The sequence below is a fragment of the Pontibacter mangrovi genome (assembly GCF_006385705.1).
Lineage (GTDB): Bacteria > Bacteroidota > Bacteroidia > Cytophagales > Hymenobacteraceae > Pontibacter > Pontibacter mangrovi.
This window is the reverse complement of sequence record NZ_VFRQ01000001.1, coordinates 749,729-806,561: the sequence shown is the minus strand read 5'-3', so window position 1 is coordinate 806,561 and position 56,833 is coordinate 749,729. Positions and strand designations below refer to the sequence as shown.

Sequence of the window (56,833 nt, the reverse complement as noted above, 5' to 3'; positions counted from 1 at the left end):
GCTACGCAGCGAAAAACAACCTGGTGTACCTGGATTACTACAGCGCCATGGCAGACGACAGAAAAGGGATGCAGGAAAAGTATACCTATGATGGCGTGCACCCGAACAAGGACGGGTATCTGGTGATGGGGCCGATGGCCGATGCTGCCATTGCCAAGGCGCTGGCGCAGGAGTAGGCGAAAGTATAAACAAGCAAAAAAGGCAGGCTAGAAATGGTTTCTAACCTGCCTTTGCAGTACTTTAAGCTTTGTCTTTTTCATCATCTTCAGACTTTTCTCTTTCTTCAGGAGGAGTGTCGGAAATGTTACCAAACTCATCCACGTAGGCGATCATGGCATCCAGGCTACCTCCGGAGGAGTTTTCCTGGCGTTCCTGCTTACGCTGCATCTTATCCTCTTTTTTCTTCTGTTTTTTCTTTTCGCGTTGTTTCTTAAGAAAGGTGTTTTGGGATCTGGCCATATATATCTTTTAAAGTTGAACAATACGCCTACGGTGCTATTACCGCCGGCACAGTATCTAATACGCAAATACCATACCGTAAGACGCTAAAAAAACAGCTACTGCAGTGTGCCAGGCAGTTTAGTTCGCCGCTCAAATGCTTAAGCCACAATAGCTGCTATAAGTATAAATCCTGATAAAAAATGGTTTCTGACGGTGCCGCAGGAAGGGAGTTACCAAGAAGCGGCAGCAGGCGAAGCTCAGAGATGAAACCAGGACGTACTGATACTGCAAAGATAGTAAAATACGGGGAGATTTGCAGGCCTGGCAGCAAGTTTCTCCGTAGCGGCAGGGCTTGGGCACCTTTCCTATGCCAGGGCCACACATATATAAAAAAGCTGTATATTTAAGCCGGCACCCCACATGGGGGCCAACATACAAAATAAACCGTATGAAGACTACTATTGCACTCATTGCGCACAATCAGCGCAAAACCGAACTCCTGAACTGGGCCAAGGTACACCGTGATGAACTCGTGAAGCACCACCTGATCGGCACGAGTAACACCTCCAAGCTGCTCAACGACATGCTGGAACTGGACGTAGAGCCCTTCGGTCACGGCCCCAGCGGCGGCGACATTCTGCTGGCTGCCAGAATTCTGCAGCACGAGGTACACAAGGTCATCTTCTTTATCGATGCCGAAACGCCGCACGGCCACGAGCACGACATCCAGACGCTGATCCGCACGGCTGTGATCAACAACATCCCGATCGCGCTGAACAGGGCCTCAGCCGACCTCATCATCATGCAAACCCCTGACGAAGTATAAATTATACTTGTTCTCCGGCCTTTCCAAAGCTGACTGCGCCTGAGCAAGTATGGCCTTTAAAAGATGCGGCCTCCCACCGGTATTAAGTAACCAGCGGGAGGCCGCATCTTTTAAATATACGCATATTTATACCCTGATGTAGATGCGGTTGCGGTCCATGATATAGCCCATCAGCCAGTGCACCAGCATGTAAGCCAGGGCAAACATCAACGAGGCAAATGCGCCCTTACCCCAACTCAGGAACCAGTTTTCGTAGATCCAGCGGCTCAGGCGCGTGTCCTCATCTACCTGGATAAAGCTAAGGGTTTTAATGATGAGGATGGACATGGAGTAGATAAAGAGCGGATTCTTACCGAATACCTCGAAAAAGTAAGTCCATTTTCTATACTTGGCTACCTCGATGATAAGCATCAGCGTGCCCAGCACAATCATCACCAGGCCAATGGTATGCAGGGTGTAAGAGCTGGTCCAGAGAGCCTTGTTTATCGGGAAAACAGTGTCCCACACCAGCGCCACTACGATCAGGGCGGCCCCGGTCAAATTCAGCTTAAACACCGTGCCCAGGTTGTTGCCGCTCTTTTGTATAAACCAACCGGCCAGGTAGCCGGCAATTACGTTTACGGCCGCCGGAAGCGTACTCAGTAGCCCCTCAGGGTCAAATGGGATGCCGTAGCCTTTGTACAGCACCTCCGGCGAGAAGAACAGCAGGTCAAACTTCAGGGCAGCGTTGCCTTCCAGCGTGTACGGGTCGGGCTTGTCGCCGAAGGCATACAGCACAGCCCAGTAGCCCAGCAGCACCACAGCACTAAAAATGATGGACCCTTTCACCTTCAGGTAGTGCACCACCAGGGAGCCGATCAGGTAAGCCAGCGCGATGCGCTGCAGCACGCCCATGATGCGGATAGTGGAAAAGTCAAACGCCTCAAGGCCGCCGCCCTCGGCGTGGGCCACAAACGGAAAAGCCCGCAGCACCAGCCCTATCAGGAAAATAATGGCCGTGCGCTTGAAAACTTTGGTCAGGAACACACGCTCCGGCTGCAGCTCGAACTTGCGCATGCTAAAGCTCATGGCATTGCCCACCGCAAATAGAAAGGCCGGGAACACCAGGTCGGTGACCGTAAAGCCGTGCCAGGGCGCGTGCCGGAGGGGCGGGTAAATCGTGCTCCAGCTACCGGGAGTGTTTACAATCACCATTAAGGCTACCGTAAGCCCCCGTAGCACATCCAGCGAGAGGTAGCGCTCGGTGGTTTTGCGGGTTAAGGGGGATGTTGCTGCGACTGCGTTTGCCATACGTGTAAGGTTTGTGGTTAGGTATAGTTTTGCACCATAAGATATAGATAAAGCGCGATATGTTAAAGTCTACACGCTAATCATTGCTAAAAAAGAAAAAGCGGCAGCCGGTTTTCGTCGGCTGCCGCTTTTGATGATGGTTTATACCTGCTCTGGCAGGCTGTGATTTGCGTTTTAAAAACCTAGTTTCTGGCGCACACGCTCCAGTACCGGGCCGGCAATGGCTTTGGCTTTCGCGGCGCCTTCCAAAAGCTTTTTGTCGAGTTCGGGCAGGTTGTTCATGTAGTAGTTAAACACTTCGCGCTCTTTGGCATACTTACCGATGATGAGCTCGTACAGCGCCTGCTTGGCGTGGCCGTAGCCGTAGCCGCCCGCCAGGTAGTTTTGCCGCATGGTTTCCACTTCCTCCGGTGATGCCAGCAGGCTGTACAGCTTAAAGGTGGTATCCTCATCCGGGTTTTTGGGTTCTTCCAGTGCCGTGCTGTCCGTCACGATGCTCATGATGGTTTTGCGCAGCGGCTTGTCGGCCTCAAATATATCGATGATGTTGCCGTAGGACTTGCTCATCTTCTCGCCGTTCACGCCCGGCACCGTCATCACCGTTTCATCTGTTTTGGCCTCCGGCAGCACAAAGGTTTCACCGTACTGATGGTTAAAGGAGCTGGCAATGTCGCGCGCGATCTCCAGGTGCTGGATCTGGTCTTTGCCCACCGGCACAAAGTTGGCGTCGTACATCAGTATGTCTGCGGCCATCAGCACCGGATAGGTAAACAGGCCGGCATTTACATCCGACAGCCCGCGGCGGGCAGATTTGTCTTTGAACGAGTGGGCGTTCGCCAGCATCGGGAACGGCGTAAAGCAGTTCAGGTACCAGGTCAACTCCGTCACCATCGGAACATCCGACTGGCGGTAGAAAATATGTTTATCGGTATCAAAGCCGAAAGCCAGCCACGAGGCGGCCACGGAGTAGGTGTTGTGCCGCAGCGTTTCCGCATCGCGGATGGTGGTCAGGGAGTGCAGGTCAGCAATAAAGTATAGCGCCTCCTGGTCAGACGTCTCAGAAAACTTGATAGCCGGAATGATGGCCCCGAGCAGGTTGCCCAAATGCGGTCTGCCTGTAGCCTGAATGCCGGTAAGGTAGCGTGCCATATAGTTGTGATAATGTTTACAACTGCAAAATAACGCTTTTTACGGAAAACACGCCTCCCCGGGCCAAAGCAAATCCAGCGGTAAGCTTAAAGTTTGCGCAGCGAGTAGTTGCCCGAGCCACCGATATCCTCCTGCCGGTTGTTCAGCAGCCTGAGTTCTCCCTCGCTCACCTGCTGGAGGTACATCAGGTCCAGGTCGCCGTTAGTAGGTATGAGTTGCAGCACCACCGCGTTAGGGTCTTGTTTGTTGCCTTTGGCCAAGAACCACTTGCCGCTGCCGGTAACGGTGCTCTTCTCTGCAGGCTTGCCTACATGGAAGAGTTTGATGGTGAAGGCGCGGCTCGGGTCTTTGGGAGAGCCCGTTAGCACCAGCTCGGTTCGGGTGCCCTTGCAGTCGGGGCAGTGCAACACGCCCCTGAACGTGCCGCTCGGCGGGGCCATGGCAACGGCTTTTGTACCCGGTTTGGCCGCGGTGGCTTTGCCTTTGGCCGGCGCTTTGGCAGAAGCGGTTTTGCTGCCGCGCCGGTTTTCTTTGATCCACTCCTTGTAGCTTTTGCCGGACTGCGCCAGTGTCTGCTGCGCGCCGAAGGTGAGGGAGAAAAGTATAAATAGTGCGAGTAATGCTTTCATAAAATGATAGGTTTATGCCTCAAGTGCAAGTAGAACATGCCATGGTGGGCCTGAAGCCAGTAATACTGTAACTGTGCGCAACGGGTAAATATTGCACACTACCATACCTTATGTAGCACAGGTTACGAATTTGGGTAGGAGAGGGGGTGAAATAAATGGTAGCAAAAATGCGCTATTTAGCGGAGGGGCAGGCTTGAAAACAGAAATGGTCAGGTAGCTTGCGTGAAGCGAGCCCTGACCATCCTGCAATTAACCATCAACAATATGTTAGGCAGCAGCGTACTGCTGTTTCTTTTTTTGCCTCAGAGAATGAAAGTTCGATAAGACGATAGCTCCCAGGATCAGTCCGACGCCAACCCACTGCACCGCCCAAACTTCCTCCTGCAGCACCAGGCTCGACATGAGCACGGCCACCGGCAATTCAGCCGCGCTAAGTATGGCGCTCAGCCCCAAACCTGTTTTCGGGATGCCGTAGGCGTAGAAAAGCGGGGGAATAACCGTGCCGAAAAGCGCCAGCAGCAGGCCCCACTTCAGCAGGCCTCCTGTAAGCGCCCCATTTACCAGGAACACCGGCGGAAACACGCTCAGCACCAACACGCAGGCACCTGTCAGGATAAGGGCGCTTTTCATAGTGGGGTGCAGGTGGTTGCCCACCGAACCATTGATCATCAAAAAGAACGTATAGCACAGGGCAGCTAGCAGGCCAAACCCAATGCCTGTTAAATTAAAGTCAGGGAGTTGTTGCGAGAAAAGACGTCCCGCCATTGCGGTACCTAGCAATACCAGCACCACCATACCCACCTGCGCGAGCGTAGGCAACTTTCGTTTCATCACGGCGTCCAGCAGCAGGCTCATCCAGGTAAACTGCATCAGCAAAAGTATGGCAATGGAGGCCGGAACCAACTGCACACACTTATAGTAGAAAATGCTGACAAGGCCGGTGCTGGTGCCCATGGCCACCAGTTTCAGGGCTTCCCTGAACGACGTGCCGTTGCTCTTGCTGCCCAGCAGCTGTCGCAACAACACGATGGTCCAAAGAATAATCAACCCAAAAAAGACCTGGGTGCCCGTTACCTCACCCAAGCCAAAACCTTCTTTATAGGCTAGCTTAACAAACGTAGAAAGTACCCCGAAACTGCACGCGCCCAAAAAAACTAAGGCCACACCTCTGAACATAACTGTCCCTCCAGTCTAAAAAATCAATCAACCAAAAAATAGCAAAGGAGGGGCCGATGCAGCCCCAAAAGAGAATGGGGAGCTGTTACAGGTCGTGTAGCTCGTAGCCTGTGATAAAAATCTGGGTATGTGCTAAATGTGCAGGCATTTTCTGTTTTGCAAGACTACAAAGATAGGGGAGGGGCAAGTATAAATGCAAGTAAAAATATTGTTGCAACTTTAAGTAACTGATTTAGAAGTAAAAACTTTATACTTCGCTTTCGTGCGCGGCTTCTTCTATCTGCCATTTGGCCTGCTGCTGCCCCAGGTAGCGGTCTATAAGGGCGTGGGCCACATAGAGCAGCGGCGTGAGCAGGATAGCGATGCAGAACTTATAGATGTAGTTGATGGCAGCCACCGACAGCACCTGGTTCATGCTCCAGTTGCCAAACAGGAAAAAGGCGATGAACAGCACCACAAACGAGTCGATGAGCTGCGAGACGAGGGTAGAGCCGGTGGCGCGCAGCCAGATTTTGCGGCTGCCGGTAAAGTGGCGCAGCCAGTGGAAAACCGTGGCATCCAGGAACTGGGAAAGCAGGAAAGCAGCCACGGAGCCGATGATAATGCCCAAACCCTGCCGGTATACGCTGTTGTAGGCAAAGTTAATGTCGAAGGGCCTGCCCTGCGCATCGGTGCTGTTCACGTCGAGCCAGAACTGCGCGGGGGGCAGCCCGGTAACGGCAGAGATAACCAGAAAGGCGTAAAGTATAAGTATAACCGTTATGATGCTTACTTTCTTAACGCCGGCCTTGCCAAAGTACTCGTTTATGATGTCGGTGGTGATGAACACGACCGGCCAGATGATGACGCCGGCAGTCAGGTTAAAATCAAGGCGCTGCCCGGCTATGGGAATTTGGGCCCCAGGCAAGCCCAGCAGTGCCTCCCCCGAAAAGATCTTTACGCCGATGAGCTCGGCCAGCAACGCGTTGGCAATAAAGATTCCGCTCAGCACCAAAAACAGGTTCATGCGCTTTCTCTCAAGTTTTTGCTGCGGAAGCTGCTCGGCCATATACTTGTGGGGTGATGTAAAAAGGTCCTGGGAGAACAAATCCCAGGACCGGGGTTATTACTTTTTAACGGACCTGAACCAGGTAAGCAGCTTCTCTTTTTCCTGGGCTGTCAGCTTGCCCTCTGGGTGCAGCAACGTATAAGAGGTAAGTGGCATTTCGCCTTCCTCAACCATTTCTATACATTCTTCGAGTTTGTGGTTGGCTTTCTTGGCCGTATAGTCGCCCCAAACCGAGAAGTTAAGGTGCTCCCGACCCTCATCAATGTGGCTCTTCAGAAACCAGGAAGCAGGCGCTACATTCGAGTACCACGGGTAAAGCGTTTCGTTGGAGTGGCAGTCGTAGCATGATTCCTTTAAGATAAGGGCTACATCTGCTGGCGGGTTGACAAGTGCTGCGAACTCTTTGGAGGGCTCTACAGGCGGATTGGTCTTATCGATGCGGATAAACTGCATCAGCACCAGGAGTACCAGTATGCCCACCAGGATGCCTTTGGCGGTAAAAGCTTTCTTCTTGCTCATGTAGGTTTAGGTTTATAGATGTAGCCGCCACAGCAGTAGGCCCTGTGGCAAAAACTAGGTTAAATATAGTAAAACTATAGTTTTATTGCCCAAACAAATCACTAATCCTCCCGCACACTAAAAATGCTGCCTTCCGTGGCCAGGTCGGTGCGCTCAAACACTTCCTGTGCCTCGTGCAGCAAAGGGCTTAGGTCTTTGTAGCGAACCGAGAAATGGCCGATAAGCAGGTGGCGAACGGCGGCACTGGCGGCAAGTTCAGCGGCCTGGCGCGCTGTGCTGTGAAAGGTATAGGCAGCGCGCTCCCGCAGGTCGTCCGTAAAGGTGGCCTCGTGGTAAAGCAGGTCCACGTGCTGCAAGTAGGGCAGTAGCTCTGGCTTGTAGCGGCTGTCGGCGCAGTAGGCATAGCTGCGGCTGCGCTTGGGCTCCAGCGTTACGTCTGCGTTGCGAACCAGCAGGGTGCCGTTTTCATCCAGGATGTCCTCGCCCCATTTCAGGCGCACGAGCTGCGGCGGGCGCAGAAAGGCGGGCAACTTATTTTTGATGAGCGGGCGTGGCTTTTGCTTTTCCCGGAACAGGAAGCCGCAGCATGGCACCCGGTGCGTCATGGGGATGGTATGCACGGTAATGCCTTTGTCTTCGAAGATCTTTTTGTAGCCGGAGGTGTCGAGCTCGTGGAAGACAAGCTTAAAGTTAAGGTTGGTGCCGGAGTACTTAAACTGTAGACTGAGTATTTCGGAGAGGCCGGGAGGGCCGAAGAGGTGCAGCGGCGCCTGGCGGCCCTGCAAGTGCATGGTAGAGAGCAAGCCTGCCAGCCCAAAGTAGTGGTCGCCGTGCAGGTGGCTGATGTAGATGTTACAAATGCGCTGATGCTTTATCTTGTAAAGCATCAGCTGCATTTGTGTTCCTTCACCGCAATCAATCAGGTGGTGCTGATTGCCAATGGTTAAAACCTGGGCGGTATGGTGTCTGTTTGCCGAGGGTGTGGCCGACGAACTACCCAGAATTCTGAGTTCAAAATCCACTGGCCGCCTCGGTGCTTAGTCTTCTTTGTTCGTCAGGTCCTGCTCAATCTCGTGCAGGAAAACGCGGTCGATGGCTTCTTCTACTGTAGGCAGAATGTTCAGCACCGACTCCAGCTTTGAGATAGAGATGAGCTTCATCACGTGGTCCTGCAACCCGGTCAGGATCAGAAGGCCGCTGGATGAGTTGCAAAGGCGGTTAGCGATCAAGATGGAGCTAAGCCCGGAGGAGTCTGTATATTTAACCTCGTTCAGGTCAAGAATCAGGTTGTTGATCCCTTCGGCATTCAATTTCACGAACTCAGACTTCAGGTCCGGTGCGATTGAAGTATCCAACTTCTTTTCATCTATCGTGATAATCGTGTAGTTTTCTTTCTTATCTATCGTGTACTTCATAGTCTACCAGTAAAGGATTTAAATGCGAATGTACCAAAATCTACTTTAACAAACTTAATTTTTGGCAGTAAAAATATTGTCAGTAATGTGTTGCTCTATGCGTTTGAGCACAGAGTCGTAAGGCTCTTTTTCAAATTTATGGCCTGTAAATACCTCGTACAGCTCTATATACCGTTCCGATATATTGTTCACCACTGCGTCCGTCATCTGGGGCACCTGCTGGCCTTCTTTTCCCTGAAACCCATGCTCGATAAGCCACTGGCGCACAAATTCTTTAGATAACTGGCGCTGCGGCTCACCTTTCTGCTGGCGCTCCTGATAGCCTTCGCTGTAGAAGTAACGCGATGAATCCGGCGTGTGTATTTCATCGATCAGGAAAACCTCACCGTTATACTTGCCGAACTCATACTTGGTGTCTACCAGGATGAGGCCGCGCTCCCGCGCCAGCTCCGTGCCCCGCTCATAAAGGGCTCTGGTATAATGCTCTAAATTAATATAATCTTGCTCAGATACAAGGCCTTTCGCTAAAATATCCTCCCTCGAAATGTCTTCATCGTGTCCCTCGTCGGCTTTGGTCGTGGGCGTGATGATGGGTGATGGCAGTTTATCGTTTTCACGCAGGCCATCAGGCAGGCTAACGCCGCATAAGGTGCGTTTGCCTGCCTTGTACTCGCGCCAGGCGTGCCCGGCCAGGTAACCGCGAATCACCATCTCTACTTTAAAAGGCTCGCAGCGATACCCGATGGTTACGTTCGGGTCCGGCGTGCTCAGCACCCAGTTGGGCACCACATCCGCGGTTGCCTTTAAGTTCAGGCCGGCAATCTGGTTCAGCACCTGGCCCTTGTAAGGTATGGCGCGCGGCAGTACCACATCAAACGCCGAGATGCGGTCGGTCGCCACAACTGCTATGCGGTCATCGAAGTAATAGACATCGCGAACTTTGCCCCTGTAAAAGCCGGTTTGCCCGGCAAAAGAGAAGTTGGTTTCTTTAATGGCCTCCATCAGGTTTAGTGTCGTTATAGGTAAGCAAAGTTAACTATATTTTAGAGGGCAGGAAAAAAAACTAAGCGTTGCCAAAAACATGGATGAATGCCGAAATATATATGCTGTAAAAGATATTGAAGTATACTAAGGGTAGGGCTTTTGGTTTTATACTATAAAACCTATAGTTTGTATCTTTACCAGATAATGTCGCTTTGCCGCTTTGCATGGCTATTGGAACAGCTAACGTGGAGCAGGGCGCTCGGCAGGAGTAAAACTGAAAAATAGAAATTGTATGGACAAGTTTTTAGAAGCCGCCTTGGAAGAGGCTCGGAAAGGCTACGCAGAGGGAGGAATACCGATAGGGTCGGTGCTGGTGCACAAGGGCCAGATTATAGGGCGCGGGCACAACAAGCGGGTGCAGCAGGGCAGCGTGGTGCTGCACGGCGAAATGGACGCCCTGGAGAATGCGGGCCGCCAGCCTGCCTCCGTTTACAGGGAGTGCGTGCTCTACACCACGCTTTCGCCCTGCCCCATGTGCTCGGGCACTATCCTGCTCTACGGCATCCCCAAAGTAGTGATAGGCGAGAACAAGACCTTTATGGGCGAAGAGCAGCTGCTGCGAGACCGCGGGGTGGAGGTGGAAGTGGCCGACAGCCAGGAGTGCATAGAACTCATGCAGCGCTTTATAAGCGAAAAGCCGGCGCTTTGGAATGAGGATATCGGCGTGTAGCGCCTGCCTACTCCGGTGTGTAGCCTAAGCGGCGGGCGCGCTTCACCCAGTTCTGGCGCGCCCACTGCTGCAGGTCCGCCACCTGGTCCAGTTCATCTATAATCTCCATGCCCAGCAGGGTCTCAATAATGTCTTCCATGCTGATCAGGCCTGCGGTGCCGCCATACTCGTCTACTACCAGCGCAATCTGCTCCTGCTGCTCCAGTAGCTTGTTAAACAGGGTGGGGATGGGCATGTGCTCGGTCACCACCTGTATTTTGCGGGCAATGGATTTCAGGGGTTTATCGCCTTCGTTGTTGATGATCTTGTAAAGCACTTCCTCCTTCAGCACAAAGCCTTTCACGTCGTCCAGGTTCTGCGAGTAGACGGGGATGCGGGAAAAGCGCAGGTCCGGGAAATCACGGAAGAAGTCTGCCATGGTCATGTCCTCCTGGGCACTCACGATCACGGTGCGTGGCGTCATGATGTGGCGCACCAGGATGTTGTTGAAGCGAAGTATGTTCTGGATGATCTGCGACTCTCCTTTTTTAAAGATACCCTGCTTGATGCCCATCTCGGCCATCGCGGTAAAATCCGCGCGACTCAGCACACTGCGCTCCTTATCGGTTTTCAGGCGCTTGGTAATGAACTGCGAAAGTATAATAATGGGGTACAGCGGCGAGTAGATCAGGATCTTGAGCGTGCGAACGGTAAAAGGCGTAAGGGCTTTCCAATAGTTGGCGCCCAGCGTTTTAGGTATGATCTCCGTGAGAATCAGGATGATGACCGTCAGCACCACCGACACCACCGTCAGGTACTCCTCGCCCCACAGCCGCTGCGCCTGCGCACCCACTCCGGCCGCCCCGATGGTGTGGGCAAAGGTATTCAGGGTAAGTATGGCGGCCAGCGGGCGGTCAATGTTGTCTTTGTAGTGTTGCAGCTCTTTTCCAAGCTCTGGTTTCTCCTTGCTCACGATGCTGACGTGGGAGGGTGTGATACTGAGCAGGGAGGCTTCGAGCAGCGAGCACAGGAAAGAAAAGAACAGGGCAATGAATAAGTATAAAAGGAGTAAACCCATGTAGTGTTTATAGTTTAGAATGATGCTGAAGTATGGCAGTGCACCTGGCGAGCGCAGCGGTTAATGCACCACACGCAGCACCGGCTCCGGCAACGGCTGGTGTGTTTCCAGGTCGGTGGTAAAGTAGCCCACCATACTTGGGCCGTAGCCCAAATTTACTTCAATAAACTTATCTTTCTCGGGTAACATCTGCACTATTTCCTGCCGTAGTTCCTCCAGGCGCTGCACCATCTCCTGCAGTTGCCCTTCCGATACCTCCGGTGTTTGGGTTGGGGTAGTGGCCGTATTCTCGGCTGCTTGCTTTACAGGCCCCTTTTGCTTTGTCAGCAGCGCTACTTCCGTTTTCCGGATGTCCTTCTCCAGGTTCAGGTATGCTTTGACTTTCTCTTCCAGCGGAACGAGCGACTCGTCCAGGTATTGTATCAGGTTTTCCATCGTATAGTTGCTTTTAGGCTTTGCAGCTGGTTTCACCCTCCCTGAAACGCATACCGGGGGCAGTAGGTTAGCGGCGCTACAGCCAATCGAACAATCTGCGCAGCGCAGGCAACCGCTTGCCGTAAGGCGGGTAGCGCAGCGGCAGGTCCAGCCAGGTGCCCCGTTTTACCACGCTTTTCTGCTGCGAAAACAGCTTAAAGCTGCTCTCGCCGTGGTAGCTGCCCATGCCGCTCTGGCCCACGCCGCCAAAGGGTAGGTTTGGGTTGATCAAATGGGAAATGGTATCGTTGATGCAGCCGCCCCCGAAGAAGCCATGCCTCAGCACCATTTCCTGTTTCTGGCTATCGGACGAGAAGAAGTATAAGGCCAGCGGCTTTTCGTGCTGCTGCACCATGTGTATGGCCTCCTGGGTGCTGCTCACGGAAATAACCGGAAGTATGGGGCCAAAGATCTCTTCCTGCATGATGGGGTGCTGCCATGTTACCTGGTCCAGCAGGGTAGGGGCAATGTAGCGTTGGCTTGGATCTGTGGTGCCGCCCGTACGAATCAGCCCGTCTTTCAGAAAATCGCTGAGGCGGTTAAAGTGCCTGTCGTTTACAATGCGCGCGTAGTCGGGGCTCTGGCTGGGGTCGGCGCCGTAGAAATTTTCAATATAGTGGCCGATAAGCTGGATCAGCTCCTCTTTTACCTGCTCGTGCACCAGCAGGTAGTCAGGGGCCACGCAGGTTTGGCCGGCATTCATAAACTTCCCCCAGGCAATGCGCCGCGCCGCCAGGCCCACGTCGGCATCTTCAGCCACAATAGCCGGGCTTTTGCCGCCTAGCTCCAGCGTAACCGGTGTCAGGTGCTCGGCAGCGGCTTTCATCACCATTTTTCCTACCTGGGTGCTGCCCGTAAAGAAAATATAGTCGAAGCGCTGGCGCAGCAGGCGTTGCGAGGTGTCCGCCCCTCCCTCCACAACTGCAATGTATTCCTCGCTGAAGTGCTCCCGGATCAGGCTCGAAACCACTGCCGAGGTGTTGGGGGTAAGCTCAGAGGGTTTGATCACGGCGCAGTTGCCGGCGGCAATGGCCCCGATAAGCGGGTTGATGAGCAGCTGAAAAGGGTAGTTCCAGGGGCCGATGATGAGCACGACGCCATAGGGGTCGGAGTAGATGTAGCTGCGGGCCGGGAAGTTAAGCAGGGTCTCCTTTACCCGCTGCGGCTTTGCCCACCTGTACAGCTTTTTCAGAGCCAGCTTCAGTTCCAACTCCACAAAGCCGATCTCGGTGGTATAGGCCTCCATCTCCGGTTTATGGAAGTCGGTGTACATGGCATCCAGCAGGTCCTGCTCATACTTGCGGATGGCATACTGCAGCTCCCGCAGCTGCTCTTTCCGGAAACGGATGTCTAAGGTATGGCCGGAGCCGAAGAACCGCCTTTGTTTTTGCAGGATCTCCTGCACCCGCCGCTCTCCTGTCTCGGGCTGTGAAGCGGCTGTATCGGTAGGGTTAACGGTGGGCATAGCGATGCGTTAAGAAGTGTGAGGGTTACCTGGAACAGCCTCCGGAGCAGGGCGCCCTGCAAAGTGGTCCATAGAGGTGTATACGTTAAAGCCGCGTCCTACGATCTTATCGAAGAGCCGGGTTGGTAAAAGGCCGCGAAGTAGGGGTAGCAGGTGCACAATGGAGGGGCTACGAAGTATGATGCCGTTTTTTTCAACGGCATCCAGTATGCTTTTAACAATTTTTTCGGGCTTTAGAATGGGAGTGAGAAATGGCGCCGTAACGCCGGCAAACATACCGGTATCGATGTAGCTCGGGGTAACGGTGGTAACGTGCAGGTCCTTGTGCAAGTCCTCCAGCTCCAGCCGCAGGCTCTCCGACCAGCCCAGCACTGCCCATTTGCTGGCAGCGTACACGCTCATGCGCGGGTTGGGCAGCAGGCCGGCAGCCGAGGAGATATTGACGATGTGCCCGCTCCCCCGCGCGATCATGCCGGGTAAAAAAGCCTTGGCTACAGCCATGACGCCCAGGGTGTTCACGTTCAGGGTTCGCCGGATTTCTTCGTAGCTGTGCTCCTCAAAGCGCTTGCCTACTACTACGCCGGCATTGTTGAACAGAATGTGCGGCACGCCCGACTGACCGATCACCTCCTGCGCCGCCGCCTCCACCTCCGCCGTGTCAGACACGTCTACGGCCATGCCTGTCGCCCGATAGCCGGCTTGCTGCAGCGCTTGTGTAACCTCCTGCAGGGCTTTAGAGTTATTGTCCCAGATGATGAGGTGGCTGGCCCCGCGCTGCAGGCAGCCTTCTGCCATCAGCTTTCCGATGCCGGAGGCGCCCCCTGTTACCAAAACAATAGCTTGGCGGATGTGTGTCATGTGCTGTGGAGGTTGTTGTAACGGTAAAAAGGCTCCATAAAATGTATCTGATTTAAAGTATAAATCAAAGTAGAGGCAACATTTTTTTAGTGAACGCATAGCTGTACCTTTGAGTAAACCTGCTTTTAACTATCACCTGTCTATGAAAATTATTGAATGTCCCCGCGATGCAATGCAAGGCATACAGGCGTTTATCCCAACCGATGTAAAGGCGAAGTATATCAACCAACTGCTGCAGGTCGGCTTCGACACGATCGACTTCGGCAGCTTTGTATCGCCAAAAGCCATCCCCCAGATGCGCGACACGGCAGAGGTGCTGGAGCGGCTGGAGTTGGAGCACTCAGCCTCTAAACTGCTCGCCATTATCGCTAACTCGCGCGGGGCCGAGGATGCGGCCAAGTATGCGCAGATAGATTACCTGGGCTTCCCGCTGTCGGTGTCGGAGACGTTTCAGCAGCGCAACACCAACAAAAGTATAGCCCAGGCTTTGCAGCAGCTGGCCGAGATCCAGAACACGTGCCAGAAGTATGATAAAACGCTTGTCACCTACATTTCCATGGGCTTTGGCAATCCGTATAACGACCCCTGGGATGTGGAAACAGTGATCCGGTTTGTAGAGGAGCTGGACAAACTGCAGGTAAAGATCGTCTCGCTGTCGGATACGGTGGGGGTGGCCACGCCGGAGAACATCACCTACCTGTTCAGCCACCTGATCCCGGCTTTCGAGCAGATAGAATTTGGGGCGCACCTGCACACCACGCCCACTACCTGGCAGGAAAAAGTAGAGGCCGCATACCAGGCGGGCTGCCGCCGCTACGACGGTGCCCTGCGCGGCTATGGCGGTTGCCCCATGGCCAAAGATGAGCTGGTTGGCAATATGCCTACTGAAAATTTGGTGAGCTTCTTCGAAAATAAAGGCTTAAATTTGGGCCTCAACAAAGACGCCCTGCAAGCCGCGATGGCCGAGTCGGGAGCTGTTTTTCTATAGTTTATGGCAAGCAGAACAATAGTAAATATATTCGTGCCGTGCTTCGTGGACCAGCTCTTTCCGGATACGGCCATGAACATGGTGAAGGTGCTGGAGAAGGTAGGCTGCGAAGTGCGCTACAACCCCAACCAGACCTGCTGCGGACAGCCCGCCTTTAACGCCGGTTTTTTTAACGAGGCGCGTGAGGTGGCCGATAAGTTTCTGGATGATTTCTCCAACGAAACCTCCCACTACATTGTGGCCCCTTCTGCCTCCTGTGTGGGTATGGTGCGCAACGCCTACCAGGATATTTTTGTGAAGTCGTCGAAGCTGGTAAAGTACAGGGCCATGCAAAAGAAGGTGTATGAGCTGACGGAGTTTTTGACCGATGTGCTGGGCATTACACGAATTGAAGGCGCCTCGCTGCCGGGCAAGTTTACCTACCACGACTCCTGCAGCGCCCTGCGCGAGTGCGGCATCAAGGCCGGGCCCAGGGAATTGCTGAGCCATGTGCAGGGCCTGGAGCTGGTGGAAATGGAGGATAGTGAAACCTGCTGCGGCTTTGGGGGCACCTTTGCCGTGAAGTTCGAGGCGATCTCCTCGGCCATGGCCGAACAGAAGGTGGACAATGCCCTCGCCACCGGCGCCAACTACATCGTCTCCACCGACAGCAGCTGCCTGATGCACCTGGATGCCTACATTAAAAAGCAGAACAAGCCGATCAAAACCATGCACATTGCCGACGTGCTGGCCAGCGGCTGGTAAGTATACAGCATACTTAGAAAGTATAAAGGCCTGCGCAAACTATACTTGCGCAGGCCTTTTTTGTGGGTGTTATACTTGCTTAGCGGCTGATGAAGTAGCTTAGCCCAAAGTTCAAAGAGCTGCTGTTTAGATTCAGTCCGAACTCAGAGTTTTTATAATCTGTATTCTGTTCAAGTTTAAGTTCAGTCTTGTTTTGAGTATAGCCCAAGAAACCAAAGGAGGCAGACAACCCAAACTTGGAAGTGGGAAAGAAAGAGATTCCCGGCGACACTCCTGTCCTAAAGGTGCTGTTGATACTCTCACGATTTTGTGTATCGCCTTCATACTCGGATATAGTTTTCGACTTGCCGAATCCAATAGAGCCGCTCCCTGTAAAAAATATTTTCTCAGTTAAGCTGAAGTATTTTGTGATAAATGGATTTACGTGATACCCGTTCGTAGTGGATTCAACATTAAATGGGAAAGAGTAAGGCCCGCCAGGGTGATTTCCATAATAAATTTCTGTTGATTCGGAAGTTTCCCGCGAATACCTCAGCCCCCATTCCTACAGCTAAGTTATCCTTTATAAAGTAACCTATTGATGGACCAATGTTAAAACTGTTGCTTTTTTGATTAATGTTGTCATCCCTGCTAGTACTGTTGAAACCAAGTGAACCGGATAACTTAACTGTTCCCTGAGACGTCTGCGCAAAGGCACCTGTGCCAAGCAGTGTGAATACTGCGGCAGCTAAAAGTTTCTTCATGTTTGTTTTCATTAAAGTTAGTAATCATAAAAGTATATAAATATTTATATCTAACAAAGTAAATTAGCCTTCCCCATACTTCTGTCCAATCATAAACCATAATATAAGCAGCCCCAATTGCCACAAAGCCGTATAAGCCTCAAAATATTCAGGAGTGGCGGGCATAAGTCATAAACAGAAGGTAACGAGCAATAACCGGCCGCTGCGGCAGTCGCTGAAGGAGTATGCGCGAGGCATTACAGGCGGCCTGCTGTTCAGTTTTCCGCTGCTGTATACGATGGAAGTATGGTGGGCCGGGTTTACGGCCTCACCGCAGCAGCTGCTGCTCTTAGTGGCCGTTACCTACCTGCTGTTGCTGGGCTATAACCGTTTTGCCGGCATGCGGCCCGATGTGTCGTGGCGCAGCGTGATGGTGGACTCGGTGGAGGAGATGGGGATTGGCCTGCTACTCTCGTTTGCCGTGTTGCTCATGCTCAACCAAATCGAGTTCGGGCAGATGTCTACGGATGAGTTGATGGGAAAGGTGATCATTGAGGCCATGGCTGTGTCCATTGGCGTGTCGGTGGGCACGGCCCAGTTGGGCGCAAACGAGGGCGACACAGATGCAGACCAGCTCACAGAGCAGCGGCAGAAGGAGCAGGCGGAGCGGGAGCATAAGGACTCCCTTTACAGGTCGAGGTTGGGCAGCGCGGTGCTGGCACTCTGCGGGGCCATTTTGGTAGGAGGCAACGTTGCGCCAACCGAGGAGGTGATTCAAATTGCCTTAGACTCCACGGCGGGCAATATCCTGACGATGGCGCTGGTGTCCCTGACGCTCAGTGCCGTCATTCTATACTTTAGCGATATCAAAGGCAAAGCCACGGAGAATACCACCGGGCAGCTCTACAACTTCATCTTCGACACTTGCATCAGTTACCTGGTGGGGTTGATGGCGGCGGCTTTCATGCTGTGGTTTTTCGGCAAGTTTACAGGCGTAAGTTTCTGGGTGGGCTTTAGCCAAAGTATAACGTTGGGCGTACTTACCTCGCTGGGGGCCTCCGCAGGTCGGCTGCTTATCAAATAAAGCTGTTTTTATGGGTGATCAAAAACAAGAAGAGGACATTAACGATATCAAAGACCGTAAAAACTGGTTTGAGTGGCTGGTGTTTAGCGTGGGCTTGCTGTTGGTGCTCAGTATCATCGGGTACCTGGTGTACCAGACCTATCACCGTAAAACCTCCTCCCCGGACTTGGTAGCTGAGAGCTACCCGGATCCCAGCCGGTACGCGCCTTACCGTTACCGCGTGGTGCTGCACAACAAAGGCGGTGAGACCGCAGAGCAGGTTAAGCTGGAGGTGGAGGTGCAGGTAGGAGGGGAAGCCATTGAGACGGCTGACCTGGACTTTCCGTTTGCTCCGCAGGAGTCGATGCGGGAGGGGTGGGTGAATTTTGACAAAGACCCCACATTGGCAGACACGGTGAAAGTAAAGGTGGTGAGCTATAAGCGGCCTTAAGTATATTTTGCCTCAGTAAACGCTTAACAATGGGAGGGAGGTCTACAGACAAATATCCGCCTTGTATGGGCAAGGGTGCAGGAGGAGATATGGATCATTGGAAGTATCGAACCATATCCTCCTAAAAAAGAAAAAGGCGCTACCGCAGCAGCGCCTTTTCCCGAAGTATAAAATCCGAAGTATAAACTACGCCTCCGGCATAATGCGCACCACCAGCCCGTCCAGGTCGGGGTTTACGCGTAGCTGGCACGAAAGCCGGCTGGCGTCAGTAGCGTGTGGCAGCGTTTCGAGCATGTAGGCTTCATCGTCGTTCATCTCGGGCAGCTCGCCGCTGGCGCCGCTTTGCAGTACCTCTACATGGCAGGTGGCGCAAATGGCCATCCCGCCGCAAACCGCCTGTATCGGAAACTCGTTTGCTTTCAGCACTTCCATGACCGATAGGTTCATGTCCAGCGGGGCCTCCAGCTCCACGCGCTCGCCGTTTTCCTGCTCTACATATATATTAATTGCGTCTTTCATTTCTGTTACTGTAGTTCCTGTATACCGTTAACGGTGGTATACTTCAATACAAATTTTTTATCCGGGTAAATGATGTTGTAGGCGCTCTGGGCCATCAGGGCAGACTCGTGGAAGCCGCAAAGGATAAGCTTGAGCTTGCCAGGATAGGTGTTGATGTCGCCGATGGCGTATACGCCCGGTATGTTAGTGGAGTAGTCCTCTGTGTTTACCACGATGGCGTTCTTGTCCAGCTCCAGGCCCCAGTTCTCGATCGGGCCTAGCTTTGGCACCAGACCGAAGAGCGGGATAAAATAGTCGGTGTCGATGCGGTAAGGCTCCTTGTTGTCTACCATCACGGTAACTGCCTCCAGCGCTTCTTCGCCTTGCACCTCTGATACGTTCGATTTCAGGATGAGCTTGATCTGGCCTTCTTCTGCCATACTGACCACCTTGGCCGCCGACTCGGGCGCGCCCCGGAATGAAGTGCCGCGGTGCACCAGTGTGAGCTCTTTGCACAAGCCAGCCAGGTATATCGTCCAGTCGAGGGCAGAGTCGCCGCCGCCGGCCAGCACCACGCGCTTGTCCCGGAAAACCTCGGGGTCGCGCACCATGTACTCCACGCCTTTCTTCTCATACTTCTCCAGGCGCTCGATAGCAGGCTTGCGCGGCTCAAATGAGCCAAGCCCGCCAGCTATCACCACCACCTTACAGGCTATCTCGGTGCCCTCCACCGTACGGACGATAAAAGAGCCGTCCTCCTGTTTCTCCAGGTCCTCCACGCGCTCACCCAGCGTAAAGGTTGGGTGAAATGGTGCAATCTGCTGCTCCAGGTTCTTTACCAGGTCGCCGGCCAGCACTTCCGGGAAACCGGGTATATCATAGATCGGTTTTTTAGGGTATATCTCAGACAGCTGCCCGCCAACGGCAGGAAGCGCGTCTACCACGTGGCAACGCATCTTGAGAAGGCCTGCCTCAAACACGGCAAACAGCCCCACCGGGCCCGCGCCCACAATGCATATATCCGTTGTTATGTTATCCATGGTTTTTAGTTGGATTAATGTTAAACTACTGGGGTAAAGGTAGCCACCATGCGGCAGCTTCCATAAGTTTTTATAAGGTTTTTAAGTGAAAAAAGTGCCATTCTAGCACCGGGCTTTATATTTGTTTTGCCTGCACAAGCTCCTGCAGCCGCAGGGCGTTGAAAGCGGCGTAGCCCAGCTGATCGTTGTCGAAGTAAAGGTATACTTGCAAGCCCTTCCGCTGCCACCCTAGGCACTGCTGCGCCCACCACTGCAGTGCCTCCTCCGAATAGGAGCCGGCATACTTTCCGTTAGGACCGTGCAGGCGCACATACACAAAATCTGCGGTAACGTGCAGCGGCGACATGTGCCCGTCCAGTTCATAAATACAAAAAGCGGCATTATGTTTTCGGAGCATGTCTAAAACTTCCGGCATGTACCAGCTGGCGTGCCTGAATTCAAAAGTATACTTGAAGTAGGGTGGCAGGTGAGCCAGAAAATCGCGCAGCCGTGCACCGTTAACTTTCCACCCCGGTGGCAGTTGAAAAAGTATAGGTCCCAACGTATGCTCCAGCGCGTTGGCCGCTTCGAAGAATCGAAGGAGGGGCTCCTGCGGGTCCAGCAGCTTTTCATGTGTGTGATGTAGCGGCTGGCCTTTACCGAAAAGATATAATCCGGAGGCACGGACTTGCGCCAGTTGGCAAAAGTGGAACGGAGAGGGTAATTTATCAATTTGAGCTTAAAACCCCGATCCCTTTCAAGACACCCTCATGTAAACGAACACTACCACGTTCAGCCACCCCCTGACTTTTGGATAATCTCGTTGCTGGCCTCACCAGCTGAGCAGCCGATTTACCATCAGACCACAGTGTGTTCTTTCCAGAAATGATTTTTCAGGTAGCTTCGGTACTTCTTGTAAATCCTGTACGTGCTGATTTGTTTTAGCTGGTGAGATACATCCAACGCTGAAACCATGGGGCCAATGTCAAAGCATAACATGCAGGTGGTTACCATCGCGCTGCATAGCGTCAACGCGATAGCCTTTCTGCTGGCTTGCCTCCTGGATATTCTGCCACGGGTCGTCAGGGATAGAACCGTTCAACAGCTTCTTTCGGTACCTGACCACACATGCGAAAAGTAGCTTCATCATGAACTTAGAATGGTTTTGGGAGAGGGAGGCCTTTTTCCTGCCACCGTACAATAAACGTGCTTGTAGACAGCCTGTTGTAACTCTAAATAGCGTATCTTTGTGCACACATGCTGAGGTCCTACAAATACGCAATGCTGCCTACGCCTGAGCAGCAGGAACAGCTCCAAAGGTTCTTTGGCAGCTGCCGCTTCGTGTATAACCTGGGACTGGAAACAAAGATAGCGGCTTGGCTGCAAGCCAGGAAAAACCTGAGCTGCATCGACCTTGTAAATCAGTTGAAGGAGTTGAAAGACACCGATGCCTCGTGGCTGACTGAATGCCCTTCGCAGACCTTGCAGATGTCACTCAGGAACCTTGACAAGGCCTACTCCTCTTTCTTTAAGGGCGGTGGCTTTCCCAGGTTCAAGAACAGGTACAGCAAACAATCCATTCAGTTTCCGCAAGGCGTGAGGGTAGACTTCGAGCACAACACCGTCTTCCTCCCTAAACTCAAAAACGTATCTGCGGTACTGCACCGAAAGTTTGAGGGCCAGATTAAAACCGTTACGGTCAGCAAGACCAACACGGGCAGGTACTTCGTGAGCATCCTTGTCGAGAACCAAGCGAGCATGCCGGCGAAGAAACCAGTGAACGAAGAGACAACGGTTGGAGTGGATATGGGCGTAAGGTCCTTTGCCACGCTATCTGCTGGCTCCTCTTTCGAGAATATCAGAACGCTGAGAACCAACCTGAAAAGGTTAAGAACCGAACAACGCACCCTGAGCCGTAGGTTCAGGAAAGGCGTCAAAGCGCAATCCAGTAACTACCACAAACAGAAGCTGGTCGTTGCCAGGCTGCACGAGCGCATAGCCAACCAGCGTGAGGACTACCTGCACAAAGTATCCACACAGTTAATCAAGCAGTATGATACGGTGGTTTTGGAAGACCTCAACATTGCCGGTATGATGAAGAACCGCAAGCTGGCGCTGGCTATCGGTGAGGTCGGGTGGCACAAGTTCGAGACAATGCTGAACTACAAGGCTGAGTGGTATGGTAAGAATATTAAGTACATCGGTAGATTCGAACCAAGTAGCAAGTTATGCTCTGCCTGCGGTGCTATCCAGCAGGAGTTGAAGCTGCATCATCGTGAGTGGACGTGCGTTAAATGCGCAACCACTCACGACAGGGATGTGAATGCAGCGATAAATATAAAGGCATTCGGGTTGAGGAACCAACCTGCAAGCGTTAACGTGAGTCAATAGACTGAGCGTTGCTTACCAAGCCGCGACCCCTTCAAGGTAGCGGTAGTTCACAGAACGAGTTGTTGATTTCCACCGTACGGAACAAGCGCGTGTAGTACCCGGTAAACTCCCGCTGCGAGGTTCCTGCCGGGTAAAAGGTGCCCACCCAGTGTTTGTAATGCCAGCCGGATGTGTCAATGTGAATCTGATACTCCATTAACTTTTTAGTTGAAGTATACCCCAGGCACAAGATGATGGTTCACAGCAGGCAGAACGTAAAATCGCTGCAATCTTTATCTGCTTTTAATAGAAGCATAGCAGCAAAAAGATCCTATAGCATACGTAAATAGAGCGCTACGCGATCAATATAGGGAATATATATAGATTGAATACTAAAAAAATAAGGGTAGAATGCCCAAATTAAAGAGTAAGTAGCAGAACAAGCTGCCGTATAGGACGTTTAAAAGAGTAGGTAGAACTTATAATTGCGCATCCACATGGACTCAAACTATTCAAATCAGAGCAAGGCTTTTGGGGGGCAAAGTGCCAGTAAACCAGCGCCTACATCCTTAAGGGAAAAAGAAGACTGGCCGCTATACTATGGCCGTGACCACGGCAGTATGCGAGGTAACGACTACTATGGCACCCAGAGCTTCGCCAACGACTATGCCCGTGGGCAGTTTAGCGCTTCTACCTTTGGAGGTGGCGGCAAGGAAAAAAGGCAGAATGCCAGCCGGGAAGTAGAGTACGAGGAGTTCCCCGACTACAGCAACCGCCCTACATACGGCAGCTTTGCCGGCAGCCGCGCTTACACCAACTTTATGGATTATAACTACGGCTATGCCCGCGAAGGCAAAGGCGCGGCAACCTACAACACCCGCGACAAAGACAGAGCGAGCAATGTGCTTGGTAGCAGGCCCGCGCTCCAGGAAGAGCGGCCCCGGTTCAGGTCGCCAAACCAAAGGATGTACAGCGAAAACGATGGCCGCCGGCGCTAAGGTTAGTGCCGCAAAAAAGAACTCAAGAAGGCCCGCCATTCGGCGGGCCTTCTGTTTATACATCTTCTATCAGGATAACCGCCGCTTCGGAACTTCGTTAAAAAGCGAAGCAATGTATGAATTTAACGTAAAAAGCTATGAGAGACGAACAAGAAGATAAATATTATCATGGTGGCCTGGGAGCCGCCAACTTTAGAAGAGATTTTGACCGCGACACCCGCGACGGCGACTTTGGGCGAGACTATCAGAACCGCTACCGTAACGGAAACAACGCGCAGGACTTCCGCGACAGGCGCGACTTTGATACCCACCGGTTCGAAAATTACCCAAGCCGTGACCATGACATGGAAGACAACTATTACAGCCACTCGCGCCGCCGCAGCCACGACTTAGATGATATCAGGCAAGGGTATGGCTATAGCAGCTTTGGCAGCTCCGCAGGCCCTGAGCACCACAGGAGAGAGGGCATGGAGCGGGAACGACGCGCGCAGCAAGGATATGGCACCGGCAGAATGGGCGGCTACAGCGGCTCGGCCTTTGGAGGCGCGAACTACAGTGCCCACGGCAGTTTTGGAGGGGCTCCGGAGTATGGGGCCATGAGCGGGGGCGGCGGAAATGCCCGGCACGATGTCTCCTCTTCGGGATACGGCGGTGGCCACAGCAACGCATCTATGCACCCCGACAGAAGCACCCACACCGACCGGGGCGAGCCAAACTACCTGGGCAACGACCGAAACCCACGCGAGCGGCAAAGCTACTGGGGCCGGGGGAGCGGCCGTACCGACAGGGGCGGCTACAGAAATGAAGACCCCAACTGGTAACAAAACAGCGCAGCACCTGGCATTCAGCAGGTGCTGCGCTGTTTTTACAGCAACTACAAACTTCCGGTTCCGGATCCTGTTTATATTTGTATAACCAGACCTACAATGAAAAACAGAACAGTAGCCCGCCAGCTTTTCGCCGAGACCATTGATATGGATGGGATGCCGGTGCGGCAGCCTTTCCCGACGCAGCTGGTAGACCAGGTGGACCCGTTCCTGCTGCTGCACCACCACCTAGCCAACATGCCCGAGCACGTGGTACCCCACAAAACAGGCGTGGCGCCGCATCCGCACCGGGGCTTTTCGCCGGTTACGTTCGTGTACCGTGGCGGGGTGCACCACCGCGACTCCAGGGGCAATAACAGCGTAGTATATGAGGGCGGCACCCAATGGATGAACGCGGGGCGGGGTATTGTGCACAGCGAGCGGCCCCCAAAGGATATCCTGGAGCGGGGAGGGGTGCAGGAGATCGTGCAGCTTTGGGTAAACACGCCCGCAGCTCATAAAATGGACCAGCCGGAGTACTTTCCGCTTACGGCCGCTGACACGCCCACCGTAACTGCCGAAGGGGTGGGAATACAAGTGGTGGCCGGCGCATTGGAGCAGGTGAGGGGGCCTATCAAAGCCAAATCGCCGTTGCTGGTGCTGCGACTGGAGATGAAGGCCGGTGCCAGCTATACTTTCCCGATCCCGCAGACTTATAACGCATTTTTATACTTGCTGGACGGCGCTGTGCAGGTAGCGGGCTATGGTTTAGTAGAAGGGCTGCACCAAGTAATATTCAACCAGGATGGAGACAGCGTGCAGCTGACGGCCAAAGCAGACACGCGTGCTCTGCTGCTGGCCGGCGAGCCCCTGAACGAACCTGTAGCCAAGCATGGGCCTTTCGTGATGAACAACCAGACAGAACTGATGCAGGCTATGCGCGATTACCGCATGGGTAAGTTCGGCATCCTGATAGAAGATTGACGGTGAGGTTTTGTGTTCCCTGCACCTGGACTGGTTGTAGAGGTAATAGAGAAGCAACATTGCCTGCAAGTATAAGATGAAAATAACATCCTGCGTCGGTGTTCAGATGTGCAGGAGATTCTGTTTCTTTGGTTTGTCAGACCCGGACAACGGACAATGTAAAAGTATATGGCAAGTAAAAAAATCTATATCAAAAACATGGTGTGCGACCGCTGCAAGCGCGTAGTGGCCGAGGAGCTGCAGAAGCTGGGCTACCAGGTGCTGCAGGTTGGGCTGGGGGAGGCGGAGATTGCCGCAGGCGACAAGGAGCCGAACCTGGAGCAGCTGCGCGAGGTGCTGGAAAGCAATGGCTTTGAGTTGCTGGATGATCGTAAAACCCAGCTGATTGAGAAGGTAAAGCTGGCCATCATAGAGTTGGTGCACCAGGCCGGTGAGCACGACCTGCACATCAACACGTCGGATTACATTGCCGAGAAAGTAGGACTGGACTATAACTACATTAGCTCACTGTTCTCTTCTTTTGAGGGCACCACCATTGAAAAGTACCTAATCCTGCAGCGCATTGAGCGGGTAAAGGAGCTGCTGGTGTATGATGAGCTGAGCCTGAAAGAGATTGCCTACCAACTGGGCTACAGCAGCGTGGCGCACCTCTCCAGTCAGTTTAAGAAAGTAACCGGCCTTACACCAAGCCACTTTAAACAGGTAAAGAGCCAGAAGCGCAAAACCCTGGACAAAGTGCAGGAGTAACTGCCTGGCAGTTTATAATCCCAGTATATTAGATCCATCGCCACGGTTTGGTGCGCTAAGGCAGCCGGAAACCCAGGCTGATAAAACCGCGCCAATCAGCGTGCTTTTCATGCGCCAGCCCCACTGAGAGGGGGCCAAAGTGGGTAAGGTAGCCTAAGGTGGCGCTGTAGCCAATCCGGGTGCTTTTGCCCCGCAGCGTCCGGTAGCCGTTCAGCACGCTTGTGTTGAGGAGGGTGGAGCTAGCCTGCAGGTATAGTTTTTTTCGCAGCGCGGCCTGCAGCCCTACGCCGGTATACAAGAGATTGTCTGTAGAATAGGCAAAAGGCTCGGCCGCCCGGTACTCCAGCATGTTGGGCAATACCGACGTATAGCCACCCACCAACATCTCCTCCCCAATTAGCAGATCGTTTGTCGTATACATCACCAGGCCTTGCCGCAGCATCAGGCTCAGGTTCCGGCGCAGCGGCACGGCCCCATCGGCTTTCAATGCTACTTTAAAGTATGGGTCAGGATTGCGGCGCGCCAACGCCTGCTGCAGCGAGGCGTAGCCCTCATTGGCGCGAACAGTGGTGCGTTGCCCAAACACGTAGCTGCCCAGTAAGGCCGCTTTCCAGCCGCGGGTAGGGTAGAAGTGGCGGTTAAACGTGTTCAGCCTGAAAAATGTAGAAAACGACCAGTTTCGGACCTTCAGCTGCTCCAGGGCGTTCACGTTCATCGTAACAGAATCCAGGTTCAGTTGCCCGGCCACTTTCGGGTACAGGCGCGCCAGTTTATACTCCAGCTGCTGGCCCAGAGTAAACGTGTTATTGGTGGTAGTTTGCCAGCCTAGCGTCGCCAAGTTCATGTTTTGCTGCAATATAGCCACCTTGCTGCCACTGGTGTTAAAAAGCGAAATATCGTTGCTATAATACTGGCTGGCCAGTTTGGCGGCAATCTGATTCCTGTAGCCCATGTACTTCAGGTAGTTTACATCGCTGCGGATGTTCTGCCCCAGGTCCACCTCAGCTACAAACCGGGAGCCCTCCCAAAACAGGTTACGCCGCATAAAATGCACCGTGGCCCCGGCCCGGTTCTCAGAGTCATAAAAAATGGCCGTCTTAAGCACTCCCTTGGCTGCTTCCTCCATGTTGATCTGTACATGGTGGCCACTATCAGCCGGCAGCATGGCATAGGATACTTTGTTAAAGTGCCCGGTGCCGTACAGGATCTCGATACGGTCTTCGATGCCGCTGATGGTGGTTGTCTCCTGCTCGTTGAGGCGCAGCCGGCGGCGCACGATGCGCCGGGGCATGGTGCTGGAGCCGCTAATGGTAAGGCGGGAGATCCGCACAGAATCCTGCAGGTTGCTGATGGCAGGGCGGTGCATGGGCTCCTGAAACGATTTAAAGTATACCGCCAGGGCCCTTAAGCTATCGCCATACTGCCGTGCCACCTGCTCTCCAATATGGATGATCTCTTCGGTGTCTGTAAAACTGCCGGTGCTATACTTGCCCTCTAAAGCAGGTAAGATATCCACCAGAAAATCAGTTTTTTTCTTCTCGCTTTCCAGGTTAGAGGCGCTGGTAAAAAAGGTTGCCTGCACCAGCACATCCAGCATAGAGTTTAAGTTTTTTTCCGGCTCCAGGCCACTGCCCACATTTACGCCAATCACGTAGTCAGCCCCCATGTCCAGCGCCTCCTGCACCGGGAAGTTCTGCACCAGGCCACCGTCAACCAACACGCGGCCATCAATTTTAATCGGCGTAAAAACAGTGGGAATGGCCATGCTGGCGCGCATCGCCTCGGGCAGGAAACCTTGCCGCAGCACCACCTTCTCGCCGGTGGCCAGGTCGGTGGCAACGCAGGCAAAGGGGGTAGGCAGGTGGTTAAAGTCCTGGATGCCGTGCGCGCCGCGCGTGAGCCTGATGAGGAGGTTGTTCAGGGCCTGGCCTTCTATCAGGCCGCTGGGGAAGCTTATCTTCAGGCCATTTACCGGCAGCTCCATCAGGTAGCGGCCGTAGTAGTCCTTTTCCTCCATCGCAATCTGGTTCAGGGGCACCTGGTTGCTTAGCAGCATTTCCCAGTCCTGCTCGAGTGCAATGGCCTCTATTTGGCTGGCGCTGTAGCCAAGGGCGTACAGGGCGCCTACCAAGCTGCCGATGCTGGTGCCGGTGATGTAATCGGGCCGGATGCCAGCCTCCTCCATCACCTTCAGAAAACCAATATGGGCCATGCCTTTGGCTCCTCCTCCACTTAGCACCAACCCAATTTTGGGGCGCCTGCCGGCATGCTGTGCCTGTGCCGCCAGTTTCTCCGGGGCAAGGGCGCTAAGCAGAAGCAGCAAAGTGAGGAGGCAATGTTTCATAGAAAGGCCAGAGGGACTATATAAAAACTGTAAGTGGAAGCACAAAAGTATACTTTGGCTACCGATTCCGAAATATAAACAATTCTGCGTAAGAGGCTAAGCTACGTTAGGGGCGGCAACACATGAAAAAAGGCTGACCTGAACGAACAGGCCAGCCTTATATACTTTCAGAGACGAAACCTAAAACTACGACACCGCCTCTTCTTGCACTTTTGACCCTGCAAAGCCATAGTACATGATGTAGAGGTAGCAAGCCAGCGGCACCAGGAACGAGAGCTGCAGATTGCCGCTAAAGTCGGCCACGGCACCTTGCAGCGGTGGCATCACGGCGCCGCCCACAATGGCCATCACCAGCAAAGAGGAGCCCTGGCTGGTGTGCACGCCCAGCCCTTTAATGGCCAGCGTAAAAATGGTTGGGAACATGATGGAGTTGAAAAGGCCGATTGCGATGGCGGACCACATGGCCACTGCGCCTGTCGCAAAGCTGGTAATGAGCAGCAGCACCACTACGGTAGCCGCAAAAAAGCCCAGCGTACGGTTCGGGATAAAGCGGCCCACCATAAGCATGGCAAAGTTCAGGGCGATCAGGCCCAGGGCGATAAGGGCCTCGTTCAAGCCGTAGGCAAAGTATAGCAAACCGAAAACAATAGCGGCGATGCCGGCAATGATCAGGTATTTGCGGTTGGCGTTTTTCATCTCGGACAGCGCCACGGCGCCGAAGAAGCGGCCTACCATGGCACCGCCCCAGTAAAAGGCCAGAAAGTGACCTGCCTCCGCTTCCTCTAGCCCGGCAATGTGCGGCAATTTAAAGAAATTGATGAGCGTGCTGCCAATGGCAACCTCACCGCCCACATAGGCAAAAATACAGATGATGCCCAGCACCAGGTGGCGGTACTGCAGCGCCCCGGCGCCTGGCTTTATCTCACCATCTCCCTGGATGTGGGGCAGTTTTGCGATTTTTATCAGCAAGGCGATAGCCAGCAGCATGCCCGCCAGGGCCAGGTAAGGCAGTTTTACAGATTCGGCCCCTGTTTCAGCGGCGTTCACCGCCCCGAAGATGAGGTAACCGCCGATGATCGGGGCAATGGTGGTGCCCAGAGAGTTCAGGGCCTGCGTCATGTTCAGGCGGCTGGCAGCGCCGTCTGGCGGACCAAGTATGGCCACGTAGGGGTTGGCCGCAATCTGCAGCACGGTGATGCCGGAGGCAAGTATAAACAAGGCTCCCAAAAAGAAACCATAGCTGTGCAGGCTGGCGGCAGGGTAGAACAGCACGCAACCCACGGCCGCAACCACCAGCCCGACAATGATGCCGTTCTTATACCCAATCCGGAGAATGGGGTCTCCCTTGGTGATGGAAAGTATAAAGTATAGCAGCGAAATGATAAAGTAGGCCCCGAAGAAAGCCGTCTGGATAAGCATCGCCTGCCACAGCTCCAGGGTAAACACCTGCTGCAGCTTCGGGATGAGGATATCGTTCAGGCATGTGATGAAGCCCCACATAAAGAAGAGCATCGTTACGGTAACAAGCGGGCCTGTGTAATTTTTAGTAACCGCGCCTCCCGTTTGCTTGGCGGCGGATGTAATATCGGTAGGGGTAGTACCGGCCATAGTAGTCTGTATTAAAGTATTAGGAATTTATGCAATGAAGGTGCTCAGCTTTGCGCTATTCTTTTATGCCTCGTGTTGGGGCGCTCTAGTAGAGAACCTGTAAATAGTGCGCTGCCGGTACGTCTGGCCCGGCCTCAGGATAGTGGATGGAAAGTTCGGCTGGTTGGGCGAGTCCGGGAAATGCTGCGTTTCCAGGCAAAAGCCATAGTGTTTGGTATATGTATGTCCATGCTTGCCTGTCAGGCTGCCATCCAGGAAATTGCCGGTGTAAAACTGCACGCCGGGCTGGGTGGTGAAGACCTCCAGCACGCGCCCTGATAGCGGCTCGTACACCTCGGCGGCCCTGGCCATCTGCCCGGGTTGCTGGCCCAGCACATAAGTATGGTCGTAGCCTCCCGGCACCTGGTCCAGGTTTTGGCCGATGCGCTGCGGCTGTCTCAGGTCCATCACCGTGCCGGCCACGTCCGCCAGTTCCCCTGTCGGGATGGAGCTATCGTCTACGGGCACATACCGGGTTGCGTTTAGCTGAATCACATGGTCGCGGATGCTGTCTGCTTTGCCAGCCGACAGGTTAAAGTAGCTGTGGTTGGTCAGGTTGACCGGGGTGGCTTTGTCTGTCGTGGCAGTATAATCGATTTCTAGCCCGTTGTCGTCAGTCAACGCATACACCACGGTCACCTCCAGGTTACCGGGATAGCCTTCTTCGCCATCGGGGCTGCGGTAAGATAGTTTCAGGGCGTTTTCCTCGGGCAGTTCCTCTGCTTGCCATACTTTGGTGTTGAAGCCTTCGTTGCCGCCGTGCAGGTGGTTAGGGCCGTTGTTAGTGGCCAGTCGGTACTCCTGTCCGTCCAGCGTAAACCTGCCGTGGGCAATTCGGTTGCCATACCTCCCCACAACGGCTCCCAGGTATGGCCCGTTCGGGATATAATCAGCCAGCCTCTCGAAGCCAAGCACTACGTCCCCTGGCTTGCCCTGCACGTCCGGGGTAAGTATGGAGGTAACGATAGCGCCATAGTTGGTGATTTTTACCCTCAGGCCATGGCGGTTCTGCAAAGTATAGAGGCTGGTTTCCACTCCATCCGGTGTTGTGCCAAAGGCTGATTTCTGTATCGTCATTTTCGTGTATTTCTGTTGCGGCAGACCCGGCCGTACCTGGCTTAGCAGCAAAGTCCGGCTATAAAGTGTGCGTACGCTTGTAAAAACTTTTCAAGATAGGGGGTTTCTGCTAGAAATGCAGCAGAAAAAGGGTGTAATCACGCATTTATCCCTTAGCTGAGGGCAAGGGTGCCGGTAGGGGCTACAGGCTTTATGGGGAGTGCGGGCTCTTCAGCGGTGGCGCTCAGGCTGTTTGCCAAATTACGCACACGTTTGCGTATAGAGGTCTTTTCCTCCTGAGGGGTAGCATGAAATAATTGGTGCAGCTTATCGATCGCTTTATAGGTGAGCTTGTAAACCGATTTCTGGTCTATGCCCATCACGTCGGAAATCTCCTCGTACTGCAGGCCCGTGTAATATTTCAGAAAAATGACCTCTCGCTGCCGCTCCGGCAGCCTCGATAGCAGCTGGTGCAGCCTTTCCCGGTCATACTCCATCGACTGTAAATTGATCAGGGCCGCTTCATAGGATCCCTCCGTGCCTATTTTCGTTTCATCGGAGAGGGGCTCATACCTGCTTTTGAAGGAAGACTTTTTACCCAATTCACAGCGGAAAGCCTTCAGGAGATAGTTTTTTATACTTGGAGGGGTCGACAAGTTTTGCCGGCTTTTCCAGACCTGAAAGAAAACCTGTTGGATCGCGTCCTTTATCATGTCGGGGTCGCTGACGAGGCGTTGGCCATAACGGAGCATCACGGGAGCATAGCGCCTGTACAAGAGGGTGAAGTCTTCCTCACTGCCTTCTCTAAACCTATTCCAAATGTCCAACTCTTCCATGCGAACTTTAATAAAGCACTGCGCCACATCAGGTTCCGGTTGGTGAGCAAGCAATCAGCGTGGCAACCCATGCGGAGGCCAAATTTAGAAAGATTAATATACAATTAAAAGGATACTTGGTTGCACTAAATCCGTGTTAAAACAGCAAGTGCCGTGTTTCGCTGTCAGTTCTTCAACCGATTAAAAAGCGATTTGTTCGGCAATAACTTATAATGAGGCTGATAGCGTATGTTTGCCCTCACTCACTTTAGCAGAGGCGCGAGGGCAAAGCCTTGTGGAACACAGCATGATGTTTTATCCGTAAGCAGAAAAAAAACCACACATGCGCAATTTTATCCACTGGCTTGCTGCCCATACCGGCCTCACCCAAGAATTTTTGGCTGATCTTCTCCACTCACTACTAGTCATAGGGGGTGTGTGGCTGCTTAGCCTTTTTGTGCAGCGCTTCATACACAGGCAGCAGGCAGACCTTCGGAAAAAGTACCAGTGGCGCAAAGCGGCAAACTATACCATAACCGTCCTCACGCTCATCCTGCTGTCCTACATCTGGTTTGATGGGTTCCGTTCTATCGCTACCTTTCTGGGCCTGCTGTCGGCGGGTTTGGTACTGGCCCTGCGCGAGCCGGTGCTAAACATAGCCGGTTGGGTTTTCATTATCTGGAAGCGCCCTTTCCATATCGGCGACCGCGTGCAGATAGGCGACTATGTGGGCGATGTGATCGACATACGGCTTTTTCAGTTTTCGCTGAACGAGCTGCAGGGCTGGGTAAAAGCCGACCAGGCGACAGGCAGGGTAGTGAACGTGCCCAACCTGAAGGTGTTTACCGAGCCCCAGGCCAACTATAACTTTGGCTTCCCCTTTGTGTGGCAGGAGGTGCCGGTGCGGGTAACGTTCGAAAGCAACTGGCAGAAAGCGAAAAGTATACTTTGGGAGGTGATGCAGGCGCACGCTGAGCAGCTGAGCGAGGCGGCCTTGGTGCAATTAAAGCGGCAAACGCAGCAGCACCTGATCTTTTACGACAGCATGGAGCCTAAGCTTTTCACGGCAGTGCGCGAGAACGGCATCGAGCTGACCATGCGCTATGTGTGCAGCCTGACGCGCCGCCGCCAAAGCGAACACCTGATCTGGGAGGATGTGCTGACAAAGTTCCTGGCTGCCCCCGACATTCAGTTTGCCTACCCAACCACGCGCTTTTACAGTGGCGGCCAAGGGCAGGAGCCGCTGCCGACACAGCTTTAATCAGAAATAATTTTACCGCCTTTTACCACGAGCTGTACCTCCCGCAGCTGCCCGATCTCCTTGGAGGGATCACCGGAAACGGCCACCAGGTCAGCCAGCAGGCCCGGCTGGAGGCGGCCCACTTTTGCGGCAAGGCCAAATACGTCGGCGTTCACGGATGTAGCGGAGCGCAGCACCTGCAGCGGCTGCATTCCGTAGTTTACCATCATCTCCATCTCGCGGGCGTTGTCGCCGTGTGTGAAAACACCCACATCGCCCCCCATGCAAAGGGTTACGCCGGCATCGAGGGCGGCTTTAAAGCTTTCGCGCTTTTGCCGGATGCGCTCGGGCTCCGGCTCCTGGCCCTTGCGCCAGCCACTGTACTGGGTAATGGCATCCCCGGCGGCCAGGGTGGGGCAGAAGGCGACGTTATGTTTTTTCATGAGTCGGAAGATCTCCGGTGTGGCGCCGTCGCCGTGCTCGATGGTGGAGACCCCGGCTAAAATAGCGCGGCGCATGCCCTCCGGCGTGGAGGCGTGTGCTACTACCGGGCGGCCGCTGCTCCTGGCGATGGCGACCACCTGCTGCAATTCTGCCAGCGTAAAAGTGGGGGCGGCCTCCCCGTTCGGGCCCCAGCGGTAATCGGCGTATACTTTAATGATGTCGGCGCCGTGCCCGATCTGCTCGCGCACCTCTTTGGTCAGCCCCTCCACGCCATCGGCCTCGGCGGCCCCTAAGGGCACTTCAATATCATAGCTCAGGTTTTTAGGGCCATAGCTGCCCGTTGCCACAATGGCCCTGGTCGCAATCAGCATGCGCGGGCCAGGAACTACGCCTTTTTCTATTGCCTGCTTAAGCCCCACGTCATCATAGCCAGCCCCCTCAGAGCCAAGGTCGCGCACGGTGGTAAAGCCTGCCAGCAGGGTGTTCTTGGCATGTACCGTGGCCCGTGCTACCCGCTCCGCCCGCGACTCTTTCAGTACCTGATCATTCCAGGGTGTCTCGTTGTAAGGGTGCAGAAACAGGTGGCTATGCCCTTCGATGAGGCCCGGCAGCAGCGTGGTACCCGGCAACTCAACTATTTTGGCGCCTGCTGGTGCCTGCAGGTGCGGCCCCACCTTCTCAATTTTATCATCCTTTACCAGTACCTGCCACTGCGCATGCATTGCCTCCCCGTCAAATAGGCGGTCGGGCTTTAGCAGCAGGTATGTATGTTGGGCGTAGGCGGGCTTTGGCAGGCAAAGCATCAGGAGCAACAGAAACGGGAGCAGCAGGCGCATCAGGAATAGCGTTTGTTCGTTTAGCTAAAGTATAAAATCTATGCTAAATTAACACAGCAGCGGCCGCAGCCTCGAAGGAAGGATTGAAATTTATACTTTGTAAAGCCGCAAGTTCTTCTAGTATAAACTGTGATGAAGAGGGTGGTTTGGCAAAAATAATGATACTTTGCGGTGGTGAAAGGCAGGTATGCCTTTTGGTTTATTGTCTGATCATACTTCTGAAAGTAATATGCCTGAGTTAAAATCCATCGCTTATCCCTTGTCGGGGGAGCGGGAGCGTCTGCTGGAAAACCCTGCCTTTCAATTGCTGGTGCTGCTTTCACTATGTATATTTAGTTTCTGGCTGACGGCAGGAGCCGGTTCTCCTGGCCTGATGGAGGCGCGCAATTTTATAACGGCTCGCGAGATGGCGCAGGAGGGGGAGTGGCTGCTGCCCACCATGAACGGGTACCTGCGCCTGGCCAAGCCGCCGCTGCCTACCTGGCTGTCGGCGCTCTCTGGCCTGGCTTTCGGAGGCGTGGAGAACCTGACGGCCTTGCGCCTGCCTGCCGCGCTCATGGCCACCCTATTGGTGCTGTTCCAGTTCCTCCTGGCCCGCCAACTCACCAAAGACAAACAACTGCCCTTCTGGTCAGCTGCTATCCTTATTTCCTGCATCGGCTTCTTCGACTATGGCCGCCAGGCTACCTGGGACATTTTCTGCCACAGCTTTATGCTGGGGGGCATCTGGCTGCTGCACCGGGCCTTTTCCGGCGCGCAGGTAAAGTATAGCTTATACTTGTGGGGCGGGGTGATGCTGGGGCTATCGTTCATGAGCAAGGGGCCTGTTTCGTTTTACGCCATGCTGTTGCCTTACCTGCTGGCCTACAGCTATGGGTATGGCTGGCGTAGCATCAGCGGCAAAGGCCTGCTGCTGACGCTGATCGCTTGCGCCGCTGTGTGCCTGCCCTGGCCGCTCTATGTCTTCTTCTCTGTGCCTAACGCCTTTCAGGCGGTCATCTCGACAGAATCAAGCTCCTGGCTGAACCGCCACCCGCAGCCTTTCTGGTTTTACTGGGGCTTTTTAGGGCAGGCAGGCGTATGGCTGCTGTTTGCGGCGCTGGCGTTGGCCGGCTCTTATGCCGCAAGGCGCATTAACAAGTATGGCAACGCCAAATTTTTGATGGCGTGGGTATGGGCGTGCCTGCTGCTGCTGTCGCTGGTAACCGAGAAGAAGGATCGCTACCTGTTGCCGCTGGTGCCGCCGCTGGCTTTACTCACTTCTTTTTATGTGCGGTATTTGCTGGATGCCCTGCGCGATGAGAAGTATAACGTATGGGAGTGGCGTGTCGTGCAGGTAAACGCAGTGCTGTGGGCGGCCATTGCTTTCGCCTTGCCTTTCGCCCTGCTGTGGTTTCACGTTGAGAAAACGGAGGTCGGTGCCTTCACACTTGCCGCTGCGTTTCTGGTATTTGCTGGCTTAGGCATTCTGATGCTGCGCTATTGGGCAAAAAGGCAACTGCCTGCCTTGTTTCTGGCGGTGGTGGTGCTGCATGCCGTGGCGGTGGTTTTTCTGATGCCCCTGAAAGACATCGCGCAGCGCCGGAACACTAGGTACCAGCCCCTGGCCAGCGTACGGCAACTGCAGGCGGTGCAGCAGCTGCCACTCTATGCGGTGGATGGGATGAGCCCGATCTATGTTTGGGAAGTAGGGCGGCCGGTGGACACGCTGCGGGTGAAACAAGGGCGCCTTCAACTACCGGAGCGGCTGCCGGCGGCGGTGTTCTCCCGACAGCCGCTGGAGGCAGATCAGGTGGCGCAGGATAGCCTGCGCCTGCAGCAGCTAAGGAGCTATCACTTTCACCCGGGCCGGGAAAAAGACGTGTATTACCTCCATGTGATCAGTAAACAGCAAAAGTAGACCAGTGAACACAAAAAAAGCCCCGGCTCCTGAAGCGGAACCGAGGCTTTTTATAAAAATTATGCAGCTGCTTATTAGGCTGCTTTTAGTTTTTGAGATGTCACGTAGAAGTTCTGGTCTACCGTCAGCTTAGCGTTTTTCTTCGCTTTCAGCTCCTGCCACTGGGTAGTTGGCTCCAGCCACTGCTCCTGGCCGTTCAGGGTTACTTTCACAGGCATGTCGAAATTCTCCACGGTGTTAGCCCAACGGTACTGCAGCTTCTTGCCGTCCTGCTTATACTCAAACCTCGGGATGCGCACGTCGCGCAGATACTGGTCGAACACCGGCGCCAGATCGCGGCCCACCTGCTGGCTCAGGTAGATTTCAATTTGCTGTGTCGTGACCGTCTGGTGGTAAAACTCTTTGTTGAGGCCACGCAGGATGCTGCGCCACTTCTCATCGTCGTTTACTACCTGGCGGAGCGTGTGGAGCATGTTGGCTCCTTTAAAGTACATATCTCCCGAGCCAGGGTAGTTCACATCATACTTGCCGATAATGGGGCGGTCGTTTCGGATGTTCTTGCGCAGGCCGATGATATACTCATTGGCAGCCTGGGTGCCGTAGTGGTAGTCCAGGAAAAGCGATTCGGAGTAGTCGGTAAAGCTCTCGTGGATCCACATGTCGGCAATATCCTTGTAGGTGATGTTGTTGGCAAACCACTCGTGGCCGGCTTCATGCACAATAATGTAGTCGAACTTCAGCCCCCAGCCGGTGCCGCTCAAATCGCGGCCGAGGTAACCGTTCTGGTAGCCGTTGCCATAAGTAACAGAGCTTTGGTGCTCCATGCCTAGGTAAGGCACCTCCACCAGTTTAAAGCCGTCTTCATAAAAAGGGTAGGGGCCGAACCAGTGCTCGAAGGCCTGTAGCATTTGGTTAGTCTGCGTGAACTGCTTTTTCGCCTTTTCCAGGTTGTCGCGCAGCACGTAGTAGTTCAGGTCCAGCTCGCCTTTCTCGCCTTTATAGGTGTCAGAGAAATGCACATAGTCGCCGATGTTCACATTCACGCCATAGTTATTGATGGGATTGGCCACGTACCAGCTGTAGGTCTTGCTGCCGTCGGCATGCTCCTGCACATCTTTCAGGCGGCCGTTGCTCACGTCCATCAGGCCCTTGGGGGTGCGCACGCTGATGCGCATGCTGTCCGGCTCGTCGTACATATGGTCTTTGCAGGGCCACCAGAGGCTGGCGCCGTCGCCTTGCACGGAGGTGGCGATAAAAGGCTTGCCGTTATCATCGCGCTGCCAGGTCATGCCGCCGCTCCAGGGCGGGTTCTCGCTCACCTGCGGCCTGCCGCCGTAGAACACTTCTATCGCTTTCTCTTCGCCTGCCTTTTGCGGTTCCTGCAGCTGCACGTACCATACGTTGCCGTCCCGCTGCACGGGCAGCTCCTTTCCGTTCTGGGTCACTTTCTGGATGCGCATCGGCGGCTGCAGGTCTACCTGCATGCGCTGCTTGGGCTCCAGCACCTTGTAGCGAATAATATTGCTGCCCTGCAGGCTGCTGTCTTGCGGGTTTACGCTGATGCTGAGGTCATAAAAGGTGAGGTCCCACCAGGCGCGCTCAGGTGTGATGCTGCCCCGCAGGGTATCCTGGCGGGTAAACTCCTGCGCTTGCGCAGCGGTAGCGCCAAGGCTCAGAAGGCCGCCCAGCGCCAGCGTCCGGAAAAAGTGATGCTTCTTCATGAATGAAGGTTAGAGGTTGATGCGATACAAAAACATCCTGCCCGGAACTGTCTTCCAAAGCAGGATGCGTTAGCTAAGATAGCCTTTTCCGGTGATACTGCCAACAGTACCGGCGTTTTTAGGCCTTTATACCGGGTGCACCATCTCCTTATACTCCGGATGGCGATCAATGTAGGCTTCCACTACCGGGCAGGAGGCGATGATCTTATAGTTATTGGATTTGGCAAACTCCAGGCCGCACTTTACCAGCTCACCGGCTATGCCTTTACCGCGCTGGGTGTCGGGTACGTAGGTATGCTCAAAGTCCATTACTTCGGTTTCGGTATACGTATAGGTCAGCTCCGCGTCATCGCCTTCAAAAGGCACATAAAAGCGGAGGTCTTCTTCGTCGTGAATTACGTCTTTGTTCATTTTATTCTATGTTAGTATGATAGCGTTTACGGGTGATGCGGCCGGGTGTTCCTGCTAATGCCTGGGTTTGGCACGTTCGTACTGCGGTGGCCAGTGGTGTTCATCGCCCAACTCCAGCGCCGCGTGCATCGGGAAGTAGGGGTCGCGGAGCAGCTCACGGGCCAGCAGCACGAGGTCGGCCTGCTTGTTGTCCAGTAGCTCTTCGGCCTGCCGCGCCTCCGTGATCATGCCTACCGCACCGGTGGGTATGTTGGCCTGCTGCTTTACCTGCGCCGCAAAGGGTACCTGGTAGCCGGGTCCAACAGGTATGGTGGCGCGCGGCACGTTGCCGCCGGTGGAGCAGTCTACCAGGTCCACGCCCCGTTCCCGGAGCGCCAGCGCCAGCTGCACCGAGTCATCGCCGGTCCAGCCGTCTTCGGTCCAGTCGGTAGCGGAAATACGTACCAGCAGCGGTTTATCCTCCGGCCATACGTTGCGCACGCGCTCGGTTACCTCCAGCAGCAGCCGGATGCGGTTTTCAAACGAGCCGCCATACTTGTCGGTGCGGCGGTTGCTGAGTGGGGAATAAAACTCGTGCAGCAGGTAGCCATGGGCGGCATGTATCTCGGCCACCACAAAGCCCGCCTCCAAAGAGCGCCGGGCCGCGGCCTCAAACGCATCTTTCAATTCCTCTATCTCCTGCAGCGTCAGTTCGTGGGGCATAGGGCCGTTTTCTGCAAAAGGTATGGCGCTGGGGGCCACGGTCTGCCAGCCGTTCTCCTCCTCCGGGAGTATGGCCGCGCCGCCGTCCCAGGGGCGGTGGTGACTGGCCTTACGCCCGGCGTGGGCCAGCTGTATGCCCGGCACAGCGCCTTGCTCGGAGATAAAACGCGTGATGCGCTGCAGGCCCTCGATGTGAGCATCCTTCCAGATACCCAGGTCGTGCGGGGTAATCCGGCCCTCGGGTACAACGGCGGTGGCTTCCGAAATGACGAGCCCGGCACCGCCCACGGCGCGGCTGCCCAGGTGCACCAGGTGCCAATCAGTGGCAAAGCCGTCCTGGCTGCTGTACATGCACATCGGTGACACGGCAATGCGGTTGCGGAGCGTGATGCCGCGGAGGGTGAGCGGGGAGAAAAGTATCGACATAGTATAAATCCTTTGGTTATCTCAGGTTAACAGCTACCGCCCCGTTTGGTTTTAGATAAGCGGCAGCGGGTTTGGCAGACATGCCCAAGTTAGAAGGTAAATTTATATCTTTAGGGGTTCGCTCTCCAAGACAAGCTACGTAAACGTATGAAAAAGACGCTTCTGACGGCATTTTTGCTCGCCCCATTCCTTGCCATGGCGCAATCTGGAAACACACAGGACCTGACGCAGTACGTAAACCCGATGATCGGCACGGCCAAGATGGGCCATACCTACCCGGGCGCCACGGTGCCCTTCGGCATGGTGCAGCTCAGCCCCGACACCGATACGATTCCTTACGAAGTGAACGGGCAGTACAACAAGGATGTCTACAAATACTGCGCCGGCTACCAGTACGACGACCCTACAATTGTAGGCTTTAGCCATACCCACTTCAGCGGCACGGGCCACTCCGACCTGGGCGACTTTTTGCTGATGCCCACCACCGGCAAGCTGCAGCTGAACCCAGGCACGGAAGACAAACCGGAGAGTGGTTACCGTTCCGCTTTCTCCCACCAAAACGAAAAAGCTGAGCCCGGCTACTACAGGGTACAGCTCGACGACCACAACATCACCGCCGAACTCACGGCTACCAACCGCGTGGGCATGCACCAGTATACGTTCCCTGAGAAGGAGGAAGCGCATGTCATCCTGGATTTGATGCACGGCATCTACAATTACGACGGCAAAAACGTGTGGACCTTTGTGCGCGTGGAAAACGACACACTGGTGACGGGTTATAAGCAGACGAACGGCTGGGCCCGCACCCGCACCGTCTACTTTGCCATGTCCTTCAGCAAGCCGATCAAGAGCTATGGCAACAAGGATTTCTCAGAGCCGCAGGTCTACAAGGGCTTCTGGCGCAAGTTCGACCAGGAGCACAACTTCCCGGAGTTTGCCGGCACCAAGCTGCGCGCCTATTTTAATTTTGATGTGGAGGCAGGGGAGCAACTGCAGGTAAAGTTCGCCCTTTCGCCGGTGAGCACCGAAGGGGCGCTGGCCAATATGCAGGCCGAGGCGCCGGGCTGGGACTTTGAGGGGGTGAGGCGGCAGAGCCAGGCGCTCTGGAATAAAGAACTCAACAAGATCCAGGTAAAAACGCTGGCCAAGGAGGATTTGGTGAACTTCTACACCGCCATGTACCATACTTTCCTGGGGCCGACAACTTATATGGACGTGGACGGCAAGTACCGCGGGCTGGACCAGAACATCCACCAGGCAGAGGGTTTTACGAACTATACTACCTTCTCGCTTTGGGATACTTACCGGGCGCTGCACCCGTTCTTTAACATCGTGCAGCCCAAGCGCAACGCGGACATGGTGAAAAGTATGCTGGCCCACTACGACCAGAGCGTGCATAGGATGCTGCCCGTTTGGTCGCACCACGCCAACGAGAACTGGTGCATGATCGGCTACCATAGCGTGCCGGTGATTGCCGATGCTATCATCAAAGACAATGCTGATTTCGACGTGGAGCGCGCGCTGGAGGCCTGCGTGCAAACAGCCAGAACCCGCTACTACGATGGCCTGGACTATTATATGGACATGGGCTATGTGCCGGAGGACAAGAACGGCTCATCCGTTTCCAAAACGCTGGAGTATGCCTACGACGACTGGTGCATCGCGCAGATGGCCAAAAAGCTGGGCCGCCAGGAGCTGTATGAGGAGTTTATACAGCGATCACAAAACTATAAAAACGTGTATGATGCCCGCACTGGCTACATGCGCCCCAAACTGAGCGACGGCACCTGGAAGAAAGAGTTCGACCCACTGGACACGCACGGGCAGGGCTTCATTGAGGGCAACTCCTGGAACTACAGCCTCTACGTGCCGCACGACCCGGCCACGATGATCGGGATGATGGGCGGCAAGCACCGGTTCGCCCAGCACCTTGACTCGCTTTTTACCATGGAGCTGCCCGACAAGTACTTTGCCAACACCGAGGACATCAGCCGCGACGGCATCATCGGCAACTACGTGCACGGCAACGAGCCCTCTCACCACGTGGCCTACCTCTACAACTGGACCGACGAGCCCTGGAAAACGCAGGAGCGTACGCGTATGATCCTCAAAGCCATGTATAAACCCACCGTGGACGGCCTGGGCGGTAACGACGATTGCGGGCAGATGAGCGCCTGGTACATTTTCAGCGCCTTGGGCTTTTACCCGGTGGCGCCTGGCTCGGAGCAGTACGCCATTGGCAGCCCGGCCGTTAAGGAGGCCCGAATACAGCTAGAAAATGGCAAAACCTTCATTATCCATACCAAAAACCAGCGTGATAAGAATGTGTATGTGCAGCGGATGGAGCTGAACGGCAAGCCACTAAACCGCAGTTACCTGACGCATTCGGAGCTGGCGAAGGGCGGCGAGCTGACCTTTTACATGGGGGCTAAGCCTAACAAAAAGCAGGTAAGCATGCCCTAGCGGGCTGCTTCCGCCAAAATCCGGCTCAGGTCCGTCAGAATGCTGCCCACATCGCGGAGCGTGCGGTTGCTGTTTATGTTGCGCAACGTATGGAGGCACTCGTTCTGCAGCAGCTTGGCTTCGTTTATACTTTGCAGCAGGTCGGGGCGGTACTTCTCCGGAGGCCCCACCATGATGAGGCTGAACTGGTAAATGCAGGCGGCGGTGGCTTCCATGGCCTGTTGCAGCGCTGCTGTGTCCTGCAGGTCGGTGGCGAAGATCTGGGCTGAGTTAAGGTCGGCGATGCCGCGGCGGATGCCCCGGATCTGCGTGGTGATGTGCTCCAGCCGCTTCACACCAATGGAAAGGCGGCTGAGGCGGGTGCGCTTGTTTGTCAGGAAGGGGTTATACTTGAGGCTCTGCTCGGCCAGTTGCAGCGATTTTATACTTCGCTCGGTGGCGGCTATGAGGGCGTCGGTTTCCTGCCTGCCTACCAGCTGGCCCTTCTCGGTTTGCCGCAGCTGCGCCGCCAGAAAGCGCAGCGTCTTGGTGCCCTGCTCTCCAAGGGCGATTATACTTTGCTCTACCTCGGGAATGGCGTTTTGGGGGATTATCAGGGCGTTGATGAGCACAGCCACGACCGAACCCACCACCGTTTCCACCACCCGCTCTATGGCGTAGCCTTCTTCGCGCATGCCAAAAGCCAGCACCAGAAACGAACTCACTGCCACCTGCGATACAATCTGCGGGTTCATGCGGAGCGCCTTGGAGAAGCCCATGCCTATCAAAATCACGAGGAAAATAGAAAAGCTGTTGATGCTAAGCCAGTGCCCGATGAGCAGGCTGACGGCCACCCCGCCGATGATACCGATGATGCGCTGCGTGGCCTTGTCGACAGAATCTGCTACGGTAACCTGTACGGTCAAAATGGAGGCCAGGGGCGCAAAGTAGGGATAGTCAGAGCCCAGTACGCTGGTGGCCACCAGCCACGACACGGAGGCCGCCAACGCCGTCTTAACGATCTGCAGGGAGAGCCCGAAGCGGGCGAATACGTCGAAGGTTCTGGGCATAAGTGGCTATACCAGTGGCGGCCCCTAAGGTTTTTAAAGGGGCCGGGTTCGGGGTAAAGGTATAAACAGAATCCCACAATCCGTGCACCGGCGACTATACTGGTTCAAAAAACCAGCTTTAAGATTGCATAGGCAGTGTTACGGTGAAGGTAGTACCCAGGTCAGGGGCGCTGCTCACTTCCACGCGACCCTGCAGCAGCCTTACCTGTTCCTTTACCAGGTACAGCCCCAGGCCTTTGCCGTCCACGTCTCGATGGAACCGCTTGTACATCCTGAAAAGCGAAGGGCCCACTTGGTCCAGGTCCATGCCGGTGCCGTTGTCGGTTACCGCGATTAGCACCTCCTGCCCCTGCTGCGTCAGCGAAATGCTAATTTGCGGCAGGCGGTCTTTGGACCGGTACTTCAAGGCATTGGAAAGCAGGTTTTGGATGATGCTGGCCAGAAAGGCTTTCACTGTGAACAGCTCCAGCTCGCTGCTGCTGTGGAGGGTAATCGTGGCTTTTGCGCTTTGGATTTCCTCTTTCAAATTATCCAGGCACTGCTGTGTTATAAAAGACAGGTTGCACCATTCGCGCGGCTCGTCCCCTTGGTGGTGCAGGGTCAGCACCTGGTTCAGGTCCTGCACCATAGCATCAAGCTGTTGCGCCGACTGCAGGAGGGCCGTGATGGCAGTTTGGCGGGAAGCCGGTGGCACGTTGTCTTTTTGCAGCAGCTTGCCCAGCCCCAGCAGGCGGGCAATGGGGCTGCGGAAGTCGTGTGCGATCATCTTACGGAACAGTTCCAGTTCATTGTTCTGGCGCTGTAGCTCCTGGGTCGTGCGGAGCAGTTCCTGCTCGTGCCGCTTCTGTACGGTAATGTCTTTGGCTATTCCGAAAACACCCACCATCTCCTGGCCCACCTTCAGCGGGAAATTAGTAACGTCCAGAAAAACGGACTCGCCGCTGCTGCTGCGCACGACCGCCTGGTAGCGCTGCGCGTGGCCGTCTTTGGCCGCTCTGAAATAGTGTGCCGCCTCTTCCCAATGCTCGGGATGTATGGATAGGTAGAAAGGCTGGCCAATCAGTTCGTTTGGCTCCCGTTGCAGTACCTGGCAGGCGGCGTGGTTTACCGTGTGAAAACAATTATCCATGCCGATGGTATAAACCGCGTCAGGGTAGTGGTTGAACAGGAGCCTGTTCAGGCGCTCCAGACGCAGGGAGGCCAGATCGGAGCTAGTTTGCTTAGAGGGTGAGGTGGTGCCGAACATAAGGTACTAAGTTTGTGTGGCTGGCAGTCAGGTATTGTAAGTATGTTCGCTGTTTGTCAGGAACATTGTTTGAGTTGTAGCAGCAGCTCGTCTTCCAGGGGTTTTTGCAGAAAGCCGGCTACCAGAGCGGTGTTGGCGGCGCGGCGGCGCTCCTGCTCATCCACCGAAGATGTAAGTATGTAAATTCGGCAGCGGTCTTTCAGATCACGCTCCACAGGAACGAGCGCCTCCAGAAAGTCCCACCCGCTCAGGAAAGGCATGTTCAGGTCAAGGAAAATGATTTCCGGAAGCGCGTCCGGGTTGCCGTTATGGGCGCTCTCCAGCAAGTCGTTCAGTGCTTTCTGGGCATCCAGGTAGCCTTTGCACTCCGCCGCAAAACACTCCGCCTCCATAATAGCCTCTGCCAGAAAGATGCTTACCTCGTCGTCGTCTACAATGTATACTTTCTTAAACATGCTTTGCTCCTAAATATATCTTAAATGTTGTACCCGCTTCAGGGGCACTTTCCACTTCTATCTTTCCGCTCAGGGCCTGCACCTGCGTTTTTACCAGGAAAAGTCCGATGCCCTTGCCGTATGTGTTGGGGTGGAAACGCTTGTACAGCTGAAACAAGTGGTGCTGCACCAGGTGCTTTTCCATGCCGGAGCCGTTGTCGCTAACGGTAAGCACATAGCCGCGCGCATCCCGCTCGGCGGCAATCGTCAGCTCCAGTGCCCGCTCCTGCGACCTATACTTTAAACTGTTAGACAAGAGGTTGTACAGGATGCTGTACAGGTAGGCGTGTATGGAGATCAGGCAGACATCGGGGCTGATCTGAACCGTTACCTTTGCGTTGGTGTGTGTTATTTCCTGTTGCAGGTGGTCCAGCACCTCGTGGCATACTTGCAGCAGGCATACCTTTTGGCGGGAGGCAACACGGCCTGAATCGCGCAGCGACAGGATCTGGTTTATGTCCCGCACCACCTCGTCGAGCTGGTGCACAGAGTCATGGAGTTTGACCACGGCGGTATCGAAGCTGTCGCTCTCCTTCGAGAGCCTTTGCATGAGCTGGCTCAGGCCCAGCGCATTGGCCAGCGGCGCCCGCAGGTTGTGCGAGATCATGTAAGTGAACTGCTGCAGGTCCAGGTTGTGCTTGTAGAGGTCATCTGCCAGCTTCAGCAGTTTCTTCTCGGCCTCCTTTTTCTCCGTTACATCGGTTTGGATGGCCACATAGTTTATCAGTTCCCCGTCCTGGTCAAAAATAGGCATTACATCTATGCAGAGCCAAAGCTGCTCGCCGGTTTTGCGGTAGTTCAGCACCTCCTCCGAAAACGGCTTCTTCTCCTCATACTTTTGGAAGATTCTGCTCCGTACGGCAGGGTCGGTGCCGGCACCCTGCAGCAGATGGCTGGGCACATGGCCCACCACTTCGGTGCGGTTATACCCGGTTAGGCGGCAAAAGCCGTCATTCACCCATTCTATGCGCCCTTTCGCATCCATAATCACCACCCCGTTCACCGTTTTGCTGGCCATCAGCGAAAGCTGCTCCACCTCACGCTGCCGCTTTTTTTCCTCGGTAATGTCGCGGGCTATGCCTTCGGCGCCAAGCAGCACTCCTTTAAAAAAGACCGGGATCACTGCGATGCTGATCTCTTTGCGCTTGCCTTGCCTGGTCAGGATGCTTGCCTCCAGGGAGTATGACTGGCCAGCCCATACGTTCTGCATGGCTTTTTCGGCATCTTCGTAGCCTTCCGGGTGTAGCAGCAGGGAATAGCTGGCCCCGAGTAGCTGATCGTCGGGATAGCCTGTCAGGGTTTCCATGTGCCTGTTCACCTTCTGGAAGCACCCCTGCAGGTCCAGCGTAAACACAGCATCAGGATGCTCGAAGAAAAGCGACTCATAGTATGCCTGATGCACATATTGGGCTGACACGCCTGCACCCGGCACCTGTTGTATGTGCAACAGTATACCTGCGATTTGCGCGTGTTGCAGCATGTTTTTCGCAGCGCCCTCGAACCATACAAACGCTCCGTTCTTGGCCATTAACCGGAAAGGGGGAAAGCTAAGCTGATCAGTGATCAACAGGGCATCAAGCGCTTCCTGGGCGGCGGAAAAGTCCTGGGGGTGCAGCAAGTCGATGAGCGAAGTTCCCAGCAGCTCCTCGGGCCTGTAACCCAGCGCCGTGGCTAAAGCATCACTTATAAAGGTAAATAGCCGCTCCGGGCCCAGTACAAGCGTATGGTGCGGGCTGTTGGCCAGGATGGCGCTATAAAAATCCTGAGAGCGGCTTTGGGTGGAGCCTTGTAGGACCTCTGGTTGCAAAGTGATTTTTCTAAATTTTTCAGTTAGGTGGCCGGAAATATCGCTTCAAAAATTAAAGGCTGTAACCTATAATCAGATTGAACTCTCCGAGGCAGGCAATATACATAATAATTATATAATCCAATTCCTGGATTTTTGTTGGGAGGGTTAACTTATTGATAGATAAGTATAAATAGTTTTTTGCGCCGAAAGATCTAGCTGCCGGTATATAGGCGGCGTTTGCCCAGTGTTTAAACAAAGTTTTTACTTGTGCCAATGTTGTATAACTTGCTATTAATCCATGCTTTTTTTGCATAGATGCTGTGTCCCCCAGATATGGGTTGTTTCTTCTTTTTTGCTTATAAAAGTATAATGGCTTGCTTATGAGAATCTTTACAGTATGCAGCACGCTTGTGCTTTTCCTGCTGCTTCTATCGTGGCGGGCCCAGGGGCAGGTTGTCTCCACAGAACCGGCTTTCCCGACCGCTGATGAGCCGGTAACCATCACCTTTGACCTGAAGAAGGCCACCGACAGCCGCGCCAAGGGGCTGCTGGGCAAGACAAGCGACGTATACCTCTGGTCGGGGGCAGGCACAACCGAGGCCGGCGGTGCCTTTGAGTACCAGCCGGCCGGGCAGACAAACTGGAACGCCCCTTTCGAGCCCGGCAAAATGACGCCGCTCGGCGATGATAAATGGCAGATTACGCTTGTGCCGCGCACCTACTTTGGCGTACCCGCCGACAAGCCTATCGTAAAGCTGGGCTTACTGCTGAAAAACGGCAGCGGATCGGCCCAGACAGAAGACATCGTTATAGATGTCTATGAAGATGCCTTTACAGTCGGGTTTCAGCAGCCCACCCGGGAGTTCTTTTTTGTGGAGGCCAACAGCAGCCTGCAGGTCGTGGCGGCTTCCTCTGAGGCAGCTACGCTGCGCCTGTTGCAGGACGGCAAGGAGCTGGCGCTTGTGGAGAAGGCGCAGGAGCTAGCTTATACTTTAAACACCGGCGCAGCGCGTGGCGTGCGCCACGAAGTAGTGGTGGAGGCAACCACAGCCAACGAAACCGTGACCGACGCCTTTGCCTATAGGGTGGAGCCAGAGCCGCTGGTGGAGGCGCTGCCCGCCGGCATGCAGGACGGCATCAATTACGTGGATGCCGATGAGGCGGTGCTGGTGCTGTATGCCCCTGCCAAGAGCTTTGTGTATGTGATCGGCGAGTTTAACAACTGGCAGCCTTCTGAAAACTACCTGATGCACCGCACCCCCGATGGCGAACGCTATTGGCTTCGGCTGGCTGACTTGCCGGCAGGGCAGGAGATTGCCTACCAGTACCTGGTAGACGGCGACATAGCGGTGGCAGACCCTTACACAGAAAAAATACTGGACCCCGATAACGACAAGTACCTGACGGATGCGAACTACCCCGGCTTAAAGCCATACCCTGCGGGAGCCTCCGGCATCGTGTCGGTTTTGCAAACGGACCAGGCGGCGTATGCGTGGGAGGTAACGGATTTCGAGCGCCCGGAGGTGGACCAACTGGTGATTTACGAACTACTGGTGCGCGATTTTGTGGCTACCCGCAACTACAAAACCCTGACCGATACTTTGAGCTACTTCAAGCGCCTGGGTATAAACGCCATCGAGCTGATGCCCATCATGGAGTTTACCGGCAACGAGTCGTGGGGCTACAACCCTACCTTTTACTTTGCACCGGACAAAGCCTACGGCACAGAGGAGGACTTGAAAGCCTTTATTGATGCGGCACACGAGGCCGGTATTGCCATTATACTGGATGTGGTGCTGAACCAGGCCGACTATGAGTTCCCGTATGTAAAGCTATACTGGGACGGCGACCGGCCTGCAGCCGACAATCCATACTTTAACCAGCAGGCAACGCACCCGTTCAGCGTGTTTTTTGATTTTAACCATGAGAGCCTGGCCACCAAGGCCTTTGTGAAGCGGGTGACTGCGTATTGGCTGGACGAGTACAACGTGGATGGTTTCCGCTTCGACCTGTCGAAGGGCTTTACGCAGCAAAACTCGGGCGATGACGTAGGGGCCTGGAGCGCTTACGACGCCAGCCGCGTTGCCACCTGGAAACGCATCTACGACGAGATCCGCGCTGTGGACGAGTCGGCGTATGTAATTCTGGAGCATTTTGCCGATAACAGCGAGGAAAAAGAGCTGGCTGATTATGGCATGCTGTTCTGGGCCAATGCCAACTATGACTTCCGCAACCTGGGCAAAGGGCAGAACGCCAATCCGCAGTGGATCTCTTACCAAAACAAAGTCTGGCAACAGCCCCATGCCATCGGCTTTATCGAAAGCCACGACGAAGAGCGCTTTCTGTATGACGTGAAGCTAAACGGGCAGACGACAGGCAGCTACAGCACCCGAAACCAGGCCACCGCCCTGAACCGCGCCAAGCTGGCAGCAGCCTTTGCGCTAGCCGTTCCCGGGCCAAAGATGATCTGGCAGTTTGGGGAGCTTGGGTATGATGAGTCTATCGAGAAGAACGGTCGCACCGGCAACAAGCCGCTGCACTGGGAGTACCAGAACAACGCGGACCGGACGAAACTCTACCAGGTATACGCCGCGCTGATCAAGCTGAAAACCACGCAGCCGGCCTTTGGCACAAGCCAGTTCACCCTCGACTTCGAAGACCTGGTGAAGCGCCTGACGCTGGACGGGGAGGACATGGACGTGTTCCTGATCGGGAACTTTGACATCCGGGATCAGGAAGTAGCCGCTAACTTCCCGCAGGCCGGCAACTGGTACGAGTATTTCACGGGGCAGGAGCTGCTGGTAACAGACCCGCAGCGCCCGATCATGCTGCAGCCCGGGGAGTTCAGGCTGTTTACCACGCAAAAACTGGCGACGCCTGCGCCTGAGCTGTTACCGTGGTCTAAGGTTGTACTTGCTGCGGAAGACGAACTCACTGCCGGGGCAGGCCTGATGGCCTATCCAAACCCGAATGCTGGCGCAGTGGTGGTACAGCTGGATAATAACTACCGGGGGCCGGTGCAGTTGCAGGTGCAGGACGCTACCGGCCGGGTGGTGTACCGCCAGGATGTTACCAAAACGCAACAGGTATTGCAGCAGCCTTTAAAGCTGCAGCACGAGGCCAATGGCTTATACTTTCTGCAGGTGACTACCGGAGGCAGCCGCACGGTGCAAAAACTCGTGAAGGCAGCGGAGTAAGTATAGATTTCAGTATAAAAGAGGGATAAACCATGCGGCCTGCGCCTATTATACCATAGGTGCAGGCCGCTTTGGCTTTTATGGTAAATCCCCTTTTCTGAGAACCTATGATTCATACTTTACAGCTATTCAAAAAGCTTTTACCGTTGGCAGTTTGTTTCTTCCTTGCCAGTACGCTCACGCATGCCCAGGGCAAAGAGGGCGTGTATGTAGATAAACAGGGCGTGCTGCGCTGGCAGAAGAACAATAAGGAAGCGGCCTTTTTTGGCGTGAACTATACTATCCCGTTTGCCTATGGCTACCGCTCGCACCAGGCCCTGCAGGCAGACCTGGAAAAAGCGATAGACCAGGACGTGTACCACTTCGCCCGGATGGGGATTGATGCGTTTCGGGTGCACGTGTGGGACACGGAGATATCGGATTCGGTCGGTAATCTGCTAGAGAATGAGCACCTGCGCCTGTTCGATTACCTGGTCGCCAAACTCAAAGAGCGCAACATCAAAATCATGCTGACGCCTATTGCCTACTGGGGTTCGGGCTATCCGGAGCCGGACGTGAAGACAGCAGGCTTCTCCAGCATCTATAACAAGCAGCAGGCCGTAACGGAGGAGAAAGCTTTTCTGGCGCAGGAGCGTTACCTGCAGCAGTTCTTTCAGCACGTAAACCCTTATACCAAGCTTACTTACCAGAACGACCCGGCTATTATTGCCGCCGAGATCAACAACGAGCCGAAGCACAGCGGACCCAAGGCCCGGGCCACGGAGTTTGTAAACCGCATGGTGGCCGCTGTTCGGGGCACCGGCTGGACCAAGCCCATCTTCTACAACATCAGCGAGTCGCCAACCTATGCCGACGCCGTAGCCAAAGCCAACATCCAGGGCGTCAGCTTTCAGTGGTACCCAACGGGGCTGGTGGCCAACCGCACGCTGCAGGGCAACTACCTGCCGCACGTAGACACGTATCACATCCCGTTCGACACGATTCCGGAGTTTGCCGGCAAAGCGCGGATGGTGTATGAGTTTGATGCCGGCGATGTGCTGCAGTCGAACATGTACCCGGCTATGGCGAGAAGCTTTCGGGGGGCAGGATTTCAGTGGGCCACACAGTTTGCCTACGACCCGATGGCTACCGCCTACGGCAATACCGAATACCAGACGCACTACCTCAACCTGGCTTACACGCCCTCCAAGGCAGTAAGTTTGATGATCGCCTCAGAAGCCTTTCATGCGTTGCCGCGGGGCAAGCGCTACGGCACTTTCCCTGCCGATACTGTATTCGATGTGTTTCGGGTGAGCTATACATCGGGGCTGAGCGAGATGAACAGCCCGGAGAAGTTCTACTACTCCAACTCCACGGCCACCAAGCCAACGCAAATCGCTAAGCTAACTCAAATAGCGGGCGTAGGAAGCTCTGCCGTTGTGCAGTACAGCGGCACCGGCGCCTACTTTCTGGATAAGGTAGGCAAGGGCGTGTGGCGGCTGGAGGTGATGCCGGATGCCATCCATGTGCGCGATCCGTTTGCCAAAGCCTCGCCCCAAAAGGTGGTCACGCGCATTGTGTGGCAGCAGCACCCCATGCAGCTTGCCTTAGCCGACCTGGGCGAAAAGTTCAGCATACAGGGTATAAACGAGGGCAACAAGTATACTGCACAGGCCGCAGAAGGCCGCTTCCTTATACAGCCCGGCACTTACCTGGTTACCCGCGCCGGCAAAACGGGAGAAAAGATCAAAGCAGATGCTTTAGGAGCCATTGGCCTGCGCGAGTTTGTGGCGCCAAAGCAGAACATAAGTACAGTGGACCTGCTGCACCAGCCAGGCACTACCGCCACGGCCGGCAAGCCACTGAAAATTGTGGCCAGGATAGTAGGCGCAGACAGCGCCGCCAAGGTGACAGTGGCCGCCAATAACCTGTCTGGAGTTTGGAAAACCGTGGAGATGCAGCAGGTGAGGCCTTATACTTTTGAGGCAGAACTGCCCGCAGACCTGATGACGCCCGGGCTTGTAAAGTATAGAATTATGGTGCAGCAAGGGGAGGGGCAGTTCACCACGTTCCCCGGAGGGCACCCAGGCAACCCCTGGGCCTGGGATTACACCGCCAGCGACACCTGGGAAACTTTCGTCGCCTCCTCCGGCACCAGGCTCAGCCTCTTCAACCCAACCACGGATCAGGAAGTTGTTGCGTTCCCGAACCTCTGGAGAAGCAATGAGCGGCAGTATACGGCAGGCACTAGATCAGGTGAGCTTGTGCTGCGCCTGGCGGTAGAGCGGTTGCCTGCGGAAGGAGTGATGGGCTTTCAGTACTATGTGGGGGATAAGCTGGATAACAGAGCAACGGAGCTGCAGGCGTTTAGGAAACTGGTTGTGAAGGCCCGCGCCACTACCCCAGGGCCAGTCAAAGCCAATATTACGTTAATTACGGCAGATGCCGCTGCCTATACCGCCACCGTTACGCTAAATTCTGAGATGAAGCAGATAGAAGTGCCGTTGCAAAGCCTGCAGCCATCTTCTTTCCTGCTGTTGCCCAGGCCATACCCGGGCTTCCACCCGCTCCGCTTTACCCCATCCAGCCAAGGGCCTTTACAGGTAAGCGAGGTAGAGCAGATGCAGCTGACAGTTGGAGAGGGCGCTGAAGCCAAGGGGAAGAAGTATGGTTTTGAAATACAGGGAGTTTGGCTTGAGAAATAAGGTGAGTAAGTAATAACCTTCTTGTTTTTTAATTTAAACATCTGTTTACCTGTTGCTTATACTTTATTTAAAAATTTTTAAACAAAAAGGGGGGATATTTTAAACGCTCTCAGGCTAATAGTGTAAAAGGGCTGCATGCTCCCATTGTTGCAAAAGAATTATAATATAGAACGAATAGATGAACAGCCGGCTAGCCAGTGCCACAGATCTTGCAGCTGATGAGCAATTTGTACAGTGGGTGCAGTCCCCTACAGCCAAGAGCACCCTATACTGGGAAAACTGGCTGGCTCAAAATCCTGAAAAGCAGGAGGCGTTTCGGCAGGCGCAGGACTTGGTGCTGATGCTCAAGGCGGGAGAAGAAGCCCGGCAGTTAGGGGTGTTGGATGAGGTGTGGGATGAGTTGCAGGCAGAAATAAAAGGGGCAGCGGGTGAGCCAGCCTATGGCAGCCACCCTGGCTGGTGGCAGCGTAACAGCTGGCTGGTTGCTGCCTCTACCGTTCTGTTGTTGGTGAGCGGTATGGTGCTCATGCTTTCCTGGCCCCAACAGGCGCGGTTCAGGACGGGGTATGGCGAAAAACTGACGGTGCAGCTACCGGACGACTCCAAAGTTGTCCTGAATGCCAATTCGTCTGCTGTTTACTCCGATGGGTGGTTTGGGATTACGCCCCGCAAGGTAAGGTTGTCGGGCGAGGCATACTTCTCCGTAACGCATACGGCCAACAGCCAAAGATTTATAGTTGAAACCCTGGATGGGGCGGCCATAGAGGTGCTGGGCACAGAGTTTAACGTGATGAACAGAGAGAACCGCAGCCAGGTGGTGCTGGCCTCGGGGGTTGTGCGCCTGAACTACGAGAAGCAAGGCAACATAAAGCGCCTGAACCTGGTGCCAGGCGAGATGGCGGAAATTTCTGGAAATATCGGCCTACTGGCCCATAAGAAAGTGAACACCGCGATTTATACTTCCTGGAAAGACAACAAAGTAATTTTCGACAATACATCGCTGCAGGATATTGCAGCCATGCTGGAGCACTTGTATGGCTTTGAGGTAAAGCTGGCGGAGCCGGAACTGGCAGAGCTGCGGCTAACGGCGAACCTGCAGGATGAGGGACCTGAGAATATCCTGGCTGTCGTTTCCGAAACGCTTGGGGTACGGGTGAACAAACTGGAAAATAATCAAACAATACTCATAACAAATACAAATTAGTCTTATGCGAAACAAATATACCCGTAGAGTGAAGGCCCTGGGCCTGTCTACTGCGTTGTGTTGCCTAAGCCTGCCGGGCATTTCCCAGCATCTCTATGCTTCGGACGTGCAGCTGGAACTGGCAACCGGTACCCGCGCCACGAACCAGGCGCACGCCAACAAAACGCTGGCGGAGGCTTTAAACGACCTGCAGCAGCGGTTCGGCATCCAGTTCTCTTATAAAGCGGATGTGGCTGAGAACCTGCAGCTAAAGGTGCCTAGCTCTCTGGCCGGCGAGAAAAACGCTGACGTGGTGCTGCGCGCGGTGCTGGAGCCTGCCGGCCTTACCTACAAAAAAGTGGATGCCGTGTACATCATCCAGAAAGCGGCGCCCGCTGCGGCTCCTGCTTCTTCTCCGGTGCGCGAGCGCAAAAGTGCCAAAAGCCAAACAAACGTAACCGTCACAGGCAAGGTAACAGACGAGACAGGCACAGGACTTCCGGGCGTAACAGTGGTGCTGCAGGGAACAACCCGCGGAACCTCTACCGATGCCAGCGGTAACTTCAGCCTTTCGGTGCCAGAGCAGGGTGCCGTACTGGTGTTCTCCTACATCGGCTATACGACGCAGCAGGTGCAGGTAGGGAACCAGCGCACCCTGAACGTAACGCTCGGGCAGGATGCAGAGGCACTGCAGGAAGTAGTGGTGGTGGGCTACGGCACCCAGCGCAAGAGCGACATCACGGGTTCAGTAACGGCTGTATCTGAGGAGGAGTTTGTGAAAGGCCAGGTCACTACGCCAGAACAACTCATTCAAGGTAAAGTTGCCGGTGTGCAGATCACCTCAAACGGCGGTGCACCAGGCTCTGGCAGCACCATCCGAATCCGTGGCGGCGCCTCTCTTTTTGCCAGCAATGACCCGCTGATCGTTATAGACGGTGTACCTGTGGCGAACTCGAGCGTTTCTGGTGCAGCCAACCCGCTAAGCTTTATCAATCCCGATGATATCGCCTCCTTTAACGTATTAAAAGATGCCTCTGCCACTGCCATATATGGCTCGCGTGCGTCTAACGGTGTCATCATCATTACTACTAAAAAGGGGGAAGCTGGCAAGAAGATCGCGGTTAATTTCACAACCCAACACTCTATCGCTACGGTACCGAATACCATCGATGTGCTTAACGGAGATGAGTTCAGAGCCTTGGTGACAGAAAAAGGAACCGATGCACAAAAGGCACTTTTAGGCGGTGAGAACACTGATTGGCAGGACCTGATTTTCAGAAACGCCTATACCACAGACAATAACCTGAGCCTGAGCGGTACTTATAAATTCCTTCCTTACCGTGTATCGTTAGGTTACCTGAACCAGGATGGTGTGCTGAAGACGTCTAACTTTAAAAGAGGCTCAGTTGGTGTGAACCTTAGCCCTACGTTTTTAGATGATCACCTGACAGCTAACGTTAATTTCAGAGGAGCTAAAACAAAAAGCGTATTTGCAAACGAAGGCGCCATTGGTTCAGCCATTATCTTCGATCCGACACAGCCAGTCTACAACAACGGTGAGAGTTTTGGCGGCTACTTCCAGTGGGAAGATGCAGACGGCTGGAACACCTTAGCCCCTGCTAACCCGCTGAGTATGCTGTACCAGCGAGATGACAGCGGCGAGGTAAACAGGTGGTTAGGAAATGTGCAGCTGGATTACAAGTTTCACTTCCTGCCAGAACTGAAGGCCAACCTCAACATCGGAACGGACCGGTCAGACAGCGATGGCTCTACTATAACGGCTGCTGATTATGCTCCAAATAACTGGGGAGTGGAAACTATATCACGCTATGCCCAGAAAAAGGAAAATAACCTTTTCGACTTCTACCTCAACTACCAGAAAGAGTTTGGCACCGGCTCAAGCCGTGTGGATGCAACCGCAGGTTACTCTTTCCAGGAGTTTATCTCCGAAGCCCCGGACTTCGCTTTCCAGGATACCGAAGGAAACACGCTCGGCGAAGAGCCCGATTTTATACCTGCTTACTCTCAGGTAAGACTTAAATCATACTTCGGAAGACTGAACTATACGCTTTTGGATCGCTACATCTTTACAGGTACCGTGCGTTACGATGGCTCTTCCAGGTTCTCAGAAGATAACCGTTGGGGCGTTTTCCCGGCGCTTGCGTTTGCCTGGAGGATCAGCGAAGAAGTTTTTTTGAAAAACTTAACCGCGGTTTCAGATCTGAAGCTACGTGTAGGCTATGGTATAACAGGTCAGCAGGATATAGGTCCTGAGTTCCCGTACCTGGCGCGCTATACAAGAGGCGATAACACTGCCCAGTACCAGTTCGGCAACACGTTCTACCCTACCTTCAGAGCTGAGGGGTATGACACCGGCATTAAGTGGGAGGAAACCACCACGTATAACGCAGGCCTGGATTTTGGTTTTGCCAACAACAGGGTAACCGGTAGCTTAGACTACTTCTTTAAGGACACAAAAGATCTGTTGGCTGAAATTAACGTTGCCGCCGGTACTAACCTTACTAATAGGCTGTTTACCAACGTAGGTAACATGGAAACCCAAGGTTTTGAGGCAGCTGTTAACTTTACGGCCATAGACAATGAGAAGCTTACCTGGAATATTGGCCTGAACGGTACCTACATCAACCAGGAGATCACCAACCTGAGTAAGGTAGAGAACCCTGATTTTGCAGGGTATGACATTGGTGGCATTACAGGTGGCACAGGCAACACCATCCAAAAGTATAGAGTAGGCTATGCCCCATTTGCATACTATGTATACAAGCAGGTGTATGATGCTGATGGGAAACCTATTGAAGGCCTGTATGCAGACCTGAATGGTGATGGTGTGATCAGCCCGGAAGACAAATACCTGTACAAGAAGCCGGCTGCCAGCTTTAACTTAGGCTTTAACACCCAGCTTTCTTATGGCAAGTGGGACCTGAGCACTGTGCTTCGCGGCAACTTTAACAACTACGTGTACAACAACGTGTACTCTAACCTGGGTGCCAGACAGTCATACTCCTTCTCTGGGTATCTCAATAACGTGTCGCGCAACGTGCTGGAGACAGATTTCGAGCGTTACCAGTACTTCTCTGACTACTACATTGAAAATGCCTCTTTCCTGCGCATGGATAACCTGACGCTGGGGTATACCTTCGATAGGCTGTTCAATGATAAAGTTGGCCTAAGGGTTACTGCCAACGCTCAGAACCTGTTTGTCATCACAAACTACAACGGCCTGGACCCTGAGGTGTTCTCAGGGATTGACTACACGCTGTATCCAAGACCTAGAATTTTCACGCTGGGCTTAAACGTGAACTTGTAATTTGCTTAACGAAAGAAAGATATGAATACCAGATTCATAAAAAACATACTGATGGCCGGCGCGCTAGTTGTAACGGCGGCCTCCTGTGAGCAAAACCTTGACATCACTCCCAAGTATGATGTGGTGTCAGATAAAGTGTATCAGGATTTTAATAACTATAAGCCTATCCTGGCCAAGCTGTATGCCGGTTATGCGGTAACCGGCCAGCAGGGGCCAGCAGGCCGCCCCGACATTGGGGGGATAGACGAGGGCTTCTCTAACTACCTGCGTCAGTACTGGCAGGCTCAGGAGCTGACCACCGACGAGGCTGTGATAAGCTGGAACGACGGTAACCTGCGTGACCTGCACGACATGGACTGGACGTCAGGCAACGAGTTCCTGCGTGCCCTCTATGACCGTATCTTCTA

At 54.2% G+C, this 56,833-nt stretch carries 51 protein-coding genes and 1 pseudogene (2 of these 52 cut by a window edge); 20 read left to right on the top strand and 32 right to left on the bottom strand.

Features of this window, described 5'->3' with window-relative positions:
• Window positions 1–176, top strand: partial view of an SGNH/GDSL hydrolase family protein gene (locus FJM65_RS03460; RefSeq protein WP_140619427.1) — the end only. The gene continues 517 nt to the left of window position 1, outside the view; 176 of the gene's 693 nt are visible here — the last part of the coding sequence; its start codon lies off the left edge, out of view; it ends in the stop codon at window positions 174–176.
• Window positions 177–240: 64 nt separating this feature from the next.
• On the opposite strand, the gene FJM65_RS03455 is transcribed toward FJM65_RS03460, so the two are convergent.
• Window positions 241–459, bottom strand: a complete 219-nt coding sequence (locus FJM65_RS03455; RefSeq protein ID WP_140619425.1) for a cold-shock protein — start codon at window positions 457–459, stop codon at window positions 241–243.
• Between the two features lie 430 nt (window positions 460–889).
• On the opposite strand from FJM65_RS03455, the gene FJM65_RS03450 reads away from it, so the two are divergent.
• Window positions 890–1,267 (top strand): methylglyoxal synthase, encoded by a 378-nt coding sequence (locus tag FJM65_RS03450; RefSeq protein ID WP_140619423.1) that lies wholly within the window; start codon window positions 890–892, stop codon window positions 1,265–1,267.
• 126 nt (window positions 1,268–1,393) lie between these two features.
• Here FJM65_RS03450 and FJM65_RS03445 read toward each other — a convergent pair whose 3' ends face one another.
• The 9 genes from FJM65_RS03445 to FJM65_RS03405 form a co-directional block, all read right to left on the bottom strand.
• Entirely contained in the window at window positions 1,394–2,557 is a 1,164-nt protein-coding gene (locus FJM65_RS03445) for an acyltransferase family protein (protein ID WP_140619421.1), read from the bottom strand.
• Between the two features lie 174 nt (window positions 2,558–2,731).
• Complete coding sequence (gene trpS / locus FJM65_RS03440; protein WP_140619419.1) at window positions 2,732–3,706, bottom strand: tryptophan--tRNA ligase; 975 nt, start codon at window positions 3,704–3,706, stop codon at window positions 2,732–2,734.
• A gap of 86 nt (window positions 3,707–3,792) precedes the next feature.
• Entirely contained in the window at window positions 3,793–4,335 is a 543-nt protein-coding gene (locus FJM65_RS03435) for a copper resistance protein NlpE N-terminal domain-containing protein (RefSeq protein WP_140619417.1), read from the bottom strand.
• A gap of 267 nt (window positions 4,336–4,602) precedes the next feature.
• Window positions 4,603–5,511, bottom strand: a complete 909-nt coding sequence (locus tag FJM65_RS03430) for an EamA family transporter (RefSeq protein ID WP_140619414.1) — start codon at window positions 5,509–5,511, stop codon at window positions 4,603–4,605.
• A 247-nt stretch (window positions 5,512–5,758) separates the two neighbouring features.
• On the bottom strand, window positions 5,759–6,517 hold the full coding sequence (locus FJM65_RS03425) for a queuosine precursor transporter (protein ID WP_239022807.1): 759 nt from the start codon (window positions 6,515–6,517) through the stop codon (window positions 5,759–5,761).
• A gap of 99 nt (window positions 6,518–6,616) precedes the next feature.
• Window positions 6,617–7,078 (bottom strand): heme-binding domain-containing protein, encoded by a 462-nt coding sequence (locus tag FJM65_RS03420; RefSeq protein WP_140619410.1) that lies wholly within the window; start codon window positions 7,076–7,078, stop codon window positions 6,617–6,619.
• Between the two features lie 101 nt (window positions 7,079–7,179).
• Window positions 7,180–8,100, bottom strand: a complete 921-nt coding sequence (locus FJM65_RS03415; RefSeq protein WP_140619408.1) for a ribonuclease Z — start codon at window positions 8,098–8,100, stop codon at window positions 7,180–7,182.
• 15 nt (window positions 8,101–8,115) lie between these two features.
• Complete coding sequence (locus FJM65_RS03410) at window positions 8,116–8,493, bottom strand: STAS domain-containing protein (protein WP_140619406.1); 378 nt, start codon at window positions 8,491–8,493, stop codon at window positions 8,116–8,118.
• A gap of 54 nt (window positions 8,494–8,547) precedes the next feature.
• Entirely contained in the window at window positions 8,548–9,495 is a 948-nt protein-coding gene (locus tag FJM65_RS03405; RefSeq protein WP_140619404.1) for a phosphoribosylaminoimidazolesuccinocarboxamide synthase, read from the bottom strand.
• Window positions 9,496–9,769: 274 nt separating this feature from the next.
• Between FJM65_RS03405 and FJM65_RS03400 the strand changes: the two genes are divergently transcribed.
• Complete coding sequence (locus tag FJM65_RS03400) at window positions 9,770–10,207, top strand: nucleoside deaminase (protein WP_140619402.1); 438 nt, start codon at window positions 9,770–9,772, stop codon at window positions 10,205–10,207.
• 7 nt (window positions 10,208–10,214) lie between these two features.
• Here the strand turns inward: FJM65_RS03400 and FJM65_RS03395 are convergent, their stop codons facing one another.
• The 4 genes from FJM65_RS03395 to FJM65_RS03380 form a co-directional block, all read right to left on the bottom strand.
• Window positions 10,215–11,264, bottom strand: coding sequence for a CNNM domain-containing protein (locus FJM65_RS03395; RefSeq protein ID WP_140619400.1), 1,050 nt, complete (start codon window positions 11,262–11,264; stop codon window positions 10,215–10,217).
• A 60-nt stretch (window positions 11,265–11,324) separates the two neighbouring features.
• Window positions 11,325–11,699 (bottom strand): hypothetical protein, encoded by a 375-nt coding sequence (locus tag FJM65_RS03390; RefSeq protein WP_140619398.1) that lies wholly within the window; start codon window positions 11,697–11,699, stop codon window positions 11,325–11,327.
• 76 nt (window positions 11,700–11,775) lie between these two features.
• On the bottom strand, window positions 11,776–13,203 hold the full coding sequence (locus tag FJM65_RS03385; protein ID WP_140619395.1) for an aldehyde dehydrogenase: 1,428 nt from the start codon (window positions 13,201–13,203) through the stop codon (window positions 11,776–11,778).
• A 9-nt stretch (window positions 13,204–13,212) separates the two neighbouring features.
• Window positions 13,213–14,061, bottom strand: coding sequence for an SDR family NAD(P)-dependent oxidoreductase (locus FJM65_RS03380; RefSeq protein ID WP_140619393.1), 849 nt, complete (start codon window positions 14,059–14,061; stop codon window positions 13,213–13,215).
• A gap of 142 nt (window positions 14,062–14,203) precedes the next feature.
• On the opposite strand from FJM65_RS03380, the gene FJM65_RS03375 reads away from it, so the two are divergent.
• On the top strand, window positions 14,204–15,049 hold the full coding sequence (locus tag FJM65_RS03375) for a hydroxymethylglutaryl-CoA lyase (RefSeq protein ID WP_140619391.1): 846 nt from the start codon (window positions 14,204–14,206) through the stop codon (window positions 15,047–15,049).
• Window positions 15,050–15,052: 3 nt separating this feature from the next.
• The gene (locus FJM65_RS03370) at window positions 15,053–15,793 is read left to right on the top strand and encodes a (Fe-S)-binding protein (protein ID WP_140619389.1); all 741 of its coding nucleotides are present in this window, start codon (window positions 15,053–15,055) and stop codon (window positions 15,791–15,793) included.
• 452 nt (window positions 15,794–16,245) lie between these two features.
• Here the strand turns inward: FJM65_RS03370 and FJM65_RS03365 are convergent, their stop codons facing one another.
• The gene (locus tag FJM65_RS03365) at window positions 16,246–16,536 is read right to left on the bottom strand and encodes an outer membrane beta-barrel protein (RefSeq protein ID WP_181163625.1); all 291 of its coding nucleotides are present in this window, start codon (window positions 16,534–16,536) and stop codon (window positions 16,246–16,248) included.
• 154 nt (window positions 16,537–16,690) lie between these two features.
• Here FJM65_RS03365 and FJM65_RS03360 point away from each other — a divergent pair, with 154 nt between their 5' ends.
• Both FJM65_RS03360 and FJM65_RS03355 read left to right on the top strand, forming a co-directional pair.
• On the top strand, window positions 16,691–17,599 hold the full coding sequence (locus FJM65_RS03360) for a TIGR02587 family membrane protein (RefSeq protein WP_239022806.1): 909 nt from the start codon (window positions 16,691–16,693) through the stop codon (window positions 17,597–17,599).
• A gap of 10 nt (window positions 17,600–17,609) precedes the next feature.
• Window positions 17,610–18,029: a hypothetical protein gene (locus FJM65_RS03355; protein WP_140619385.1), complete on the top strand. Its 420-nt coding sequence runs from the start codon at window positions 17,610–17,612 to the stop codon at window positions 18,027–18,029.
• Between the two features lie 186 nt (window positions 18,030–18,215).
• Here FJM65_RS03355 and FJM65_RS03350 read toward each other — a convergent pair whose 3' ends face one another.
• From FJM65_RS03350 to FJM65_RS03335, 4 genes and pseudogenes are all read right to left on the bottom strand, one after another.
• Window positions 18,216–18,548 carry a 2Fe-2S iron-sulfur cluster-binding protein gene (locus FJM65_RS03350; RefSeq protein ID WP_140619383.1) on the bottom strand — a complete coding sequence of 111 codons (333 nt, stop codon included), beginning with the start codon at window positions 18,546–18,548 and terminating at the stop codon, window positions 18,216–18,218.
• 5 nt (window positions 18,549–18,553) lie between these two features.
• A complete protein-coding gene (locus tag FJM65_RS03345; protein ID WP_140619381.1) occupies window positions 18,554–19,567 on the bottom strand; it encodes an NAD(P)/FAD-dependent oxidoreductase in 1,014 nt (337 codons plus the stop codon).
• 115 nt (window positions 19,568–19,682) lie between these two features.
• Window positions 19,683–20,230, bottom strand: a pseudogene (locus FJM65_RS03340) (DUF72 domain-containing protein).
• A 301-nt stretch (window positions 20,231–20,531) separates the two neighbouring features.
• Window positions 20,532–20,696 (bottom strand): transposase, encoded by a 165-nt coding sequence (locus tag FJM65_RS03335; RefSeq protein ID WP_140619379.1) that lies wholly within the window; start codon window positions 20,694–20,696, stop codon window positions 20,532–20,534.
• Window positions 20,697–20,803: 107 nt separating this feature from the next.
• Here FJM65_RS03335 and FJM65_RS03330 point away from each other — a divergent pair, with 107 nt between their 5' ends.
• Window positions 20,804–21,937, top strand: coding sequence for an RNA-guided endonuclease TnpB family protein (locus FJM65_RS03330; protein ID WP_140619377.1), 1,134 nt, complete (start codon window positions 20,804–20,806; stop codon window positions 21,935–21,937).
• Between the two features lie 31 nt (window positions 21,938–21,968).
• On the opposite strand, the gene FJM65_RS03325 is transcribed toward FJM65_RS03330, so the two are convergent.
• The gene (locus tag FJM65_RS03325) at window positions 21,969–22,133 is read right to left on the bottom strand and encodes a DUF72 domain-containing protein (protein ID WP_140619374.1); all 165 of its coding nucleotides are present in this window, start codon (window positions 22,131–22,133) and stop codon (window positions 21,969–21,971) included.
• 280 nt (window positions 22,134–22,413) lie between these two features.
• Here FJM65_RS03325 and FJM65_RS03320 point away from each other — a divergent pair, with 280 nt between their 5' ends.
• From FJM65_RS03320 to FJM65_RS03305, 4 genes are all read left to right on the top strand, one after another.
• Window positions 22,414–22,914, top strand: coding sequence for a hypothetical protein (locus FJM65_RS03320; protein WP_140619372.1), 501 nt, complete (start codon window positions 22,414–22,416; stop codon window positions 22,912–22,914).
• A 137-nt stretch (window positions 22,915–23,051) separates the two neighbouring features.
• On the top strand, window positions 23,052–23,735 hold the full coding sequence (locus tag FJM65_RS03315; protein WP_140619370.1) for a hypothetical protein: 684 nt from the start codon (window positions 23,052–23,054) through the stop codon (window positions 23,733–23,735).
• 105 nt (window positions 23,736–23,840) lie between these two features.
• Complete coding sequence (locus FJM65_RS03310) at window positions 23,841–24,704, top strand: pirin family protein (protein WP_140619368.1); 864 nt, start codon at window positions 23,841–23,843, stop codon at window positions 24,702–24,704.
• A gap of 168 nt (window positions 24,705–24,872) precedes the next feature.
• Window positions 24,873–25,451 carry an AraC family transcriptional regulator gene (locus FJM65_RS03305; RefSeq protein WP_140619366.1) on the top strand — a complete coding sequence of 193 codons (579 nt, stop codon included), beginning with the start codon at window positions 24,873–24,875 and terminating at the stop codon, window positions 25,449–25,451.
• Window positions 25,452–25,506: 55 nt separating this feature from the next.
• Here FJM65_RS03305 and FJM65_RS03300 read toward each other — a convergent pair whose 3' ends face one another.
• From FJM65_RS03300 to FJM65_RS03285, 4 genes are all read right to left on the bottom strand, one after another.
• Entirely contained in the window at window positions 25,507–27,795 is a 2,289-nt protein-coding gene (locus FJM65_RS03300) for a patatin-like phospholipase family protein (protein ID WP_140619364.1), read from the bottom strand.
• A gap of 186 nt (window positions 27,796–27,981) precedes the next feature.
• Complete coding sequence (locus tag FJM65_RS03295; RefSeq protein WP_140619362.1) at window positions 27,982–29,403, bottom strand: sugar MFS transporter; 1,422 nt, start codon at window positions 29,401–29,403, stop codon at window positions 27,982–27,984.
• 63 nt (window positions 29,404–29,466) lie between these two features.
• Window positions 29,467–30,519, bottom strand: a complete 1,053-nt coding sequence (locus FJM65_RS03290; protein ID WP_181163624.1) for an aldose epimerase family protein — start codon at window positions 30,517–30,519, stop codon at window positions 29,467–29,469.
• Window positions 30,520–30,671: 152 nt separating this feature from the next.
• Window positions 30,672–31,334, bottom strand: a complete 663-nt coding sequence (locus FJM65_RS03285; RefSeq protein WP_140619361.1) for an RNA polymerase sigma factor — start codon at window positions 31,332–31,334, stop codon at window positions 30,672–30,674.
• 322 nt (window positions 31,335–31,656) lie between these two features.
• On the opposite strand from FJM65_RS03285, the gene FJM65_RS03280 reads away from it, so the two are divergent.
• Window positions 31,657–32,574 carry a mechanosensitive ion channel family protein gene (locus tag FJM65_RS03280; protein ID WP_140619359.1) on the top strand — a complete coding sequence of 306 codons (918 nt, stop codon included), beginning with the start codon at window positions 31,657–31,659 and terminating at the stop codon, window positions 32,572–32,574.
• Here the strand turns inward: FJM65_RS03280 and FJM65_RS03275 are convergent.
• Window positions 32,571–33,833: a metal-dependent hydrolase family protein gene (locus FJM65_RS03275; RefSeq protein WP_140619357.1), complete on the bottom strand. Its 1,263-nt coding sequence runs from the start codon at window positions 33,831–33,833 to the stop codon at window positions 32,571–32,573. The genes FJM65_RS03280 and FJM65_RS03275 overlap by 4 nt on opposite strands.
• A gap of 229 nt (window positions 33,834–34,062) precedes the next feature.
• Here FJM65_RS03275 and FJM65_RS03270 point away from each other — a divergent pair, with 229 nt between their 5' ends.
• Window positions 34,063–35,733, top strand: coding sequence for an ArnT family glycosyltransferase (locus FJM65_RS03270; RefSeq protein ID WP_181163623.1), 1,671 nt, complete (start codon window positions 34,063–34,065; stop codon window positions 35,731–35,733).
• A gap of 74 nt (window positions 35,734–35,807) precedes the next feature.
• On the opposite strand, the gene FJM65_RS03265 is transcribed toward FJM65_RS03270, so the two are convergent.
• The 3 genes from FJM65_RS03265 to namA all read right to left on the bottom strand — a co-directional run bounded on the left by FJM65_RS03265 (window position 35,808) and on the right by namA (window position 38,993).
• The gene (locus FJM65_RS03265; protein WP_140619353.1) at window positions 35,808–37,454 is read right to left on the bottom strand and encodes a M1 family metallopeptidase; all 1,647 of its coding nucleotides are present in this window, start codon (window positions 37,452–37,454) and stop codon (window positions 35,808–35,810) included.
• A gap of 126 nt (window positions 37,455–37,580) precedes the next feature.
• Entirely contained in the window at window positions 37,581–37,865 is a 285-nt protein-coding gene (locus tag FJM65_RS03260) for a GNAT family N-acetyltransferase (RefSeq protein ID WP_140619352.1), read from the bottom strand.
• Between the two features lie 54 nt (window positions 37,866–37,919).
• Window positions 37,920–38,993, bottom strand: coding sequence for an NADPH dehydrogenase NamA (namA, locus tag FJM65_RS03255; RefSeq protein ID WP_140619350.1), 1,074 nt, complete (start codon window positions 38,991–38,993; stop codon window positions 37,920–37,922).
• Between the two features lie 147 nt (window positions 38,994–39,140).
• Here namA and FJM65_RS03250 point away from each other — a divergent pair, with 147 nt between their 5' ends.
• Window positions 39,141–41,456 carry a GH92 family glycosyl hydrolase gene (locus FJM65_RS03250; protein ID WP_140619349.1) on the top strand — a complete coding sequence of 772 codons (2,316 nt, stop codon included), beginning with the start codon at window positions 39,141–39,143 and terminating at the stop codon, window positions 41,454–41,456.
• Here FJM65_RS03250 and FJM65_RS03245 read toward each other — a convergent pair.
• From FJM65_RS03245 to FJM65_RS03230, 4 genes are all read right to left on the bottom strand, one after another.
• The gene (locus FJM65_RS03245; RefSeq protein ID WP_140619347.1) at window positions 41,453–42,505 is read right to left on the bottom strand and encodes an FUSC family protein; all 1,053 of its coding nucleotides are present in this window, start codon (window positions 42,503–42,505) and stop codon (window positions 41,453–41,455) included. The genes FJM65_RS03250 and FJM65_RS03245 overlap by 4 nt on opposite strands.
• A 118-nt stretch (window positions 42,506–42,623) precedes the next feature.
• A complete protein-coding gene (locus FJM65_RS03240) occupies window positions 42,624–43,751 on the bottom strand; it encodes a sensor histidine kinase (RefSeq protein WP_140619346.1) in 1,128 nt (375 codons plus the stop codon).
• Between the two features lie 56 nt (window positions 43,752–43,807).
• Window positions 43,808–44,206 (bottom strand): response regulator, encoded by a 399-nt coding sequence (locus FJM65_RS03235; RefSeq protein ID WP_140619344.1) that lies wholly within the window; start codon window positions 44,204–44,206, stop codon window positions 43,808–43,810.
• Window positions 44,199–46,052: a PAS domain-containing sensor histidine kinase gene (locus tag FJM65_RS03230; protein ID WP_140619342.1), complete on the bottom strand. Its 1,854-nt coding sequence runs from the start codon at window positions 46,050–46,052 to the stop codon at window positions 44,199–44,201. Before FJM65_RS03230 ends, FJM65_RS03235 begins: the two co-directional genes overlap by 8 nt.
• A 362-nt stretch (window positions 46,053–46,414) precedes the next feature.
• On the opposite strand from FJM65_RS03230, the gene FJM65_RS03225 reads away from it, so the two are divergent.
• From FJM65_RS03225 to FJM65_RS03205, 5 genes are all read left to right on the top strand, one after another.
• On the top strand, window positions 46,415–49,231 hold the full coding sequence (locus FJM65_RS03225) for a DUF4961 domain-containing protein (RefSeq protein ID WP_140619340.1): 2,817 nt from the start codon (window positions 46,415–46,417) through the stop codon (window positions 49,229–49,231).
• 107 nt (window positions 49,232–49,338) lie between these two features.
• The gene (locus FJM65_RS03220) at window positions 49,339–51,915 is read left to right on the top strand and encodes a cellulase family glycosylhydrolase (protein WP_140619339.1); all 2,577 of its coding nucleotides are present in this window, start codon (window positions 49,339–49,341) and stop codon (window positions 51,913–51,915) included.
• Window positions 51,916–52,093: 178 nt separating this feature from the next.
• The gene (locus FJM65_RS03215; RefSeq protein WP_140619337.1) at window positions 52,094–53,119 is read left to right on the top strand and encodes a FecR family protein; all 1,026 of its coding nucleotides are present in this window, start codon (window positions 52,094–52,096) and stop codon (window positions 53,117–53,119) included.
• 4 nt (window positions 53,120–53,123) lie between these two features.
• On the top strand, window positions 53,124–56,426 hold the full coding sequence (locus tag FJM65_RS03210) for a SusC/RagA family TonB-linked outer membrane protein (protein WP_140619336.1): 3,303 nt from the start codon (window positions 53,124–53,126) through the stop codon (window positions 56,424–56,426).
• A 21-nt stretch (window positions 56,427–56,447) separates the two neighbouring features.
• Window positions 56,448–56,833 carry the 5' portion of a RagB/SusD family nutrient uptake outer membrane protein gene (locus FJM65_RS03205; protein ID WP_140619334.1) on the top strand. It continues 1,213 nt past the right edge of the window, so only the first 386 of its 1,599 coding nucleotides appear in the window; it begins with the start codon at window positions 56,448–56,450; the stop codon falls past the right edge of the window.

Excerpts from the sequence above, each read along its gene's own strand:
- FJM65_RS03455 (WP_140619425.1), bottom strand. The coding sequence starts at position 459 with ATGGCCAGATCCCAAAACACCTTTCTTAAGAAACAACGCGAAAAGAAA.
- FJM65_RS03450 (WP_140619423.1), top strand. The coding sequence starts at position 890 with ATGAAGACTACTATTGCACTCATTGCGCACAATCAGCGCAAAACCGAA.
- FJM65_RS03445 (WP_140619421.1), bottom strand. The coding sequence starts at position 2,557 with ATGGCAAACGCAGTCGCAGCAACATCCCCCTTAACCCGCAAAACCACC.
- trpS (WP_140619419.1), bottom strand. The coding sequence starts at position 3,706 with ATGGCACGCTACCTTACCGGCATTCAGGCTACAGGCAGACCGCATTTG.
- FJM65_RS03435 (WP_140619417.1), bottom strand. The coding sequence starts at position 4,335 with ATGAAAGCATTACTCGCACTATTTATACTTTTCTCCCTCACCTTCGGC.
- FJM65_RS03430 (WP_140619414.1), bottom strand. The coding sequence starts at position 5,511 with ATGTTCAGAGGTGTGGCCTTAGTTTTTTTGGGCGCGTGCAGTTTCGGG.
- FJM65_RS03425 (WP_239022807.1), bottom strand. The coding sequence starts at position 6,517 with ATGAACCTGTTTTTGGTGCTGAGCGGAATCTTTATTGCCAACGCGTTG.
- FJM65_RS03420 (WP_140619410.1), bottom strand. The coding sequence starts at position 7,078 with ATGAGCAAGAAGAAAGCTTTTACCGCCAAAGGCATCCTGGTGGGCATA.
- FJM65_RS03410 (WP_140619406.1), bottom strand. The coding sequence starts at position 8,493 with ATGAAGTACACGATAGATAAGAAAGAAAACTACACGATTATCACGATA.
- FJM65_RS03405 (WP_140619404.1), bottom strand. The coding sequence starts at position 9,495 with ATGGAGGCCATTAAAGAAACCAACTTCTCTTTTGCCGGGCAAACCGGC.
- FJM65_RS03400 (WP_140619402.1), top strand. The coding sequence starts at position 9,770 with ATGGACAAGTTTTTAGAAGCCGCCTTGGAAGAGGCTCGGAAAGGCTAC.
- FJM65_RS03395 (WP_140619400.1), bottom strand. The coding sequence starts at position 11,264 with ATGGGTTTACTCCTTTTATACTTATTCATTGCCCTGTTCTTTTCTTTC.
- FJM65_RS03390 (WP_140619398.1), bottom strand. The coding sequence starts at position 11,699 with ATGGAAAACCTGATACAATACCTGGACGAGTCGCTCGTTCCGCTGGAA.
- FJM65_RS03385 (WP_140619395.1), bottom strand. The coding sequence starts at position 13,203 with ATGCCCACCGTTAACCCTACCGATACAGCCGCTTCACAGCCCGAGACA.
- FJM65_RS03380 (WP_140619393.1), bottom strand. The coding sequence starts at position 14,061 with ATGACACACATCCGCCAAGCTATTGTTTTGGTAACAGGGGGCGCCTCC.
- FJM65_RS03375 (WP_140619391.1), top strand. The coding sequence starts at position 14,204 with ATGAAAATTATTGAATGTCCCCGCGATGCAATGCAAGGCATACAGGCG.
- FJM65_RS03370 (WP_140619389.1), top strand. The coding sequence starts at position 15,053 with ATGGCAAGCAGAACAATAGTAAATATATTCGTGCCGTGCTTCGTGGAC.
- FJM65_RS03365 (WP_181163625.1), bottom strand. The coding sequence starts at position 16,536 with ATGAAGAAACTTTTAGCTGCCGCAGTATTCACACTGCTTGGCACAGGT.
- FJM65_RS03355 (WP_140619385.1), top strand. The coding sequence starts at position 17,610 with ATGGGTGATCAAAAACAAGAAGAGGACATTAACGATATCAAAGACCGT.
- FJM65_RS03350 (WP_140619383.1), bottom strand. The coding sequence starts at position 18,548 with ATGAAAGACGCAATTAATATATATGTAGAGCAGGAAAACGGCGAGCGC.
- FJM65_RS03345 (WP_140619381.1), bottom strand. The coding sequence starts at position 19,567 with ATGGATAACATAACAACGGATATATGCATTGTGGGCGCGGGCCCGGTG.
- FJM65_RS03335 (WP_140619379.1), bottom strand. The coding sequence starts at position 20,696 with ATGATGAAGCTACTTTTCGCATGTGTGGTCAGGTACCGAAAGAAGCTG.
- FJM65_RS03330 (WP_140619377.1), top strand. The coding sequence starts at position 20,804 with ATGCTGAGGTCCTACAAATACGCAATGCTGCCTACGCCTGAGCAGCAG.
- FJM65_RS03325 (WP_140619374.1), bottom strand. The coding sequence starts at position 22,133 with ATGGAGTATCAGATTCACATTGACACATCCGGCTGGCATTACAAACAC.
- FJM65_RS03320 (WP_140619372.1), top strand. The coding sequence starts at position 22,414 with ATGGACTCAAACTATTCAAATCAGAGCAAGGCTTTTGGGGGGCAAAGT.
- FJM65_RS03315 (WP_140619370.1), top strand. The coding sequence starts at position 23,052 with ATGAGAGACGAACAAGAAGATAAATATTATCATGGTGGCCTGGGAGCC.
- FJM65_RS03310 (WP_140619368.1), top strand. The coding sequence starts at position 23,841 with ATGAAAAACAGAACAGTAGCCCGCCAGCTTTTCGCCGAGACCATTGAT.
- FJM65_RS03305 (WP_140619366.1), top strand. The coding sequence starts at position 24,873 with ATGGCAAGTAAAAAAATCTATATCAAAAACATGGTGTGCGACCGCTGC.
- FJM65_RS03300 (WP_140619364.1), bottom strand. The coding sequence starts at position 27,795 with ATGAAACATTGCCTCCTCACTTTGCTGCTTCTGCTTAGCGCCCTTGCC.
- FJM65_RS03295 (WP_140619362.1), bottom strand. The coding sequence starts at position 29,403 with ATGGCCGGTACTACCCCTACCGATATTACATCCGCCGCCAAGCAAACG.
- FJM65_RS03290 (WP_181163624.1), bottom strand. The coding sequence starts at position 30,519 with ATGACGATACAGAAATCAGCCTTTGGCACAACACCGGATGGAGTGGAA.
- FJM65_RS03285 (WP_140619361.1), bottom strand. The coding sequence starts at position 31,334 with ATGGAAGAGTTGGACATTTGGAATAGGTTTAGAGAAGGCAGTGAGGAA.
- FJM65_RS03280 (WP_140619359.1), top strand. The coding sequence starts at position 31,657 with ATGCGCAATTTTATCCACTGGCTTGCTGCCCATACCGGCCTCACCCAA.
- FJM65_RS03275 (WP_140619357.1), bottom strand. The coding sequence starts at position 33,833 with ATGCGCCTGCTGCTCCCGTTTCTGTTGCTCCTGATGCTTTGCCTGCCA.
- FJM65_RS03270 (WP_181163623.1), top strand. The coding sequence starts at position 34,063 with ATGCCTGAGTTAAAATCCATCGCTTATCCCTTGTCGGGGGAGCGGGAG.
- FJM65_RS03265 (WP_140619353.1), bottom strand. The coding sequence starts at position 37,454 with ATGAAGAAGCATCACTTTTTCCGGACGCTGGCGCTGGGCGGCCTTCTG.
- FJM65_RS03260 (WP_140619352.1), bottom strand. The coding sequence starts at position 37,865 with ATGAACAAAGACGTAATTCACGACGAAGAAGACCTCCGCTTTTATGTG.
- namA (WP_140619350.1), bottom strand. The coding sequence starts at position 38,993 with ATGTCGATACTTTTCTCCCCGCTCACCCTCCGCGGCATCACGCTCCGC.
- FJM65_RS03250 (WP_140619349.1), top strand. The coding sequence starts at position 39,141 with ATGAAAAAGACGCTTCTGACGGCATTTTTGCTCGCCCCATTCCTTGCC.
- FJM65_RS03245 (WP_140619347.1), bottom strand. The coding sequence starts at position 42,505 with ATGCCCAGAACCTTCGACGTATTCGCCCGCTTCGGGCTCTCCCTGCAG.
- FJM65_RS03240 (WP_140619346.1), bottom strand. The coding sequence starts at position 43,751 with ATGTTCGGCACCACCTCACCCTCTAAGCAAACTAGCTCCGATCTGGCC.
- FJM65_RS03235 (WP_140619344.1), bottom strand. The coding sequence starts at position 44,206 with ATGTTTAAGAAAGTATACATTGTAGACGACGACGAGGTAAGCATCTTT.
- FJM65_RS03225 (WP_140619340.1), top strand. The coding sequence starts at position 46,415 with ATGAGAATCTTTACAGTATGCAGCACGCTTGTGCTTTTCCTGCTGCTT.
- FJM65_RS03220 (WP_140619339.1), top strand. The coding sequence starts at position 49,339 with ATGATTCATACTTTACAGCTATTCAAAAAGCTTTTACCGTTGGCAGTT.
- FJM65_RS03215 (WP_140619337.1), top strand. The coding sequence starts at position 52,094 with ATGAACAGCCGGCTAGCCAGTGCCACAGATCTTGCAGCTGATGAGCAA.
- FJM65_RS03210 (WP_140619336.1), top strand. The coding sequence starts at position 53,124 with ATGCGAAACAAATATACCCGTAGAGTGAAGGCCCTGGGCCTGTCTACT.